Raw genomic sequence first — 56,548 nt, forward strand, 5'->3', positions numbered from 1 at the left:
ACCACCACCGACGACACCGGCGCCTTCGAAGCCCCCGGCCTCACCCCCGAGACCGACTACACGATCATCGTCGACGGCGACACCGACCGACCCATCGARTTCACCACCCCCGCAGCCGGCGCCCCCAACCCGCCCCTCGAACTCGAACAGCCCGCCGCACCCGTCGACCCCGACCCGGTCACCGTCGACGTCGTCGGCACCATCACCGACGAACAGGGCGAACCCGTCACCGACACCCCGATCGTCATCGTCGAGACCACCCGTCGACCCCGACCCGGTCACCGTCGACGTCGTCGGCACCATCACCGACGAACAGGGCGAACCCGTCACCGACACCCCGATCGTCATCGTCGAGACCGACACCACCGACCCCGTCGTCGAGACCACCACCGACGACACCGGCGCCTTCGAAGCCCCCGGCCTCACCCCCGAGACCGACTACACGATCATCGTCGACGGCGACACCGACCGACCCATCGANGACCACCACCGACGACACCGGCGCCTTCGAAGCCCCCGGCCTCACCCCCGAGACCGACTACACGATCATCGTCGACGGCGACACCGACCGACCCATCGAGTTCACCACCCCCGCAGCCGGCGCCCCCARCCCGCCCCTCGAACTCGAACAGCCCGCCGCACCCGTCGACCCCGACCCGGAGCCCGAGCCCAGCCCGGAGCCCACGCCGGACCCGACGCCCGTGCCGCCGGCGCCGACCCCCGAGCCCGCCCCCGACACCGTCTCGATCAGCGGAACGGTGATCGACCTCGACGGGGCCCCGGTCGTCGGCGCACCCGTGGCCGTCGTCCTGGCCGAGTCCGCGGTGGATCCGGTGGACCCGGCCGACCCGACATCGCCCGCCCCGGGTGACGTCGTCGCGGCCACCACGACCGACGACGCGGGCCGCTTCGCCGCTGCAGGGCTCGTCACCGAGACGACCTACCGCGTCGTCGTCGCCGGCCAGACCATCGCGACCGTCACGACCGGCTCGACCGACCTCGCGCTGGGCACCGTCGTCCTCGCCCGCGACGCCGCGCCCGACGCGCCGCCCTTCGCCGGGGCGCTCCCGGGCGTCGGCCCCTCGCTCGCCTACACGGGCGCCGACGCCGCCGCGCCCCTCGGTTTCGGCGCCGGCCTGCTCGTCCTGGGTCTCGTGCTGGCGACGGGAGCGGCCGTCCGCGGCCACCGCCGACACGCGGCCGCCGAGCGGACCGAGTGACCCGAGGAGGCGCGGTGCGGGACCCCCTGCACCGCGCCTCCTGCCGTCCCCGGCCCGACTCGGACACCACCGCGTGCGCGGAGCACCGCCTGATCCGCCGACGCTCCCTCCACATCGCGGTCGGTGACGACGCGCCCCGGCGAGACCGCCCCGTCGGGAATGCGCGGCGGGCCGGCGGGTGTTGACTGACGCCATGAAGAACACGACACTCGGCCAGGTCGACGGCGGCCTCGACGTCGGACGCCTGGGCCTCGGCCTGATGGGCATGTCCGCTTTCTACACCGGCAACAGCACGGACGACGCCGAGTCGGTGCGCGTGATCCACCGCGCCCTCGACGTCGGCGTGACCCTGCTCGACACCGCCGACATGTACGGCCCGCACACCAACGAGCAGCTGCTCGGTCGCGCTCTGAAGGGCCGCCGCGACCAGGCGGTCGTCGCGACCAAGTTCGGCAACGTCACCGAGCCCGAGGCGCGGGCCGAGCGGACCGTCGACGGTCGCCCCGAGTACGTGCGCAAGTCGGTCGACGGGTCGCTCCAGCGTCTCGGCATCGACCACATCGACCTCTACTACCAGCACCGCGTCGACCCGCAGGTGCCGATCGAGGAGACGGTCGGCGCCATGGGCGAGCTCGTCACGGCGGGCAAGGTGCGGTTCCTCGGGCTGTCGGAGGCGGCGCCCGAGACGATCCGTCGCGCCCACGCCACCCACCCGATCACGGCGCTGCAGACCGAGTGGTCGCTCTGGAGCCGCGAGCCCGAGGCGGAGATCCTGCCGACGGTGCGCGAGCTCGGCATCGGCTTCGTGCCGTACTCGCCGCTCGGCCGCGGGTTCCTGACCGGCACGATCCGGTCGGTCGACGAGCTGGCACCCGACGACTTCCGGCGCTTCGCCCCCCGCTTCTCGGGTGACAACCTCGAGGCGAACGTCCGCATCGTGCAGCAGGTCGACGAGGTCGCCCGCGCCGTCGGCGCCAAGCCCGGGCAGGTCGCGCTCGCGTGGCTGCTCGCCCAGGGCGACGGTATCGTGCCGATCCCCGGTACCAAGCGCCGCGCCTACCTCGACGAGAACGTCGCGGCCGACGACGTCGTGCTCGACGAGGACCAGCTGCACCAGCTCGACGACGTCGCGAAGCCGAAGGGCGACCGCTACGCCGACATGTCGACGGTCGACCGGTAGCGGCGGGCCGGGCGCGGCGCGGCCGAGGAGGCGCGGGTACGGTCGACCGATGGACGACGTGATCAGACGAAGGGCTCTCGTGCACGGCAGCGTGCAGGGGGTCGGATTCCGTTTCTCGACCGAGGGTGAGGCCGACCGCATCGAGGTCGGCGGATTCGTGCGCAATCTGCCCGGCGGCGACGTCGAGGTGGAGGTCGAGGGCCGCCCCGACCGTGTGGCCCTGCTGCTCGAATGGCTGCAGGAGGGCCCCTCGGGCGCGACCGTCGAGTCGGTCGAGGTGACCGAGATCGACCCGGTCGGCGAGACGGCGTTCACCACCCGTCGCTGAGGCTCGCGCCTCGGCATCCCGCGATCCGGATCCGCACCTCACATCCGGGCCCCGGCCGGCGTCTACAGGGTGAGTAGCATCGCCGAGTGTGAGGAGCCGTCCGTGACGACCGAGATGACCGAGAGCGTCGAGCCGCCGATCGTGCACACGACGGTGGCGACCCCGCTGGGCGAGCTCACCCTCGTCGGATCGACGGAGGGCCTGTCCGGGCTCTTCTTCCCGGATCACCGCAACCTGCCCGACCCGGCGGGGTTCGGCCGGGTCTCGACGACGGGCGTCGGGGCGACGGACTTCGCCGAGGTCGAGCGGCAGCTCGGCGAGTACCTCGAAGGCGGGCGCCGCGTCTTCGATATGCCCCTGGCGCCGCGGGGCAACGAGTTCCGCCGCCGGGTCTGGGCCCTGCTGCGCGACATCCCCTTCGGCGAGACCCGCAGCTACGGCCAGCTGGCCCGGGAGCTCGGCGACGTGGGTCTGGCCCGTGCGGTCGGCGCGGCCAACGGCCTCAACCCCCTCAGCATCATCGTGCCCTGCCACCGCGTCGTCGGGGCCGGCGGCGCCCTGGTGGGCTACGCCGGCGGGCTCGAGCGCAAGCGCTGGCTGCTCGATCTGGAAGAGCCCGAGAGCGCCTCCTCGGGTCGACTGTTCTGACGTGCTCCCGTTCGACCGCGTCGTCGAGAGGCACGGCACGACCGTCTGGCGTGTCTGTCGAGCCGTCCTCGACGAGCACGACACCGACGACGCGTGGTCCGAGACCTTCGTCGCCGCCCTGATCGCGTATCCGTCGCTGCCCGAGACCGCCGACGTCGGGGCCTGGCTGGTGACCATCGCCCATCGCAAGGCGATCGACGTCGCACGGGCCAGGACGCGGCGGCCCCGCCCGGTCGAGGTCCTGCCCGAGAGCAGACCCGCGCCTCCGGCGGACGAGGCCCTGACCCGCCGAGACGAGCTGGTCCGGGCGCTCGAGCAGCTTCCGCCCGGCCAGCGCCGTGCCGTCGTGCACCACCACCTCCTCGGGCTGTCGCATGCCGAGGCCGCCGAGCTGACCGGGGTCAGCCCCGCCGCCGCTCGGCGCGCCTCGTCGGACGGCATCGCCCGTCTCCGCAGCATCCTCACCGCAGCCGACCCCTCGCCCCCACGGAGGACTCCATGACCGGACCGACCGATCCCGTGCCGGCCGACGACGACGACGCCCGTCTGCGCCGCCTGCTGGACGACTTCGCTCCGGGCGACGATCGTCTCGCGGCTCTGCGCGCCCGCTTCGTGCGATCGGCGTCGGACGCCGAGGCGATCGACGTGTCGTACCGGACGCTCGACTCCCCCGTCGGCCGCCTGCTCGTCTGCGCGACGACCGTCGGCGTCGTCCGCGTCGCATTCGACGTCGAGGGCCTCGACGGCGTGCTCGAGCGGCTCGCCGCCGCGATCAGCCCCCGCATCGTCGAGGCCCCCGCCGCCCTCGACGACGCCGCGGCCCAGCTCGACGAGTACTTCCGCGGCGAGCGCCGTTCGTTCGATCTGCCGCTCGATCGTCGCCTGTCGAAGGGCTTCCAACGCATCGTCCTCGAGCATCTGCCCGACATCGCCTACGGCGGCACCGAGTCGTACGCCGCGGTCGCCCGCGCCGCCGGCAGTCCCCGGGCCGTCCGTGCCGTGGGCACCGCCTGCGCGACCAATCCCCTGCCGGTCGTCGTGCCCTGCCACCGGGTCGTGCGGAGCGACGGCACCCCCGGTCGCTACCGTGGGGGGATGGCCGCGAAGCAGATCCTCCTCGACCTCGAGGCCGCCTCGTGACCGGCGGCGACGGCGACGGCGACGGTCCATCGGTCGACGCGGGGGCCGACCCGTCCGTGATCGTCGGCGACGACGGGCTCGCGCGTCCGCTCTGGGCCTCTCGTGATCCGCTGATGCGCGAGTACTACGACACCGAGTGGGGCATGCCCGTCCGCGACGAACGCGGCCTCTTCGAGCGGCTGAGTCTCGAGGCCTTCCAATCGGGGCTGTCGTGGGCGACCATCCTCCGCAAGCGACCGGCGTTCCGCGAGGCCTTCGCCGACTTCGACCCCGACCGAGTCGCGCTCTTCGACGACGACGACCGCGCCCGCCTCCTGGCCGACGCCGGCATCGTCCGCAACCGGTCGAAGATCGACGCGACGATCCAGAACGCCCGGGCCGTCGTGGGGCTCCGCGACGACGGCGGGCTCGCCGATCTCATCTGGTCGTTCCGCCCCGGCGAGACTCCTCGCCCCGAGACGATGGCCGACGTCCCCACGACCTCGCCCGAGTCGCTCGCCCTCTCGAAGTCGCTCAAGAGTCACGGCTTCACCTTCGTCGGCCCGACGACCATGCACGCCCTGATGGAGGCCGTCGGCATCGTCGACACGCATCTGGTCGGCAGTCATCGCCGAGGCTCGTCAGGCGTCTGGGCCGAGCCCGTGCCCGGGCCGGCTGCGGCGACCGCGTCCCCGCTGCGGACCGCCTCGACCGGGTCCGGCTCATGACCCGCCTCGTCGTCCGGCCGGTCGGCGCGTACGACCGGGCCCACGCGCTCGGTCTGCTCGCCGCTCACAGCATCCCCGGTGCCGAGGCGACCGATCTGGGCGCGGGGTCGCACTCGCGGCTGGTCGAGGCGGGCGACGGACCCGCGCGCGCCTCCTACCGGGTCGATCTGTCGTTCGCGGGCGACGAGGGCGTCGTCGTCGACGTGGCTGCGACCGATCGCGGGACGCTCGGCGAGATCGAGACGATCGTCCGCCGCTGGCTCGACCTGGACGCCGACACCGACGCGGTGCGCGACACCTTCGCCGCCGACCCGGTGCTGGGCCCCCTCGTCGCGGCCCGCCCCGGCATCCGCGTCACCGGCAACCCGGAAGGCTTCGAGACAGCCGTCGTGACCGTGCTCGGGCAGCAGGTGTCGCTGGCTGCCGCACGCACCTTCAGCGGGCGGCTCGTCGCAGGGTACGGCGAGCCTCTCGACGGCACGGGTCTCACGAGGTTCCCGCGGGCCGAGGTGCTGGCCGCCGCCGACGTCGACGGCCTCCGCGCAGCCGTCGGCATCACGAACAGTCGTGCCCGGACCGTCCAGGCCCTCGCCCGCACCGTGGCCGACGGACTCGTGATCGCACCCGGCGGCGATCTCGTCGACGTCCGTCGGCGGCTGCTGGCCGTTCCCGGCATCGGCCCCTGGACGACCGACTACCTCGCCGTCCGCGCCCTCGGCGACCGGGACGCCTGGCCCGCCGGCGACCTGGTGCTCCGCCGGGTGCTCGGCGGTCTGACCACGAGACAGGCGGAGGCCGCCGGTGCCGCGTGGTCGCCGTGGCGGGCCTACGCCCTGTTCCATCTGTGGGCCGCGGTGCTGCCGACGGCACCCTGACCGGGCCGCATCCCTCGCTCAGAGGGCCGGACCTGGGCGAACCTGCGAGCGCCCGCTCGGAGACCGCGTAGCGTCTCACTGGTCGAAGGCGTTTCTTTCGTCTTCTCTGGCCGGTGTTGCTCGCATCCCTGCCCGTGAAGCTCAACTGCGACAACATCGGCACGAGGGGCATCGTCGGCGGCCTGGCCACGACGGTGCCCCTCATCTCCGCCCTCCCGGCCGCTACCGTGGCCCCATGGATGCCCAGCAGATCACCATCCCGACCCCCGACGGCGGATCACTCGCGACGACGCGACGGCCGGGCGGCGGCCCCGCCGTCGTGCTCCTCCACGCCGGCGTCGCCGATCGGCGAGCCTGGGAGGGCGTCGCCCTCGACCTGCGCGCCGACCACGATCTCGACCTCGTCGCCTACGACCGTCGCGGCTTCGGCGACAGCCCCGCCGCGGCCCCCGACTCGACGTTCACCCACGTCGACGACCTGATCACGGTGCTCGACGCCCTCGACATCCGGGAGGCCGTGCTCGTCGGCAACTCCCGCGGCGGCGCCCTGGCGTTCGACACCGCGCTGCTCCACCCCGAGAGGGTCAGCCGGGTCGTCGTCATCGGATCGGCGGTGTCGGGCATGACCGACGACGACACCCCCTTCGACTGGCAGCCGGACGCGGCGTCCGAGCCGTTGATCGCGGCCTCCGACGACCCCGAGGCGAGTGTCGACGACCGCATCGATGCCCTGGCCCACCTCTGGCTCGACGGGCCCACCGCACCCGCCGAGCGGGTCGCCGGCTCCGCGCGCGACCTGTTCGGCGCCATGAACCGCCGCATCATCGAGCTCGGGGCGCCCGGCGGGGCCGGGGGCGGCGACGTCGACGCCTGGTCGCGTCTCGGCGAGGTGACGGTTCCGGTCCTGTGCGCCTGGGGCGACCTCGACCTGCCGTGCGATCTACCGTTCCTCGTCGAGACCGCCCGGCGGGTCGGTCAGGGGCCGGGCCGCGTCCTGCCCGGTGTGGCGCACCTCCCGGGTCTCGAGCGTCCGGAGCTCGTGGCGGGGCTGATCCGCGAGGTGCTCGAGCGTCAGGCGCGCTGAGAGGACCGGGAGCGACCGCACGGCGTCACGCGCCCCGACTCGTTAATCGGCCAGAGCCCGATCGGCCGCCCGTCGAGGCCGGAGGGGAAAAGCGCAGGTCGGGCCGAGTAGCTAGAGCGACTAGGCAGAAATGCTCGTTCATCAGGCATTTTCACGTTGAGGATCGGCCTCCGCGAGCGTACGGTCGCCGGGTGCCGACCAGCTGATGGATCGGCGGGTCGCACCTCTGATCGTCGAGCTTCTCACGGGCAGGGAGCGGAGGCGCGACCCACCCGGCCCGCTGCTGCACCTCACGCCCGCCAGCGCCACCGAGCCGCCCCGACCACGCCGAGCAGCGTCGCGGACACGACCAGAGGCACGGGCGTCGCCGCCGCGAGCGCCGCGGAGCCGCCGACCAGACCGGCGAGCACGAGTCCGTCGACCGCCCAGATCACGCGCACCAGGGCCATCGGGTCACCGGCCGGCGACGACACCGGCAGCAGCAGCGCGGGCGGCATCGGCCCCTTGAGCGCGCCGGTCGCCCGGACGCCCAGCGACAGCACCGCGGCGGCCGCCGCGGCGAGGGGCACCGCACCTCCTGCCGTCGGCCCCACGAGGCCCGCCGTCACGACGCCCGCGGTCACGAGCACGACGACGGTCAGGACCAGGGGGAACAGAGCGTGCAACCCGAGGAGGTGCGGGTCGCCCACCCCGTAGAGGGTGACGTCGCCCACGACGGCGGCCGCATGACGGAGGCCGTCGGTGATCGGGCCGAGACCGGCGAACACGACGAGTCCGGCGGCGGTGCCGAGCAGCACGGTCGAGTCGACGGCGGACGACGCCGCACCGGTCGACGTCGCCGCGCCGAGCAGGACCCCGCCCCCGGCCAGCGCCATGACGCCGAGTGCGAGCCGGACCGGCGTGCGGGCCGCACCGATCGCGTCGCGCCGCACGAAGGTCCACGCCCTCCACCGCGACGGTCGCACCGCCGCGAATCGACGACCGACCCGGGGTCGCGACCGGTAGATCGCGGTCGCCCCGGCGAGGTCGACGCCCGACACGAGACTCGACGCCGCCTCCCACCGCGACGCCTGCGCCAGCAGATCGTGCGGCCGGAGGCGCGCCAGAAGCCACGGCGTCACGGCGAGCGCAGCGGCGACCGAGGCGACGAGCGAGAGCACGGCTGCGATCTCCGGAGGCGCGATGCCGCCGACCGGATACGCCCGCTCGACCCAGCCACCCGGCGTCGCGACCGAGGCGGCGGGCACGAGCCGGCCCACGACCGCGGTCGCGACCGCACCCGCCGCCAGCCAGCCGGCGGCGCAGGGGGCGGCCTGCCCCACCAGCCACGACACGAGGATCACGACGCCGACGAGCGCCCCGGCGACGACGAAGAGCAGCGCGGCCCCGGGTGACGCAGCGCCGGCCTGCACCAGCGTCGCTCCGATGACGGCGGCCGCACCGGCGCCCGAGACCACGAGGGCCGCGCCGGCCCGGACGAGAGGGCGCCGGAAGGCCTCGAGCCGCGGCAGGTCGGCGGTCGCCAAGGCGAACACGAGGAGCGGTGTCGACGAGACCGGGCCCCGCTCGCGGCCGAGCACGAGGGCCGCGCCGATCAGCGACGCGACGACGATGCCGGCGGCTCCCGGCGCCTGGGCCGAGGTCAGCGCGGCGACGCCCTCGGCGCTGACGGCGGTCGTCCAGACGAGCCGCGCGACCGGAGCGACGACGACGAGGCCGAGCGCGACGATCACGTAGGCGCGATACCAGCGGTCGTGGCGGGTCCGGGCCGAGCGCGCCTCCCACACGCCCCGGACCGCGGCGACGCGAGCTCGGGCTCGGGCTCGCGCGCGGACTCGGTCTCGCGCTCGCGTGCCGGGGCGGGGGCGGGGGCGGGGGCGGGGGCGGGGGCGGGGGCGGGCGCTCGCGCCCTCGTGCCGACCGTCGCCGTCGCGGTCGCCGTCGCGGACTGGCGTGCTCATGCGGCGGCGGCCAGCTCGAGCGTGCTCCCGCCGAGCGCGTCGGCGAGCACGTCGCTGTGGGTGGCCACCACGATCGTCGCCCCGTCGTCTCGGCGAGCCCGTAGCACCCGGACGACGGCGGCGAGGTGCTCGGGGTCGAGTCGCTGCTCGGGCTCGTCGACGATCAGCAGCTCGAACGGCCGGGCCAGCACGAGGGCGAGGCCGAACAGCTGGGTCTGCCCCGACGACAGCTCATGCGGGTACCTCGCTCCCAGCCCGCCGGAGCCGCCGAGCCCCAGGTCACCCAGGACCGAGCGGGCGAGCGCGGACGCCTCGTCGCCGTCGACCCAGGTCGAGGCGACGAGCAGCACGTGGTCGGCGATCGTCAGGTCGGGTGCGAAGGGCGGCAGACCGATCAGGGCCGCGACCCTCCGCCGGAACTCGCGGTCCCGGGCGTCGACGTCCGCCCCTCCCACCCTCAGGCGGCCGCTGGTCGGGTGGCGGGAGCCGGCGAGGAGGCGCAGCAGAGTGGACTTGCCGGCCCCGTTGCCGCCCCGCACCACGAGCACCTCCCCCGCGGCGACCGACACGGACACGGGTGCGAGCAGGGTCACGCCGTCCACCCGGACACCGGCCTGGTCGACATCGATCATGGGTCGAGTCTGCCAAGCCCGCACCCCACCCGTCGAGCATCCCCGCACCGCGCCCGCTCCCCGCACCGCACCCCGAGCAGCGCGACACCCCGTTTCCCGCGTGACACCCCCATCCATCGGGGTGTCGCGCCGATAACGGGGTGTCGCGCGGAGTGAGGGCGCGGCGCGGACGCGCGGTGCGGCGGGGGCGTCACGCCCGCGGCGCGCTCCCGCCTACGCTCCCGCCGCCGCGCGGTGGTGCCGTCCGAGCGGCAGCATCATCGGCGACCCCGTCGTCGGGTCGGTGATGACGCGGCTGTCGAGGCCGAAGACGGCCCGCACGCAGTCCTCGGTCAGCACCTCGTGCGGCGTGCCGACGGCGTGCACGCGCCCCCCGGCGACCGCGACGAGGTGGTCGGCGTACCGCGCGGCGAGGTTGAGGTCGTGCAGCACCATGACGACGGTCGTCCCGCGCGACCGGTTGAGATCGGTCAGCAGATCGAGCACCTCGATCTGGTGACTGACGTCCAGGAAGGTCGTGGGCTCGTCGAGCAGCAGCAGGTCCGTCTGCTGGGCCAGGGCCATGGCGATCCAGACGCGCTGGCGCTGCCCGCCCGAGAGCTCGTCGACGGCGCGGTCGGCGAGCACCGTCGTGTCCGTCGCATCGAGCGCCGCGGCGACGGCCACGTCGTCGGCAGTGGTCCAGCGCGAGAGGATCCCCTGATGCGGGTGGCGGCCCCGGCCGACGAGGTCGGCGACGGTGATGCCCTCGGGTGCGACGGGCGACTGGGGCAGCAGACCGAGGGTGCGGGCCACCTGCCGGGCCGGCAGCCGATGCACCTCCGACCCGTCGAGCACGACCCGCCCCGAGACGGGCTTGAGCAGCCGCGACATCGATCGCAGCAGGGTCGACTTGCCGCACGCGTTCGCCCCGACGATGGCGGTCATGCGCCCGGGGGGCACCACGAGATCGAGGTCGTCGACGACGACCCGGTCGCCGTACGCCAGGGTGAGATGCTCGATCTCGAGGGTGTGGTCGATGGTCACAACGAGCCTCCGGCGCGATTGGTGCGGACGATGAGGTAGATCAGGTACGGCGCCCCGAGCACGCCCGTGACGACCCCGACGGGGAACCTCGTGCCGAGGGCGTACTGGCCCACGACGTCGGCGACGAGCACGAGCAGCGCGCCCACGAGCGCCGACGGCACGAGCAGCGCGCCGTTCGGTCCGACGATGCGGGCGGCGATCGGCCCCGACAGGAACGCCACGAACGCGATGGGTCCGCAGGCCGCGGTGGCGAACGAGATGAGCCCGACGGCGGCGACGATGACGATCAGGCGGGTGCGGTCGACCCGCACGCCGAGCGCCGACGCGGTGTCGTCGCCGAGCTGCGTGACCGACAGGTCGCGCGACTGCGACAGGAGCACCGGCGTCAGCACCGCGAGAGCGATCAGCACGGGCACGACCTGCGGCCAGCTCGTCCCGTTGAGGCTGCCGGTCAGCCAGCGGGTCGCCTCCTGGAGGTCCCACTGCGCGGCGCCCGAGAGGACGTACGCGGTCAGGCTGTCGAGCATCGCGGCGATGCCGATGCCGATCAGCACGAGTCGGGTGCCGGCCACGCCGCCCTTCTTCGACAGCAGGTAGACGAGCACGGCGACGGCGAGTCCGGCGACGATCGCGAACGCCGACACCTGGGCGTCGTCGAGCGACAGGGTGATGATGGCGAAGGCGGCGGCCGCGCTGGCGCCCGAGCTGATGCCGATGATGTCCGGGCTCGCGAGCGGGTTCCGCAGCATGGTCTGGAACGTCACGCCGCCGAGCCCGAAGCACAGGCCGGCGGCGACCGCGAGCACCGCTCGGGGCAGCCGGAGGCGCCCGACGGTGAACCCCGCACCGGGGACGTCGTGCCCGAGCAGCACGCCGAGCACCTCGGCGGGTCCGTAGAAGGTCCGCCCCACCATGAGGCTCACCACGAACACGACGACGACCGCGGCGACGAGCACCCCGATGACGGTGCGACGCCGACGACCCCGGGCGCGACGCGCGCGTGCGACCTCGTGGGCGGCGGAGGCGATCGCCGAGGAGGCGCGGGTCGCGTCCCTGACGTCGGCGGCGCTCACAGCGCGCGCACCTTCGACCGGCGCACGATCCAGATGAAGAAGGGCGCGCCGATCAGCGCGGTGACGATGCCGACGTCGATCTCGGCGGGTCGGGCGACCACGCGGCCGACGACGTCCGACGCGGTCAGCAGCACCGCGCCTCCCAGGGCCGAGTACGGCAGCAGCCAGCGGTGGTCGACCCCGGTCAGCAGGCGGCAGGCGTGGGGCACGACCAGGCCGACGAAGCCGATCGGGCCCGTGACGGCCGTGGCGGCGCCGCAGAGCACCACCGCGCCGAGGGCCGCGGCGCCGCGGGCGACGGCGACCCGCTCGCCGAGCCCGGCCGCGAGATCGTCACCGAGCGCCAGCGAGTTCAGCGCCTTCGCCGAGAGCAGGCACACCACGAGTCCGACCACGAGGAACGGCATCACCTGACCGAGGCTCGAGAACGTGCCGCCGCCGACGCCGCCGATCTGCCACGAGCGGATGTTGGCGGCGATGTCGCCTCGGGGCAGCGCCACGGCGGTGATGAACGACGCGAGGGCGGCCGAGGTGGCGGCCCCGGCGAGGGCGAGCTTGAGGGGCGTCGCGCCGCCGCGCCCGAGCGAGCCGATCGTGTAGACGAACAGGGCGGTCACCGCGGCACCGGAGATGGCGACCCAGACGATGCTCGTCGCGGCGCTCAGGCCGAAGAACGCGAGACCCGCGACGACCGCGAGGGAGGCGCCGGTGTTGATCCCGAGGATCCCCGGGTCGGCCAGGGGGTTGCGGGTCACCCCCTGCATCACCGCGCCCGAGACGGCCAGGGCGGCTCCGGCGACCGCGGCGAGGAGGGTCCGCGGCACCCGCTTCGCCACCGACGCGCGGTCGAACCCGTCGGTGGCGCCGCCCAGGGCGGCCCAGACGTCGTCGAGGGCGACGGCGCGCGTGCCGATGACCAGCGACAGGGTCATGACGACGGCGAGCGCTCCGATCAGCGCGAACAGCCAGAGGGCGCGCGAACGCCTCGGGCGTCGCACGACGGCGACGCCCGAGGCGGTCTCGGCGGGGAGGGCGGTGAGCACTACGACTTCGCGGCGGCCTCGTCGAGCAGGTCGGCGTACTCGTCGAGGATCCACGAGATCGACAGGGGCGTCGGGTTCGCGGCGGTGCCGAGCGATCCGGTGCCGGGGAGCGCGACGATGGCCTCGTTCGCGACGGCGGGCATCTGCGAGAGCACGGGGTCGCTCTCGAGCGTCTTCACGAGCTCCTCGTCGCCGTAGGTGACGATGACGTCGACGTCGTCGAAGGTGTCGGCCGTCTCGGCGCTCTGCGTGAGCGAGAACAGGTCGGTCGCGGCCGAGGCGTCCGCGATGCTCTGCGGCTGCTGCAGACCGAGGTCGTCGAAGAACTGCACGCGGGTGTCGTGGGTCGTGTAGAAGCTGACCTCGCTGAGGTCGGTGGTGTCGACGTGGGTGAGGAACATCGCCGTCTTGTCGGCGAGCGCGGGGTGATCGGCGGCGACTCCGGCGATCTCCTCCTCGAGGTCGGCCACGAGCTGCTCGCCCTCGGCGGCCATGCCCATGCCCGTGCTGTTGAGCTCGATCATGTCGCGCCACGAGGTGCCCCAGGCGGTCTCCGGGTAGGCGACGACGGGCGCGATCTCGCTGAGGGTGTCGTAGTCCTCCTGCGTCAGGCCGGAGTACGCGGCCAGGATCACGTCGGGCTCGGTGTCGGCCACGGCCTCGAAGTCGACGCCGTCGGTCTCGTCGAAGAGCACCGGGGTCTCGCCGCCGAGCTCGTCGAGCTTCTCGCTCACCCACGGCAGGACGCCGTCGCCGTCGTCGTCGCCGAAGTCCGCACGCGCCATGCCGACGGGGACGACGCCCAGCGCGAGCGGCACCTCCTGGTTGGCCCAGTTGACCGTGGCGACGCGTTCCGGCTTCGTCTCGATCGTCGTCGTCCCGAGAGCGTGCTCGATCGTGATCGGGCTGAAGTCGGCGGACGCTGCGGGCGCGTCGTCGGTCGCACCGGCGTCGGCGGAGCAGCCGACGAGGCCGACGGCGAGGGCGGACGCGGCGCTCAGGGCGAGCAGGGTGGAGGTGCGGGACATGGGTTCCTCTCGAGGCGGGACGGGATGCCGGACAGGGGACGACCGGTGTCGGGAGGGCGCGCGGAGAGTGCGCCGCGTCGACTGACGCCCCGACCGCTCTGCTGTGGGGAGCGTCGGGGAGGCACGGTGGTCACCGTGTTAGGCATGCCTAACCTAACTGGGATTCGACGTCGGGGGCAAGTCCGCGACGCGGCTCCTGAGGGGCGGATCGGGCATCATGGGGCGAGCCCTGATCGGGCGCGACCCGCCCGGGAAGGAACCCGCATGAGCGTCAAGCCCACCGTCCTGTTCGTCTGCGTGCACAACGCCGGCCGCTCGCAGATGGCCGCCGGCTATCTGCAGGCCCTGGCCGGCGACCGCGTCGAGGTCCTCTCGGCCGGCAGCGAGCCGCGCGACGAGATCAACCCGGTGGCGATCGAGGCCATGGCCGAGGAGGGCGTCGACATCGCCGGCAACCAGCCGAAGGTGCTCACCACCGACGCCGTCCGGGCGAGCGACGTCGTCATCACGATGGGCTGCGGCGACGCGTGCCCGATCTTCCCGGGCAAGCGCTACGAGGACTGGGCGCTCGACGACCCGGCCGGTCAGGGCATCGAGGCCGTGCGCCCGATCCGCGACGACATCAAGGAGCGGGTCGAGGCCCTGCTGAGCGAGATCGCGCCCGCTCCGTGATCTCGGCGACGACGTCGTCCTTCGCGTCGGAGTAGGCGTTCGAGTCGGTCCACGACCGCTGCATCAGCGCCTCCTTGACCCCCTGGTAGAGCGCACGGTCGGCGGCGTCCGCGCGGAGGTGATCGCGCAGGAGGAGGTAGTCGGCGATCGCGCGATGACCGCGCTCGTAGACGTGGACGTGCACGTCCCTGCTCGGCGTGCGGACGAGACGATGCTCGGGTTCGCGGACCCTCAGCTCGTAACCCGCGACGATGAGGGCGTCGAGGTAGTCCTCCTCCGCCGTGATGTCGGGCACCGCGACCACGAGGTCGATGATCGGCTTCGCAGCGAGACCGGCGACGGACGTCGAGCCGATGTGCTCGATCTCGACGTCGAGCCCTGCCAGGGCCAGCGCGATGCGCTCGCGGTGGACGGCGTACACGTCGGCCCAGCGCGGGTCGTGGGGTTCGAGCCCGACGTGCAGGGGCTGGGGTCCGCCGACGAGCTCCAGCGAGGTCACGTCGGGGCGTCGGGGCGTGCGGCGGGTCGTCATCGTGAGGCTCCTTCGAGGGTCGGTCCCAGCGCGGTGGTCGACGGCCAGCCCGCCAACGTAACCGGGCGCGCCCCGCGGTGCAAGCCGCCGGGTCGGGTGCACCGCGCCGGCCGGGGGTCCGGGCGGTGTCGAGCCGCGCCTCCTCGGTCTGGTCGGATGTCGGACCGCCTGCTACTTTGACGCCATGTCCGCGTCGCGTGTGATGGCCCCCGAACCTCCCGCCGACGGCGCGAAGCCGAAGGGGCCGGCCTCGTACTTCGCCAGCATCGAGAAGACGTACGGCCGGCCCGTCCAGGAGTGGCTCGACCTCGCCGGCGAGCGGCTCGACGAGCACCCTCACATGCAGGTCGTGTCGTGGCTGAAGTCCGAGCACGGCATGGGCCACGGGCACGCCAACGCGATCGTCGCGTACGTGCGCCAGGCGCGCGCCTGATCCGCCGGCCTCCGCCACGGCGCCAGGTTCTTCACACGACGCCAGCATCATTCACCGCGTCGTGTCCACATCCCGGCGTTTTGCGCCCGCCGCGCTCGGAACGCCTAGCGTCGACCCCACGTCGCACGAGAGGACCACCATGACCGACCACTCCCCGACCGACACCGGCCCGACCGGCACCGGCCAGGACGTCACCAGCCCCGAGGCCGGCCGCGCCGCGGTGGATGCGGCGACCCTCGAGGCCGCCGCAGTCGAGACGTACCGGGACAGCCGGGCCGACGGCGACAGCCCGAGCACCGGTGGCGCCGACGAGACCGGCGACACGAGCACCGACACCCAGGGCGCACCCGCCGGCCCGGGCGACGCCACTCCCGACGGCGACGTCGTCCAGCCCCTCGGCGGCACCCTCTCGGGTGAGAAGGACTACGTCGTGGCCGACCCGGCCGGGCTCTCGGGCGAGCGGACCGCCGCTCTCACCGCCGACGACGAGACCGGCCGCGCGCCGGGGAACGAGGCGGACGGCGAGGTCGACACCGACGGTGCGAACGACGCGGGCGACGTCGGGGCCATGCGCCACGGCAGCGGCGGCCGCTGACCTCGGCGGCCCACCCGACCGCGCGCGCCGCACCGCGCCTCCTCCCCATCCCCACCGCACCCCGGTCGTCCCCGGCCGGCGCAACCGCCCGCCCGGGCGCATGGTCCTGTGGTGCATGCTGGAGGAGATGACTTCCTCACGCCCCCACCTCGACGACCTCGCCCGCTTCATCACCGCCTCCCCCTCGTCGTTCCACGCCGCGGCCGAGGCCGCCCGGCGCCTCGACGAGGCGGGGTTCGACCGTCTCGACGAGACCGCGGTCTGGCCCAGCGGCCCGGGTGCGCGGTACATCGTGCGCGACGGCGCCGTCGTCGCGTGGATCGAGCCCGCCGGGGCGCACGCCACGACCCCGTTCCGCGTGGTCGGGGCCCACACCGACTCCCCCGGCTTCAAGCTCAAGCCGAAGTCGACCACCGGCACCCGCGGCTGGGTGCAGGCCGGCGTCGAGGTCTACGGCGGGCCGCTGTTCAACTCGTGGCTCGACCGCGACCTCGAGTTCGCCGGGCGGCTCGTGACGCGCCAGGGCGAGACCCGTCTCGTGCGCACGGGGCCGCTGCTGCGGATCCCGCAGCTGGCCGTCCACCTCGACCGGGGCGTCAACTCCGAGGGGCTCACCCTCGACCCGCAGCGTCACCTGAATCCGGTCGTCGGGGCCGGGCCGCTCGATCAGGCCGACGTGCTCGGGCACCTCGCCGCGCTGGCGGGTCTCGACCCGGCCGACGTGACCGGGTACGACGTCGTCGTGGCCGACACCGCGCCTCCGGCCCGACTCGGTCTCAGCGGCGAGCTCTTCGCCGCGGGTCGCATGGACAACCTGACCTCGACCCACGCCGGTCTCGTCGCCCTGATCGAGACCGCGACGAGCTCAGGAGGCGCGGGTGCCGAGCTCGATCACGTCGCCGTCTTCGCCGCCTTCGATCACGAGGAGGTCGGTTCGGCCACCCCGTCCGGCGCCGCGGGCCCTCTGCTCGAAGACGTGCTCGCCCGCGTGTCCGACGGCCTCGGGGCGACGGCCACCGATCACCGTCGCGCCCTCGCCGCCTCGTGGTGCCTCAGCGCCGACGCCGGGCACGCCGTCCACCCGAACTACCCCGAGCGCCACGACCCCGCGAACCAGCCCATCGTCAACGGCGGTCCGCTGCTGAAGATCAACGCGAACCAGCGCTACGCCACCGACGGGCTCGGCGCCGCCGAGTGGTCGCGGGCCTGCGAGCAGGCCGGCGTGCCGTTCCAGGAGTTCGTCTCGAACAACTCCGTCCCCTGCGGATCGACCATCGGCCCGATCACGGCGACCCGACTCGGCATCCGCACCATCGACGTCGGCGTCCCTCTGCTCGGCATGCACTCGGCCCGCGAGCTGTGCGGCGCCGACGACCCCGGCCACCTCTCGCGCGCCGCCGCGGCGTTCCTCGCCCCCGCCGCCTGACGCCGCGGCGCGGCAGGGCGCCGGTGCGGGCGTCGCGGTCTCGCGGCCGCGTCACCACCCCCGGTCCCCGTCATTCCGCGCCTGCGCCGAACCCGGCCGCGCCGTCCGCTCCCAGCGCCCACGACAGCATCTCGGGCCAGGGCCCGAACCCCGTGTCGGGGGTGAGGTGACCGCCTCGGGGGACGAGGTGGAGCGGGGCGTCGACCCGCGCCTCCCAGGTGTCCCGCAGTCCGAGCGGCAGCCATTCGTCGTCGTCGCCCGCCACGACGACGGACTCGGCGGCGCCGGGGGGCAGCAGCCGGCCGCCGAACGCGTCGCCCGCGACGAACGCGCTGATGCTCTGACCCGCCACGAGCTCCGGCGACGGCGGCGACACGAGGGCGACGCGATCCACCCGAGGAGGCGCGTCGCCGGACTGCAGACGCAGCCAGAGCACGGACCCGAGGCTGTGGCAGACGACGGTGACCGGGCCGTCGGGCAGCGCCGCGAGCTCGCTCCGCACGACGGCCTCCCAGGCCACGGGATCGGGCGCATCGGCGTCGGGCAGCTGCGGGTAGCGGACGACGAGACCGCGTGCGATCAGCGCGTCGGCCAGCCGATGCTGCCAGTGATCCGCCGGCCGATGGTTCTGCCAGCCGTGGAGCACGAGGTACGAGTGGTCGGTCACCCCATGATCCTGCCCCGTGACGGCCGCTCGACGTGCCAGGCTCGACCCATGACGTCACACGGGTCGAGCGAGTCACCTGACGGGCGCGAGGGGCGCGAGGCGCGCGGCGCCGGCGGGCCCCTCAGCCTCGATGCGCCGGTCGGCTTCGACGCCCCCGCGCCGCCCGGGTTCCGCGTGACGCGGTGTTCGCGGGTGATCGGGCACGGCGGCGCCGTCTTCCGAGCGGCGGGCGACGCCGTGCTGCGCTTCGGGGTGCACCGGGGCTCCGGGTTCGTCCCCCTCGAGGTGCCCGACCGGGTCGAGCCGGGGGTCGAGAGCCGGTGGGCCGTGACGTTCGGCCCGCTGCGCCCCGCCGTGGCCTGCCGCGTGATCGACGTCGTCCGGACCGAGACGTCGATCGGCTTCGTCCACGCGGCGCTCCGAGGCCACCCGCAGCGCGGCTTCGAGAGTTACGTGGTCGTGCGGCATCCCGACGACTCGGTCACGCTCGACATCCGGGTGGTCTGGCGGCCGGCCGCCTGGTGGATGCGGGCCGCGGGCCCGTTCGGCGCCATCGCCCTGTCGCTCATCCTGCGGCGGAACCTCCGCGCGCTCGACCCCGTGATCGCCTGACCGGGCCGCGCAGGAGGTGCGGACCGGCTCCACACCCCCGCCGCACGAGTCCCCCGGGACGGTCGCGCGCCTCCTCCCCGAGCCGCACGACGCGGACACTCGACGAGGCCCCGGAGGGGGCGTGCCACACTGTGTCGATGACCGCCCGCCGCCGCCACGCCGGCTCCTCCCATCGCGCGGCCGCCCGCGACGCGGCCCGCGCCGATGCGCTGGACACGAGCGTCCGCGTCGAGCGCATCGCGCAGGGCGAGCTGTACGTCCGCGTCAACACCATCGGCCGGACGGGCGACCGGCCGTTCGTGCTGGTGCCCGGCATCGGGGTCTCGTCGGACTACTTCGAGCGTCTCGCTCCGAACCTCAACCGGTTCGGCCCCGTGCACGCCCTCGACCTGCCGGGCTTCGCCGGTGTGCCGCACCCCGGTCGCGCACTGACGATCCGCGAGTACGCCGACCTCGTGGGCGCCGCGATCGACGGGCTCCACCTCAGCGACCCGGTGCTCGTCGGGCACTCGATGGGCACGCAGATCGTCACCGATCTCGCGGCCCGTCGCCCCGAGCTCTCGACCCTCGTCCTGATCGGGCCCGTCATCGACCCGGCCGAGCGGAGGGTCGTCACCCAGGCGCTGCGCTTCGCCCGCGCCGCCTGGCACGAGCCGGGTCGTGTGAAGTTCCTGGCCGTCAGCGCCTACGTGCTCTGCGGGGTCCGCTGGTTCTCGCGCATCCTGCCGAAGATGATGACCTACCCCATCGAGGATCATCTGCCGAACGTGCAGGCCGACACGCTCGTCATCCGAGGCGAGCACGACGCCGTCGCCCCCCGCGACTGGGTGCGCCGCGTCGGCGACCTGCTGCCCTCGTCACGCCTCTGGGAGATGCCCGGAGCGGCGCACTCGGTCATGCACGCCCACGCCGAGGAGGTCGCCAAGCTCTGCGTCGAGCACGCGCAGCAGCCGATCACCGCCGACGAGGGCGGGCAGCTGCACCACTACGACGACGCGAGCGACGGCGACGAGAGCGACGACTTCAGCCCCAGCCCGGCCGACTTCGCCAAGGCCGTGAGCGCGCGGCTGCGCTCGACGGTCGCGACCCTCCGAGGCGACGACGCCGCTCTCGCCGCCGCCAAGACCGACCACGCCGAGTCGATGCAGGCGGCGTTCACCCGTCGGCAGGCCGAGAAGGCGGCGGCGGGCATCGAGCCCGACGACGGCCCGCACATCGACACCGCCTGACTCGGGCCCGACCACGCCTCGCGTGGCCCGACCGGGCCTCAGGCGCCGGTCACGGTCAGCCAGATGAGCGCCAGGTTCAACGCGACGACGACCGCGACGGCCGCCCACGCGGCGATCCGGATGCCGAGCACGTTGCGGCTCTCGCCCATCAGCGTCGCGTCGCTCGTCGCCCTCACCAGCGGCACGAGGGCGAAGGCGATCCCGAAGCTCAGCACGACCTGGCTGAGCACGAGCAGCCACGTCGGGCTGATGCCGGTGGCGAGGAGGATGAGCGCCGGCACGAGCGTGACGACCCGGCGGACGAACAGCGGGATGCGGACCTTCAGCAGACCCCGCATGATCTCGGCTCCCGCCATCGAGCCGACCGACGTCGAGGCGAGGCCCGATGCGAGCAGGCCGACCCCGAACAGCACGCCGACCAGCGGTCCGAGCGCGTCGGCGATCGCGGCGTGCGCCCCCGGGATCGTGTCCGTGCCCGTCCGGCCCTGCAGGGTCGACGCGGCGAGCACGAGCATGGCGATGTTGACGCCTCCGGCGACGAGCAGGGCCAGCACGACATCCCACCGGGTGGCCTTCAGCACGCGCCGACGATCCGCCCCCTTGGCGACGTCGCCGTGGTGGTCGCGGACCAGGGCCGAGTGCAGATAGACCGCGTGGGGCATGACCGTGGCCCCGAGCATGGAGGCGGCGAGCAGCACCGACTGGGCGCCCTCGAAGCGGGGAACGATCCCGCCGAGCATGCCGCCGACCGACGGGGGCGCGAAGAAGAGACCGGCGCAGAAGCCGAGGGTCAGGACGGCGAGCAGGCCGATGATGATCGTCTGGAAGACGTGACCGCCGCGGTAGCGGGTGAGCGCGAGGATCCCGAGCGACACGACGCCGGTGATGACGCCGCCGAGCACGAGGGGCACGCCGAACAGCAGCTGCAGCGCGAGCGCCCCGCCGATCACCTCGGCGACGTCGGTCGCGGCGGCGACGAGCTCGGCCTGCCCCCAGTAGGCCAGGCGACGCCGGCGCGGGAGGCGTCGCCCCATCACCTCGGGCAGCGACTGCCCGGTGACGATGCCGAGCTTGGCCGACAGGTACTGCACGAGCACGGCCATGGCGTTGGCTGCCACGAGCACCCAGAGCAGCAGGTAGCCGTACTGGGCCCCGGCGGTCAGGTTCGCCGCGACGTTGCCCGGGTCGACGTACGCGATCGCGGCGATGAACGCGGGGCCGAGCAGGACCCCGCGGGGTCTCGGGTGGGCGGGCGAGGGGCGCGGGCCGCCCCGCGCCTCCTCGGGGGTCGTCGCAGTGCTCTCGATGGCCATACGACGACCCTACCCAAATTTCGGCGAGCCAAACATTCACTCTCGGCAAGGAGAAACTTGCCGCGGGCGGGGATCTAGCGGGTGGCCACCGTGATGGTCGCGACCCCGACGAGGAGCTCGTCGGGCACGAGGTCGGTCTCGAACGTGGTGTTCAGCAGATCGGCCGCCTCGGGGCTCACGTGCACCGTCGTGCCCTCGAGGATCGCGTCGGAGCCCTCGATGCGCAGCGGCTCGAGCGTGCCGCCCCACAGGTTGAAGAGGTACGCGTGACCCGCGACGGGCTCGCCGTTCACCGACACGTCGCCGTAGAGCTTCGAGGCCCCCGGGTCGATGTCGAAGTTCGTCAGCTCCACCACCGTGTCGCCGGCCGTCAGGCTGAGACCCGAGTCGTCGTGCTGGATGTCGCCCTGCACGTACGGACGGACCTCGCCCTCGGGGTCGTAGTACTCCACGTTGCCGCCCGTGATCGGGAACGAGAAGGTGCCGCCCTCGAACGTCGCGTCACCCACCACCCCCGGCGTCAGGCCGAGCAGCTCGAGCGCGCTGACGAAGCCCTCGTCGACGGCCACCTGGGTGTCGACGCCCTGGCCGAGGTCGGCCACGACGGCCAGCGGCGTGGCCTCCGACTCGGGCAGCTCGGGGTTCTCGCGGTGGATCGGTGCGGTGTTGTTGCTCTCGGAGTCCGACGTCGAGTAGCAGGCCGTCAGCGAGAACGAGAGGGCGCTGGCGGCGACGACGCCGACGACGGTGCGGGCGAGAGACGGGCGGGCGGTGAGGCGCATGGAGGTTCCTTTGTTCGGTCGGTTCGAGCTAATCACACCTGGTCGGACGGGATGAACCGGTCGACCTTGCGGTGCCAGCGCTGCCCGAGCAGACCGCCCAGCACGGCGCCGACGAAGCTCAGCACGACGACGAGTCCGGCGAAGATCAGAGACTCGATCGAGCTGGGCGAACCGTTCGCCGAGGCGGCGGACGCGTCGGCCGCGCCGAGGTCGGGCAGCTCGAGGCCGAGGGCCACGAAACCGACGACGAGGAGGATGAGACTGACGACGACACCCCAGATCCACGTCGCCAGACCCTGCTTGAAGCCCGAGAACCGGGCGACGCGCGACGCCGTGAAGCCGCCGATGAGATAGCCAGTGAAGACGACGATCAGCACGACGATGCCCGTCATGATCGAGAGCAGTCCGCCGTTGTCGTCGGCGAAGCGCTGCACGCCGACGAGTCCGTTCGAGGCTCCGTCGGACGATGCCGCGATCCAGGCCCCGACGATCGCGCCGTAGATCGCCATGATGACGAAGCCGAAGCCGGTGGCGGTGAACCAGCCGAGCAGACCGGCGCCGAAGCGGATGCCGCTGAACTCCTCCTTCTGCTGCGTCAGGAGGTCCCGACGGACGGCGACGTGGTTCACGCCCCCGTCGGCGACGAGCGGGTACGAGCCCGTGCCGGGCTGTGCCGGGTACGACGGCGAACCGGCGGTCGGTGCGGCCACCGTGGGGGCGTCGTCCGCGCGCGAGCCGTGCTCCGCAGCCGAGGAGGCGCGGGTCGGGTCGGACGAGACCGGCGCGACGACCGTGGGCGCGTCACCGGCCGAGCGGCGGTCGTCGTCGGAGCGGCGATCGTCGTCGCGAGACGACTCGCCGGCCCGCGAGGCCTCGGCGGCACGGAGCGCGTCGTCGTCGTGGAGGGTGCGGCGCTGACCGTCGTCGCCGGTGGTCGCGGACCAGGCGCGGGCGGGCGGTGCCGTCGGGGCGACCATGGGGGGAACGGCGGGGGCCGCGGAGGCGGCGTCCGCGTCACGGCGGTCGGCGTCCGCGTCGCGCTGCTCGGCGTCGGCGTCGCGGCGGTCCGCGTCGCGCTGCTCGGCGTGCGTGTCCGTGTCCGTGTCCGCATTCGCGGCCGACACGGGCTCGATGACCTCGGTCTCGCCGTCGCGTGCGTCGCGGGAGTCGGCGTCGCCGGCCGCGTCGCGGGAGTCAGCGTGATCGCGGGCGTCACGGGAGTCCGCGCCGACGCCGTCGCCGCGCTCGTCGGCCGGGCGGGCCGCCGGCACGACGAACGGGTCGTGTGCGGGAACGGGCGCGGCGGCCTCCGAGGCGTCCGAGGGCGCAGCGGCCGGGAAGGCCGGCGCGCCGAAGTCGACGGCCGGAGCGTCGGCCGACGGCGACGGCGACGTCGACTCGGCGCGCTCGTCGGCGAACGAGGCGTCGGACCCGTCCTGGCGGTCCTCCGGGGCGATGGCGGACTCGCGGGGAGTCGTGTCGTCGGGGTGTCGGTCGTGGTCGGGGCGGTCGCTCCCGGGCGTGCGTGCGTCCGTCATGTGTGGCTCCTCGTGCGTCGAAGCCCGGTCGTCCGGGCCCTGTGATCCTCCTGAACGGTACGCCTCGGGGGCCCCCGAGGGCGGGAGGCCCGCCCGAAGGCCGGAGGACCCGATCCGGGGCGACCGGTAGCGTGGGACCGACCGCCGAGCGACAACGAGGACGAGGACGTCATGACCGACACCGCCGACAGCACTCCGACGGGGGCCATCCCCGCTCAGACCACCGGGTCGACCGACCGCGCGGAACGCCGCCGGCCCAACCCCGACATCGCCCGCTCCTGGCTCCTGGTGCCGGGCACGGCGCCCGACCGCTTCAGCGGGGCCGCCGCGTCGCGGGCCGACCAGATCGTGCTCGACATCGAGGACGCCGTCGACCCGGCCCGCAAGCCCGCGGCCCGTGCGGACGTCGTCGCCTGGCTCCGCGACGGCGGCCGGGCCTGGGTGCGCATCAACGACCACTCGACCGCATTCTGGTCCGACGACGTCGACGCGCTGCTCGGCCTCCCCGGCCTGCAGGGCGTCATGCTCGCGAAGACCGAGGCCCCGGAGGACGTCACCGAGACGTACGACCGCCTCGGCGGATCGCTCCCCGTGCTCGCCCTCGTCGAGTCGGCACTCGGCATCGAGGAGAGCCCCGCGATCGCGAAGGCCCGCGGCGCCTACCGTCTCGCGTTCGGCAGCGGCGACTACCGCCGCGACACCGGCACCAGCGCCGACGACCTGGCCATGGCCTACCCCCGCTCGCGGCTCGTCGTCGCGAGCCGCATCGGCGGACTGCCCGGGCCGATCGACGGCCCGACCGTCGGCAGCAGCCACCCCGTGCTCCGCGAGCAGTCGTCCGTGGCCGTCGCCCTCGGGATGACGGGCAAGCTCTGCCTCGACGTCGAGCAGCTCCCCGTCATCAACGAGGTCATCAGCCCGACCCCGTCGGACGTCGCCTGGGCGCAGGACTTCCTGGCCGACTTCGAGGGTCGCGGTCGTGTCATCCGCGACGGCAGCGATCTCCCCCGCCTGGGTCGTGCCCAGAAGATCGAGAAGCTGGCCTCGGCGTTCGGCGTGCTGCCCTCGAACTGACCGCCGATCCGAGAGCCGAGGAGGCGCACCCGACCCGGGTGCGCCTCCTTCGCGTTTTCCTCCGCCCCCCGCTCGGTCCCCGCCCGATCATTGACAAGCGATAGTCAGCGACATATCTTTGACGCATCGCGACACGACGTCGCGACATCAGACTCTTGTGAAGGGGATACCTCATGGGTACCGACACCGCTTTCGACGACCAGGGCGACCCTCGTCGCCACCACCACCCCAGCGCCCGCGACGGCGAATCCGACGGGCGCGGCCGCTTCGGTCGGCCCTTCGGCCGCGGCTTCCGCCCCGGCCAAGGCTTCGGCGGCTTCGGGGGCTTCGGACCCGGCGGCCCGGGCTTCGGACCCGGCGGCCCCGGCTTCGGCCCGGGTCGCGGCGGACGAGGGCGCGCCCGTCGCGGCGACGTGCGCCTGGCGATCCTGTCGCTGCTGGCCGACGCACCCTCGAACGGCTACGGCCTGATCAAGTCGATCGCCGAGCGCACCGACGGCGCCTGGAAGCCGAGCCCCGGCTCCGTCTACCCCACGCTGCAGCAGCTCGTCGACGAGGAGCTCATCGTCTCGGACGAGACCGCGTCGAAGAGCGTCTTCAGCCTCACCGACGCCGGCCGGCTCTACGTCGCCGACAACGAGGCCGAGATCGAGAAGGCCTGGGCGGCGACCGCTGACGACGCCAGCGACACCGACCGCGAGTTCCAGACGAGCCTGCTCAAGCTCATGGGCGTGGTGAAGCAGTTCCACCACGACGGCAGCGAGGCCCAGCGCGCCGCCGCCACCGCCAAGCTCGACGAGACCCGCCGCGCCCTCTACGCGATCCTGGCCGACTGACCGGCGCCGCGCCTCCCGGGTCGCGCGGCGTCGGTGTCGCTCGGCAGCGGGCCCCTCTCGGCCGATGCGCAAGGAGCCATGCCAGAATCTCGCGCCGTGACCGACTCCGCGCCGACCCCGCCCCTGCCCGACGACATGTCGGGAGCGATCACGGTGCGACGCGACGAGGACGTCGCGCCGAGCCTCGCGAGCCCGTGGCGCGAGGTGCGAATCGGCTTCGTCGTCCCGGAGTCGTCGACCTCGGCCGCCCACGACGTGCGCCATCTGCTGCCCGAGCCCGAGCTGCACTGGGCGCCCGGTCTGCGGCGGGGCACCCTCGCGGTGCTCCCCCAGCCGGCCGCCCTCACCCGGGTGCTGCTCGACTGGGAGTGGTCGGTCGCCGCCGCCGACTTCACGGTGCACTCGTTCGACGACGAGCCGTTCTCGGGTGACGAGCGCGCCGCCCTCGAGGCCTGGCTGCGGGGAGCCGCGACCCGGCTGCAGCTGCTCGACGGGGCCGTCGACGCGGCGGTCGACCGGGCCGTGACCGACGTGGCCTCCGGGGTCGACGAGAGCGCGCCTCCTGCCGGGGTCGCCGACGGCCCGCTCGCCTGGGCCGTGCTCGGCACGCGGGTCTCGGTGCCCGATGCGGGGTCCGCGCACTCCCGCGTCGACGTCGCGCTGCCCGACGGTGCCGACCCGGGCTGGGAGGTCTTCGTCGACGCCGCGACCGGCGAACGCCTCGGCTTCCGCCGGACCCTCGACGAGGCCGGCGAGGCCTACGCCTTCAGCTACCTCGTCGCCGACCACGTCGACGACGTCTCCCCCGACGACCTGCGACACTGGCACGACCAGCACATCCACCGGCAGCTGCTGGCCGACGACGTGCGGCAGGCCTACGTGCACCTGCTCGCAGGGCTCGATGCACCGGTGTCGGTGACGTACTCGGGCTGAGTCCGCCCGCCCCGGGCCCGGCCGGACGGCGGGGTGAGCGTCGGCTAGGGCCGCTCGTCGACGATCGCGACGAACCGGCTGCCGACGCCCGCCACCTCGCGTCGGGCGAGACCCGGCTGCGGCTCGGGCAGCTCGTCGACGCCGTGGTCGTCGCAGCTGAGCCACGTGTAGTCGGGCCACCACTTCTTGGGCCGGGCGGCCTCGTGGAAACCGCAGACGACGCACGCCAGATCGACCCAGACCGGCTTACCGGTGCGGTTGGCCCGCGACTGCACGAGCCAGGCCGGCGGCGACTTCTCGAGCTCCACGAGCTCGTCGACCGTCAGGCGGACGGGGATGCCGTGCCGCTTGGCCATCTCGAGCGGGATGTCGAGTTGCAGGGCGGCGTCTCGTCGCGTGATCACGGCACCCACCTTAAGCGAAGCCGAGGCCGATCCCGCACCGCTCGCCCGGCATCGCCGTCGGCGGCACCGTCGGCATCGCCGTCGGCGGCACCGTCGTCAGTCGAGCACGCGCTCGAAGCAGATCGACTGCGGGATGGTCGTGACATAGGGCTCGTAGACGGGGATCGGCGTCCAGCCGACCTTCTCGTACAGGGCGACGGCGTCGGGCTGACGGTCGCCGGTCTGCAGGATGAGACGACGGGCCCCGCCGGCGCGCCCGATCGCCTCGAGCTCGACCATGATGAGCCGCCCGATGCCGCGGCCGCGGCGCGTGCCGTCGACCATCACGCGCTTGACCTCCCACTCGCCGGCGCGGTCGTAGAGCACCGCGTGCCCGACCGCCGCACCCTCGGAGTCGACGACGAGCACGGTCGCGCGCACGTTCTCGGGGTGGACCGTCAGCGCGGCGTCGCGTGCGGCGGCCTTCTCGGCCGGCTCGTCGGGGTCGCGGCCGACGGAGTACACGGCCGTCATCTCGGCGTCCATCCGGGCGCGCATCTCACGGGCGCGGGGGTCGTCGTACTCGACGTGCTCGACGTGGAGAGGAGGGAGGGGGGTGGTCTCGGTGCGGGGCGAATCGGTCACCAGACGATTCTGCCTCGTCTCGCGCCTCCCTCGGTGCCCACGGGCCCGGCGGGCGGTCAGCGCAGGCTGACGCCGCGGGCCGACATGAACGGCACCGGGTCGGTCGACCCGCCGTTGATGCGCGTCTCGAAGTGCAGGTGGCAGCCGGTCGAGTTGCCGGTCGACCCGACGAGGGCGATCAGCTGGCCTGCGACGACCGACTGGCCGTTGGCGACGCGGATGCCGCCGTTGACGATGTGGCCGTAGGCGGTGCTCACCCCGCCGCCGTGGCTGATGCGCACGTAGTTGCCGTAGCCGCCGTAGTAGCCCGCGTAGCTGACGGTGCCCGACGACGCCGCGTAGATCGGGGTCGAGCAGCCGGGGGCGAGGTCGACCCCGTCGTGCAGACGGTAGATGCCCGTCACCGGGTTGATGCGGTAGCCGTAGGGGCTCGACATGTAGCCGCCGCTCGGACGGACCCAGGCGCCGCCGCCGCCGGCCGAGGGTGCCGGGGTGGAGGGTCGCGCCGGGGTGGGGGCGGGAGCTGCGGGGCGCGGCGCGCTGGGCGTGCTCGGACGCGCGGCGGCGGCAGCGGCCGCGACCCGCGCGGCCTCGGCGGCTGCGGCGGCCGCCTGCTCCTGCTGGCGCTGAAGCTCGGCCGCCTGTCGTGCGGCCTCCTCTTCGCGGGCCTTCTTCTCGGCCGCGAGACGCTGACGCTCGGCCTCGACGCCGGCCTCGTAGTCCTGCTGGGTCTTGGCCGTGGTGTCCTGCAGCACGGCGAGCTGAGCCTGCAGGGTGGCTTCGTTCTCCTGCTGCGCGGTGACCGCGGCGAGGGCGGCGTCCGACGCGGCCTGCGCCTCCTGCATGGAGTCCTCGGCGTCGTCACGGAGGCCGGCCAGCGCCTCCTCGGCGACGGCCGCCTGGTCTCCGAGAGACGAGGCGACGTTGCGATCGGTGACGGCCTGCTGACGGATGCCGTCGGCCTGCTCGGTGATCTTGCTCATGGCGCCGAGGCGGTAGAGGAGGTCGCCGGCCCCGGCGGAGTCGCCCGCGAGCTGCGTCGAGACGTCGCCGCCGCCCGTGCGGGCGAGCTGGGCCGCGACCTGACCCGCACGCTGCTCGCTCTCGTCGGCCACCTTGTTCTGCTCGTCGACCTGCTTCTGCAGCTCGGCGAGCTTCGAGGCGGCCTCGTCGGCTGCGCTCTGCGCCTCTTCGAACGCGGCGCCCTTGGCCTCGGCCTCGGACTGCGCGTTCGCAGCGTCGCTCTGCAGCTGCGCGAGCAGCGATTGGAGCTCGTCGATCTGCGCGGCCTTCGTGTTCTCGTTCGCCACGGCGGCGCGGACGTCGTCCCAGCTGGGGTAGGTCACCGCTCGAGCCGGCGACGCCCCGATGATCGTGCCCGAGATGACGAATGCCAGGGCGAGGAGGACCGTGAGGACCGTCGCGGGCAGGCTCCGGAAGCGGGCGGCGGTCGCGGGGGAAGTCACGGAGGCGGAACCAATCTCGAAGTCGACGCCGGGTCGCGCGGTCGAGAATCGACCAGGCGAGAACCGGGGAACCCGCTCAGCCTAGGTGCGGAACCCCCGAAGGGTAAACCCTGAGTTCAAGGTTCCCCCTCAGCCGGATGTCCCCACTTGGGGTGTCTCGTGTGTCGACTCCAGTCACATGAGTCACACGCGTTCGCCGTTCTGTCCCCCGACGCGGCCGCCCGCGGCCTCGCCGGTCGTGCCGCGGCGCACCTCGGCGGGGTCGTCGCGGTACGCCGAGTTCAGCCGCGCGAGGGAGCTCGCCAGCGTCGCGACCTCCGAGTCGTCCCACCCGGCGAGCCGGTCGGCGAGCGCCGCGCGATTGGCGTCGACGGAGCGGGCGAGCATGGCCCGCCCGACCGGCGTGACCGACAGGGCCAGCCCGCGTCGGGAGTCCGGCCCGTCATCGGTCTCGATGGCTCCGAGCTCGACGAGGTGCGCGAGCTGCCGCGAGACGGTGGACCGGTTCAACGAGAACTCGGCCGCCAGATCGATCGCCCGGCGACCGGGTTCGGCGGCGATGACGTCGAGCAGGGAGTGCTCGACGAAGGTCAGCGGCGAGCTCCGTCGACGGGCCCGCGCGACGGCCCGCCGCGAGACCAGCTCGAGCTCGGCGTAGACGTCGTCGATGCCGGTCGGTACGGGGTCAGCCACCCTCCGAGCCTAAGCGCACGAGCGCGTCGCCGATCGACCGAGCAGACTGCCGACATGACGATGACGCGGAACTGGTCGGGCACCCTGATGTACTCGACCACGGACGTCGTCGTCCCGCGATCCGTCGCAGACCTGCAGGAGGCGGTGGCCGGCACCGCGCGCATCCGCGCCCTCGGCACCCGCCACTCGTTCAGCGACGTGGCGGACGGTCTCGGCGTCCACCTCTCGACCGAGGCGCTCCCCCTGGACCTCGTCGTCGCGGCCGACCGCCGGACGGCGACCGTCGGCTCGGGCTCGACCTACGGAGCCGTCGCCCGAGCCCTCGAGGCCGAGCGCCTGGCCCTGGCGAACATGGGCTCGCTGCCCCACATCTCGGTGGGCGGGGCCGTCGCGACCGGCACGCACGGCTCGGGGGTCCGATTGCAGAGCCTGTCCGCGTCGGTCGCCGCCCTCGAGGTGGTCGGGTCGGACGGGACGATCCGGACGATCCGCCGCGGCGAGGCCGGATTCGGAGGGAGCGTCGTCAGCCTCGGGGCCCTCGGCGTCGTGGTGCGCGTGACGCTCGACGTCGAGCCGACCTACCGCATGCGGCAGGACACCTACGTCGCGCTGCCGTGGTCGAGCGTCGACGCTCACCTGGTCGACGTGCTGTCGGCCGGGACGAGCGTCTCGCTGTTCCACGAGTTCGACGACTCGGTGCGCGAGGTGCTGGTCAAGTCCCGCGTCGCCGAGGGCGCGGACGACGTGGACGTCCCCGATGAGCTGCTGGGCGCCTCCCGGGCTCCCGTCGACGAGCACACCGAGGTGACGGGCGACTCGCACACGCCGATGGACGGCAGCGTCGGGCCGTGGCTCGACCGGCTGCCGCACTTCCGGCTCGACGCGACGCCCTCGCACGGGTCCGAGCTGCAGAGCGAGCACTTCGTCGCGCTCGACGACGGCGCCGCGGCACTGCACGCGCTGCGGGCTCTGGGCGCGGACCTCAGGCCGCACCTGCACACCTGCGAGACCCGGGCGGTCGCGGGCGACGACGCCTGGCTGAGCCCGACTCCCGTCGACAGCCTGGCGATCGCGTTCACCTGGAGGAAGCACCCCGCCGAGGTGGCCGGCCTGGTGGAGAGGGTCGAGGAGGTGCTCCGTCCGTTCGGATCGCGGCCCCACTGGGGCAAGCTCAGCTCGCTCGCACCCGAGGTCGTCGTCGCCCGGTATCCGCGGTTCGGCTCGTTCGCGGACCTGGTCGGCGAGGTCGACCCGGGTGGGAAGTTCGTCGGACCGTTCCTCGAGCGCCTCCTGGCCGCGGCTCGCTGACGGGCGGGCTCCGGTCTCGGTCGCGCACCGGCCCGGTCGTGTCACCGACCGGTCGTGTCACCGAGCCGGTCGTGTCACCGACCGGTCGTGTCACCGAGCCGGTCGCACCCTCTGCCGGTCGTGCCAGCTCGCTCGAGTGCTAGAAGGCCTCACCCGTGGGGTCGAGGTCGTCGTCGTCGAGCTCGGGTCCGCCGACGGGGCGCCCCTCCCACGAGAGCAGCCGCCAGCCCGACTCGGGGTCGCCCTCGAGCGTGACGACGCCGGTGTTCTCGAGCGGGTGCTCTTTGACGAAGAGCGCCGAGCCGACCGCCCGGGCCCCGCACCACCCGCGGATGGCGGCACCGTGGCTGACGACGGCGACGGTCTCGTGCCCGCTCGCCACCACCTGCGCCACGGCCTCGTCGAAGCGCGTGAAGAACTCGTGACCGTCTTCGCCGCCGGGCAGTCGACGGTCCAGCTCGCCCGTCACCCACGACACGACCGTGCCCATGTAGGTCGACACGGCCTCGGGGTCGCTGCGCGCCTCGAGATCGCCGGCGATCACCTCGCGGAACCCCGCGACCTCGACCGGGTCGAGCGACAGGGCCGACGCGAGCGGCGCGACGGTCTCGTGGGTGCGACGGAGCGAGCTGACGAAGAGCGCCCCGATGTCTTCGCCGACGAGCGCACCGGGCACGGCCGAGGCCTGCGCCCGACCGAGCTCGGTCAGGCCGGGGCCGGGCGCCTCGGTGCCGAGTCGACCGGCGACGTTGTCGGGGGTCTGGCCGTGTCGGATGAGCAGGAGACGCATGGGTCAACCCTAGAGGGGACCTCCGACACGAGACCTGCGGGCGGGGGCGCTCGGGTTCAGGGGCGCTCGGGTTCAGCGGCGCTCGGGTTCAGGGGCGCTCGGCGGCGGCACGCGCGCGGCGGCCGCGGAGGATGCTGCGCAGCCCGGTGATGAGCACCGGCGTCACCGAGAGCAGCACGAGCACGATCGCCCACACGTCGACGTGGTCGCGGATGAGAGGGATCCCGCCGAGCAGCGAGCCGAGCACCACCATGCCGACGGCCCAGAGGAACGCACCCACGACGTTGAAGAGCAGGAACCTCGGGTACCGGTACCCGGCCGTGCCGGCGGCCAGGGGCACGTAGGTGCGGACGATCGGCACGAAGCGACCGAGGATCAGCGAGACCCCGCCGTACCGGGCGAAGAACGCCTCGGCCTTCTCGAGGTGCGCGGTCTTGAGGACGCGCGCGTCGGGTCGGAACCACCGTCGACCGAACCGGTTGCCCAGCAGGTACCCGACCTGGTCGCCGAGGAACGCCGCCACGAAGGCGCAGAGGGCGATCGTCCAGACCTGGAGCCCCAGGGCCTCGTGCAGCAGCCCCGCGGTGAACAGCAGCGAGTCGCCGGGAAGGAACGGGAACAGCACGCCCGACTCGATGAAGATCATGATCGAGATCCCGGCCAGGGCCCACGGCCCGAGGGCGGGCAGCAGCGACTCCGGGTCGAAGAGCAGGAATCCGCCCGACGCGGCGGGCAGGGCGGTGGCGAGGAGGGAGGCGGTGGTCACCGGAGGACTGTAGCGTCCGCGGCTCGCAGACACCGCGCCTCCTCCTCCCGCGGGACGAGGTCGGCGCCCTCGATCTCGTCCGACGGAGGGATACCGCCCGTGAGGGACAGGCTCCTAGGCTGACGTCGGGACGAGGCCGCCGCTGGCGGCCCCCACAGCCACGAGGAGACACCCCACCGATGATCGAAGCCCAGGGCTTGACCAAGAGGTACGGCGCCAAGGTCGCCCTCGACCACGTCTCGTTCACCGTCCGCCCCGGTCTCGTGACCGGGTTCCTCGGGCCGAACGGCGCCGGCAAATCGACCACGATGCGCATGATCGTCGGTCTCGACCGGCCCACCGCGGGCACCGTCACGGTCAACGGCCGTCGCTACGCCGATCACGCCGCGCCCCTGCGCGAGGTGGGCGTGCTGCTCGACGCGAAGGCCGTGCACCGCGGCCGGTCGGCCGCCGACCACCTGCTCGCCATGGCCGCCACGCACGGCATCGGCAGGTCGCGCGTCAAGGAGGTCATCGCCCTCACCGGTCTCGAATCGGTGGCCAAGAAGCGCGTCGGCGGATTCTCGCTCGGCATGGGGCAGCGTCTCGGCATCGCCGCGGCCCTGCTCGGAGACCCCGCGACCGTCATCCTCGACGAGCCCGTCAACGGCCTCGACCCCGAGGGCGTCGTCTGGGTGCGCACGCTGGCCCGCCACCTGGCGAGCGAGGGTCGCACCGTGTTCCTCTCGTCGCACCTCATGAGCGAGATGGCGCAGACCGCCGACCACCTGATCGTGCTCGGTCGGGGTCGTGTGCTCGCCGACTCGCCCGTCAGCGACGTCATCGCCCAGGCCTCGGGCGACGCCGTGCGCGTCCGCAGCCCGCGCGCCGACGACCTCGTCGCGCTGGTCGGCCCCGGGTCCGCGACCGCCACGGCGCTCGAGCCCGGACTCGTCGAGCTCCGCGGCGTCAGCGCCGCGCGGGTCGGGGAGCTCGCCGCGGCATCGGGCATCGTGCTGCACGAGCTGACCCCGCTCGTCCGCTCGCTCGAAGACGCCTACATGACCCTGACGCAGGACTCCGTCGACTACCACGCAGGAGGCGCGCCCACCACCGACGCGCCCGTCACCACCGAAGGGGCCCAGCGATGAGCACCACCGCTCCCACCCGTTCCACCCGCTCGCGCACCACCGGCAGCGGCGTCACCTTCGGCGGCGTGCTGCGCTCCGAGTGGATCAAGCTGCGCAGCCTCCGCTCGACCGTGTGGTGCTTCGCGATCATCGCGGTGCTCATCATCGGCTTCGGCGCCCTCTTCAGCAGCGTCGCCTCCGGCTTCGAGGGCATGCAGTCGACGCCCGAGCAGGACCAGTCGCTCGCGGCCTCGGTCACCACCATCGGCGTCGCCTTCGCCCAGCTCGTCGCCGCCGTCCTCGGCGCCCTGATCATCACCGGCGAGTTCGGCACGGGCATGATCCGCTCGACCTTCACGGCCGTGCCCCGCCGTACGCCGGCCCTCGTCGCCAAGCTGATCCTCGTCGCCCTCGGCACCTTCGTGGTCTCGGCCGTGAGCCTCGGCATCACGTCGCTGCTGGCGGTCCCGCTGCTGCGCGGCGTCGACATAGAACTCGATCTCGGCGACGGCCGCTACTGGCTCTCGATGCTCGGCGCCGCGGCGTCGGTGGCCTTCATGGCCATGATCTCGTTCGGTCTGGGCATGATCATCCGCAACAGCACCGGCGCCATCGCCGCCGCGATCGGCCTCGTGTTCGTCGTGCCGATCCTCTTCTCGATCGCCATGGGCCTCGTCGCCGGCACCTGGGTGTACTCGGTGTACGAGTTCATCCCGCCGACCGCGGCCTCGCGTCTCTACGAGTACGTCGTCGACGGCGCCTCAATGCTCACCGGGCCCGCGATCGACGGGGCCATCCGCCTCGAGGCCTGGCAGGCTCTGCTCGTTCTCGTCGGCTGGGTCGTCGTGCTCTTCGGGGCGGGGCTCGCCCTCGTCAAGCGTCGCGACGTGTGATCCACCCGCACCGCGCCTCCTCGGCGTGACGACCGACGGTCCGGCTCGACCGATCCCCACGGATCGGGAAGAACCGGACCGTCTCGTGCGTTCGGTCACCAGGCACACCCAGCCGTCACCCTCGAGGAGCCCCATTTGACCAGCGCGACATCCCCGACGACGACCACCGAGCACGTCTCCGACGACGACGGGACGGCGGCGCGCAACAAGCTCGTCATCGGCCTGCTGCTCGTCTCGGCGTTCGTCGTCATCCTCAACGAGACGATCATGGGCGTGGCCCTCCCGAGCCTGACCCGCGACCTCGGCATCACCGTCACCGCCGGCCAGTGGCTGACCACCGGCTTCATGCTGACGATGGCCGTCGTGATCCCGATCACCGGGTTCCTGCTGCAGCGGTTCAACACCCGACCCGTGTTCATCACGGCCATGAGCCTGTTCAGCCTCGGCACGGCCATCTCGGCCATCGCGCCGGGCTTCGGCGTGCTGCTGCTCGGCCGGGTCGTCCAGGCGTCGGGCACGGCCATCATGATGCCGCTGCTCATGACGACGGTCCTCACCCTCGTGCCGCCGGCCACCCGCGGACGCACGATGGGCAACATCTCGATCGTCATCTCGGTCGCCCCCGCGATCGGGCCGACCATCTCGGGCGTCATCCTCAGCGTGCTCGAGTGGCGCTTCATGTTCATCCTCGTCCTGCCCATCGCCCTGGCGGCGCTGGCGCTCGGAGCGGCCCGCGTCAAGAACGTGACCACACCGAAGAAGGTGCCGCTCGACGTGCTGTCGGTGATCCTGTCGGCCTTCGCGTTCGGCGGCATCGTGTTCGGACTGAGCTCGATCGGCGAGGGCGCCGAGGCGGCCGTGCCGGCGTGGGTGCCGCTCGCCGTGGGCGCCGTCGCGCTCGTCGTCTTCGTGCTGCGTCAGCGTTCGCTGCAGCGTCGGGACCGCGCACTGCTCGACCTCCGCACCTTCTCGTCGCGCACGTTCACGATCTCGGCGACCGTCCTCGGCATCGGCATGATCGCCCTCTTCGGCACGCTCATCGTCCTGCCGATCTACCTGCAGAACGTCCACGGTCTCGACCCGCTGGCGACCGGCCTGCTGCTGCTGCCCGGCGGTCTCGTGCAGGGCCTGCTCTCGCCCGTCGTCGGACGCCTCTTCGACAAGCACGGCCCGACCGTGCTGCTCGTGCCCGGGACGATCCTCGTCAGCGCCGTGCTCTGGTTCATGTCGACCGTGTCGGAGGCGACGCCCATCCCGATGATCCTCGGAGCCCACGTGGCGCTGAGCATCGGCCTCGCCCTCATGTTCACCCCGCTGTTCACCTCGGGCCTCGGCTCGCTGCCGTCGAACCTCTACTCGCACGGCAGCGCCATCGTCGGAACGGTGCAGCAGCTGGCGGGCGCGGCGGGCACAGCCGTCTTCATCACGGTCATGACGCTCGCCACGACCGCCGCAGCTCGGGGCGACGTGGTGGACGTGGCCGCGACCGGCGCCGGCGTGCGCGCGGCGTTCCTGGTGGGTGCGATCATCTCGGTGTTCGCGGTCGTCGGAGCGTTCTTCGTCCGCCGACCGCCGGTGACCGAGGGCGCCGCGCCCGTGTCCGCCCACTAGCGCCAGCCCGCGCCGGCGCGCCGGCGCCGCACCCGCGCCGGCACCTGGCCCGCGCCGGCGCCTGGTCCGCGCCGGTGCGCCAGCGCCGGCGCCTGGCCCGCGCCGGGCCCGGCCCGGCCCCGGACCACCCCCCTGGCCACCCGGCACCCGCACCCTGCCCCGCGCTCTCAGCCGGCCGCCTCTCCCCTGGTTCGCCCGGTCGGCAACTCCTGCGTCCTGCTGACCCTCGGAACGGCGAGGCGCCAGTGTCTGCGGCCCCGCGGCCCGAGGACTCGCGGCAGGCAGGAGTTACCGGCGGACACGCGCCTCGGCCCGCCCGCCAGGCCGATCAGCGCGTCGATCGCGGCAGCCGTCGGCCCCCATGTGTCGCGCACCATCCTCGTGCCCGCCCGGAACGGCACGTGACCTGAGCGTGCGATCGCCGCGTCCTTGAGGCGGTCTTCGTCGAACCGCATCTGGTGATGCTCACGCCCGTCGGTCTCGAACCCCACGATGCCGTCGACGACCATGTCGATGATCTTTCGCGTGCGTCCGACAGGCACCTGACGCTGAACGACGTGACCCGCGCGCCGCAGGCGGGTTCCCGCCGCGCTCTCGAGGATGCTCTCCGCGCCTCCGTCGCTCCAGGCCACGAGGCCCGCCGCGTCGGCGCGTCGGCGCGAGAGCACCTCGACCGCGTCGTCATCGTCGTGGAGGAGACCAGACTGCCGGGCCCAGTCGACGAGTATCACGGCGTCCTCCAGCGTTCGCGCCTCGACGACGGCCAGAGCGAGCGCATCCCGAGGATCCACCGACCAGGTCGTCCCCCGCTCGCTGAGCTCCACCCGGTCCCAGACCACTCTCACACCGCGGCGTCGTCGCAGCCGAGAGGCGGTCTCGGGCACGGAGACCGTGACCGTCGGCCGCGTCCACGACCAGGCCCCCAGCTGACCGAGGGCCGCGGCCCCGGTGAGACGCCCTCCGATACTGACGGCCACGTACCGGGGGTCGTCCCTGTCCCAAGTCGAGTACCACCCTCGACGCGGCCTCGTGACGCTTCTCGAGCGGACTGCCGCCGTGAGGTGCCGGTCGGTCGCTCCGTGCGCCACGAGATCGTGCTTATGCAGCAGGCCGCCGGCGGACGAGACGAGTTCAGCGATCGTGGTCATGCCGACAGATCGTGCCGATGACACGACGCACCCGCGCGCGCCGATCTCGGCACTGTGGAGGCACCGGTCGCAAGACCCGCTGTGGAGGATCTCCTCGGAGGTCAGCACGTCACGGAGGACGATCGGCCTCTCCGTCGGCAACTCCTGCGGCGTGCAGTCGGAGTGCTCCTCACCCGACTGCCGCAGGTGCCGGGGCCCCCGCCGCCAGGAGTTGCCGACCGTCACGGAGGGGCGTGTGGGGACGTGCGGACGGCGGGAGTGTGCGGACATGGGGGGGACGTTGGGGGCGGACGTGGGGGGACGTTGGGGGCGGACGTGGGGGGACGTTGGGGGGCGTTGGGGGCGGACGTTGGGGGTGCCGGTTGGTGGGGGTGTGTGGGGACGGTGGGGCGTTGTCAGTGGAGGTCGGGGGTAGCGGAGACGGAGGCTGGTGAGGGTACTGACCGTCGGGCTGAGCGGCGGCCGCCTCCGGGGCGGCGAGGGCGCGCGGCGCACGGCGCACGGCGCACGGCGCACGGCGCACGGCGCACGGCGCACGGCGGGCGGCGGGCGGCGGGCGGCGGGCGGCGGGCGGCGGGCGCGGGCGCGGCTAACTCCTGCCAGGTGCTGCAAACCGGCGACGCCACGCCCGCAGACGCCCATCTGCGCAGCCGCAGGCAGGAGTTGCCGACCGGTCGAGACGAGGAGCTGGGGTGGGGAGGTCGTCGAGGGCTCGGGGCTGACGGTCGTCGAGGACCCGGGCGTGGAGGAGGGGGTCGCCGAGGGGTTAGGGAGTCGAAGAGCGAGCTTCGACGCGCGAGGGTCGCCGGGGGGTTAGGGCGCGGAGGAGCGGGGGTCGCCGGAGGCGTCGAGGGTGGAGAGGTGAGGGTCGCCGAGGGCCAGGCCGATGTCGATCAGCACCACGCGCCCGGCGAGGTCGGGGCCGCTCCCCCGCAGCAGCCCGGTCTTGCGGCCGCCGAATGTGACGGTCACGTCCGCCGGGAGCACCAGCTCGGCCGTCCCGACGTCGGGGTGCAGGCCGCTGGGGATGTCGACGGCGACCACCAGGGCGTCGACGCGTCCGAGCGCCTCGACGATGCGCCCCGCGTCGCCTCGCAGTCCGCCGCTCGCGCCGATGCCGACCATCCCGTCGAGCACCACGTCGTACCCGCCGACCAGGCCCGGCGCGGTGGCGGGGTCGGTCCAGGGCCCCGGTCCGTCGAGGGTCGCTCCTGCGGCGAGCGCTGCGGCGAGTGCCACCTCGTGCAGGCGCGAGCCGGTGGGCACGATGGTCACGGCGCCACCCGACGGCACCAGGTCCCGGGCGAGCGCCGCGCCCGCGTAGAGGGTGTCACCGCCGTTGTCGCCGCTGCCGACGAGCAGCAGCACCCGGCCAGCACTCCCCCGGGAGGCCGAGGAGGCGCGGAGCAGGTCCCGCACGACCTCCGCGAGCCCTGCGGCGGCCCGCTGCATGAGCGGCTCACCGGCGTCGAGGAGCGGCTTCTCGGCGGCGCGGATCTGAGCGGCGGTCCAGGCGTCTGTCATGACTCCACTCTGCGCCGGGGCGGCACCGCGCCGCTCATCTCACGGCGCGGAGGACGGCCCCCACCCTCGGAGTCCACCACCCTCCGCCCACCGAAGGCCATCCGCCGCTCTGCGCTGTGGCCCGCTGGCTGGTACCCACCACGCACCACCGGCCACCCGCCACCCGCCACCTACCCCGGGCTGCACCGCACCCGCCCCCGCCCCCTGCACCCACTGCGGGCCGGGCGGCACCCGCCACCACCACCCACCGGGCCAGGCGGCGCCCGCCCCCGCCGGCCGCTGCCAGACTGAGGGGATGCGTGCTCAGGCGAACAACCCCGTCGACGGAACCGAGATCGCCTACGAGGTGGGCGGTGACGGCCCGCCGCTCGTGCTCGTGCACGGCTCGGGTCTCTCGCGCGGCACCTGGCGCGGGCTCGGGTACCTCCGGGACCTGCAGCGCGACTTCACGGTCGTGGCGCTCGACATGCGCGGCCACGGCAAGAGCGGCAAGCCGCACGACGCCGATTCGTACAGCATGGACCTGCACCGCGGCGACATCGAGGCCGTTCTCGAGGCGACGGGGCTGGCCCCGGCTCACTACGTCGGCTACTCGTTCGGGGCGCGCATCGGACTCTCGATCGCCGCGCACACCCCGGGTCTGCTCCGTACCTTGACGACCGTCGGGGGCAGCTGGGCTCCGATGAACGGCAACATCGGCGCGACCTTCGCGCCCGACTGGCACGAGGCGCTGACGACGGGTGGCATGGCCCGCTTCGTCGAGCGGTGGGGCGAGACGATCGGCCGCCCGATCGACCCGGAGACCCGTCTCGCCTTCATGCACGACGATCCGGAGGCGCTCGCCGCCTTCTTCACCGCGGCCGAGACCGGGGGCGGCCTCACCGTCGACCAGCTCGACTCGGTGACCGTCCCGACCCTGCTGCTCGCCGGCACGCGCGACGTCGACCGGCACCGCGAATCTCAGGAGGCCGCGCGCCGCATGCCCGCCGCCGTCTTCTACTCGCTCGTCGGCCAGGACCACGCGTCGTCGCTGCTGCCCGTCGATCAGGTGACGGACCTGCTCCGCACGTTCCTCGAGACCGTCGACGCCTGAGGGCGCCGCGCCGGCCCGTGCGGACCGAGGAGACGCAGGGCGGCCGGCCGGGAGGGCCCGCGCGCTCGAGCTCCGGCTCGAACGAGCCGAGGAGGCGCGGGTCGACGGACCAGGGATGCCAGCGCGCTCGAGCCCCGGCCCGAGCAGACCGAGGAGACGCAGGGCGTCCGACCGGGAAGGCCCGCACGCGAGCCCCGGCCCGAGCGGACCGAGGAGACGCAGGGCGTCCGACCGGGAAGGCCCGCGCGCTCGAGCTCCGGCTCGAACGAGCCGAGGAGGCGCGGGTCGACCGACGAGGAAGGCGTGCGCGCTCGGGGCCGCGGGCTGCGAGAATCGGGAGCATGGGCATCAGTCGTCGCGCGTTCCTGACGGGCACGCTCTCGGGCGCCGCCGTGCTCGTGCTCGCCGCGTGCACGACCGACGCGCCCTCTCCGGCGCCGTCGACGGGCGGGCCGACCCCGACGCCGACCGAGGCCCCGACCGCGCCGGCCGGTGTCGCCGCGGCGGGGTTCCTCCGCAGCAGCTGGGCCGACGACGCCCTGGCCGGAGGGTCGTCGAGCTACCTGGCGACCGGCTCGACGGTGACCGACCGGCTGACGCTCGCCGGCTCGCTCGACGATCGGCTCTTCTTCGCCGGCGAGGCCGTCGCCGACCGGAACGCGGGCACGGTCTACGGTGCGAGGGCCTCGGGCTTCGACGTCGCCGACCAGGTCGCGGCCGTCGCCGCCGAGGGTGAGCGCATCGCCGTCATCGGGGCGGGGATCGCCGGTGCGACCGCCGCTCGGGCCCTGGCCGACCGTGGCTTCGACGTCGTCGTGGTCGAGGCGCGCGACCGCATCGGCGGTCGCATCCACACGGTCGCCGACGACTCGTGGCCGTTCCCGGTCGAGCTGGGCGTGTCGACGCTGTTCGGCGACGCCTCGCCCGCCCTCGTCGGCGCGCTGACCCTGGCCGGGGTGGACACCGTCCGAGTCGACGGCGCAGGCGTCGCCGGCGGCTCGACCGACACCTCCGACACCTCCGACACCCCCGGCTCCACCGCCTTCCCCGGCTCCGGCACCGCGCAGGTCGCGGCCCGCACCGCCGACGGCACGACCACCGATCTGACCGGCGCACTCGCGGCCGCCGTGACCACCGCCTCCGCGTGGGCTGCCGGCACCGACGGCGTCGACAGCGGCGACGGCACGGGCGGCGGCCTCGGCACGTCGGCGCGGCAGGTCTTCGCCGAGTCGGGCGCCGACCGGGTCTCGAGCACGCCCGACGCGACGGGCGTGTCCGACGCCGAGCGCGTGGCGTTCCTGCTCGACACCGTCCTGCCCGCCCGGTTCGGCGCCGAGGCGGGCGACCTGGCGATGAGCCAGATCGGCGACGATCTCCTCCCCGTCGATGCGACCCTCGTCACGGGCGGCTTCGAGTCGTTCGTCACGGGGCTCCTGGACGGACTCGACGTGCTGCGCGGCAGCACCGTGGTCAGCGTCCAGTACGGCGATCAGGGGGTCGGCCTGCGACTCGCGACGGGCGAGTCGCTCTCGGCGGACCGCGTCGTGTCGACGATGCCCCTCGGGGTGCTCAAGCGAGGGGCGGTCGAGTTCGATCCCGCTCTGCCCGCCGCGTACTCGTCGGCGATCGAGTCGCTCGGGATGGGCGACCAGGAGGTCCTCTGGCTGCGCTTCGATCGGGCGTTCTGGTCGACGGAGGCCACCGTCTGGGCCGTGCTCGACGACACCGCGAGCGATCGCCTGTTCGTCAACCTCATGCCGTCGACGGGCGAGCCGATCCTGGTGTCGCTGACGGGCGGCGACGCCGGTCGCGCGGCTGCGGCCCTCGACGACGACGAGGCCGTCACCGCGGCCCTCGCGTCGCTCGAGCCCTACCTCGACCTCGTGTCGGCCTCGCCGACCCCGTCCGGCGAGCCGACCGTCGACCCCTCGGCGACCCCCGGCTCCTGACGCGTGGCGACCGCCAGGTCTCGAGGACCGCGGCGACGCCTGGACGACCCTCGCCGCGCCTCCGGGGAGAGCCCCGCCCCCGCCCTGATCGCGGGAGTCCGAGGAGGCGCGCCCGTCACCGCCGGACGATGCCGCGGACGCAGATGGCTCAGCCCGACGAGGGCCACCGTCACCCCGATGATCGTGCCGATCGCGATGCCGTTGTAGAGCACGAACTCGTCGGGCCAGCGCACCTGGGCCGGGTCGAGGAAGAAGTACGGGTACCAGCCGACCCGCGCGCCCCGCCAGATCGTGAACAGCCCCCAGACGACGGGGAACGGCAGGGCCGCGAGCACGAGGCTCCATCGGACCCTCGTGCGCCCGGGTGCGAAGATCCAGTCGACGAGCACGAACGTGGACAGATAGAAGTGCAGCACCTGGCTCGACCAGGGGACGCCGATCGTGTAGTTGTGACTCGCCGACTCGATCACGATGACCCCGTAGACGAGGCCCGACACGATCACGTACGTCGTCACGAGCGCGTGCAGCGAGGCGAACCAGCGCGGCTCGGGCACTCCCCGCAGCATGAGGATGCCCGACGCGGTCAGCACGACGACGTTCGCGATGTTGCTCTGCTGGGTGAAGTAGCTGAAGTAGTTCACGGTGCTGAACGTGCTGAAGCCGAGAACGTAGACGAAGTACGAGACGAGGGCCGATGACCCGGCGGCGGCGGCGAGCAGCCGGAGAACGCCCACGAGTCGTCGCACGTCGTCACACTCTCCCGGGTCAGGCCGTCGTATCGGAAGAACCGAGCGTACTAGCGGAGCCTGACGGCGACCGGGTCGCGGGGGCCCGCCCCGGGTACGGCCGACCCGCGCCGCAGACGACGACCGGGCCGCCGCGCACGAGGCGCGACGACCCGGTGGGTGTCTCGAAGCGGGGGCCGCTTACGGGATGTAGTTGAACTCGTCGGGGTTCGGGCCCGTGCGCTCGTCCTTGTTCAGGGCCGTGATGGCGGCGACGTCCGCGTCGGTCAGCTCGAAGTCGAACAGCGCGAAGTTCTCTTCGACGCGCGAGCGCGTGACCGACTTCGGGAACACGATGTCGCCGCGCTGGATGTGCCAGCGGAGCGTGACCTGGGCGGTCGACTTGCCGACTCGCTCGGCGATCTCGGTGATCGTCTCGTCTTTCAGGACGCCGCCCTGGGCGATGGGCGACCAGGCCTCGGTGTGGATGCCCTTCGACACGCCGAACTCGCGGAGCGGGTCCTGCGTCAGGTACGGGTGCACCTCGATCTGGTTCACGACCGGCACGACCGAGCCCTCGGCGAGCACGCGCTCGAGGTGCGGCTGCTGGAAGTTCGAGACGCCGATGGACTTGGCGCGGCCGCTGGCGTGGATCTCCTCCATGGCCTTCCACGTCTCGATGTAGTCGACGTCGATGCCGGGCAGGGGCCAGTGGATGAGGAACAGGTCGACGTAGTCCTGCTTGAGGGCCTCGAGGGTCCCATCGAACGCCTTCAGCGCGTCGTCGCGCTTGTGGAAGCCGTTGTTGAGCTTCGAGGTGACGAAGATGTCGCTGCGGTCGAGGCCGCTCTCGGCGATGGCCTCGCCGACGCCCGCCTCGTTGCCGTACATCTCGGCGGTGTCGATGTGGCGGTAGCCGACCTCGAACGCGGTGAGGGTGGCGTCCTTCGTCTCGGCCGGGTCGACCTGGTAGACGCCGAACCCGAGCTGGGGGATCTGGATGCCGTTGTTCAGAGTGATGGTGGGGATCGTGGTCATGTGAGAAGCCAACACCCGGAAGCTGTCCAGGCTTCCAGATTGGCTCTGGTGTCTGCAGCCCGGGCGTGTTACTGTCGTGAGTCGCTTGGAGCAGATCTACTCTGATCGTTCCCGGAACAGCAGCAGCCGAGTCCACACCGGCCATCTGATCCGAACAGCCCGACATCATCGGAGCCACCTCACCAGGTGCTCACTCCTCCGGTGATCGTGACACGGGCCCGACCGGACACCGTCCGAACCGCCGTCGCATCCCGACGGCCCACGCGAGCCGAGAACGCCGCGTGCCGCAGAGCACATCGAGAGAACGCATCATGAAGAACACCATCACCACCATCACCGGGACGGTCACGACCGTCCCCACCCTGACCACCGCCCGCCTCGTCGAGTTCGTCGTCGTCGACGACCGTGGCGCCGAGTTCGCCGTCCGCGCATGGAGCGACGTCGTCACCGACGCCGTGCGCGTCGGCTCGACCGTCACGGTCTCGGGCACCGAGGGCTGGGTCATCCCCGGCCGCAGCTGGCGCCGCGAGCCGAGCCGCACCATCGTGCAGGCCTACTCGGTCGACGCCGAAGAGCTGCTCCTCGCCGCCTGATCGATCCGACGCGACCCCCACGGTCGCGGGAGTGACTACGAACCGCCCGCACGGCCTCGCCGTGCGGGCGGTTCGCCGTGCGAGCGATCCGCCGTGCCGGCGGTGAGCCCCGCGAGCGATCCGCCACGCGGGCGGCGCACCGGCCGTCAGGCGGTCAGCAGCCCCTGCGCGCGGACGAGGATCGGCCGGTGGTCGGAGATCCCCGCCGGCAGCGTGACGATGTCGTCGATCGTGAGGTCGATGCTCGTCGCGAAGTCGAAGTGCCCCTTGACGTAGCGGTAGCCGAGATAGGTCGGCGTGTCGCTGCGGGTGAGGATGAACCCGTCGCGTTCGATCTGCTTGCGGAGCCCCTGGTGGAACCAGGGGTAGTTGAAGTCGCCCACCATGAGCATCGGCACGCCGGGGGCCAGCGCGCGCATCAGCTCGTGCGCCGACGAGACCTGCTTCCGCCGCAGCCCGTTCGACGCCGTCAGGGGCGCCGCGTGGAACGACCCGACGAGCACGTCGGTCTTCGAGACGCGGTCGGCGAGATGCATGGCCAGAAGCCGTTCGTGCGCGGGCGACATGACCCGGTCGTGCATCGACTTCTTCAGGGCGTAGACCTGGGAGCCCAGCAGCTCGAAGCGGTCGGGCCGGTAGTAGGCGGCGAGGCCCAGACGGTTGTTGCGGGTGGACGCCGCCAGCACCAGGTCGCCGAGTCGCTCGGGGATGTCGTTCGTGTCGGCCTCCTGCAGGCAGAGCACGTCGGCCCGGTGATCCCGCGCCAGGGCCTCGATCTCGCCCTTGGCCGTGTGCTCGCGCAGGTTGTAGCTGATCACGCGCATCGAGTTGCCGTCTTCTTCGTTCACGGGGACCGAACCTAGCCCACTCACGTTTCGCGGACGTGCAGATCGGGTGGGTTCTTCGCTCTGCGAACAGGCAGGAGGCGGTCCGCACCGTCTCTCGACAGGTGCGGACCGCCTCCTGGTCACCATCCGACGCGGGGCTCAGGGCCCCGCGCCGTCAGCGGCGGCTCAGCGCCAGCGCGGCCACCAGTGGTGGATCAGGCCGCCGATGGCGTTCCAGATCCAGTCGAAGATCGCTCCGAGGTCCCATCCGTGCCCCGGTGTGCCGGGCTCGGTGGGCGGCTCCTCCGGTTCGGGCTCGGCGCCCGAGGCGACCGTCACGTAGGTGACGGTGCCGGTGTCGCCGTACGAGACCCGGCCCAGATAGCTGGAGTCGTAGTCGAGCCCCGACCACGAGGTCGTGACCGTCGTCGTCTCGCCGAGCGCCGCGTCGAGGGTCGCGGGGTCGACCGCGAAGCCGCCGACGGCCTGCGCCGGGTCGAGGAGGTACGACGTCAGCGTGTAGCCGAGGTCGCCGGCCCCCGAGTAGAAGTCGACCATCAGCACGTAGCTGCCGGCCTCGGGCGCCTCGACGTCGAGCTGCTCGTCGGCGGATCCCGTCGCCGCGTAGTCGACCAGGGTGTCGGGCTCGCCGGCCTCGTCCGCCGAGTAGAGCAGCAGATCGAGATCGGCCGTGTCGTCGGCGGAGTCGAGCACGAAGCGGCCGTGGGTCGTCCCCTCGGCGACGGTCAGCGGCACGAGCGCGGGCTCGCCCCCGGCCGTGCCCGAGCCGGTGGCGACGGACCCCTTGACGAGCCCCTCGGTCTCGAGCGGCAGCGTCAGCGCGTCGCCGGCCGTCACGTCGAGAGCGGCCTCGCCCGAGGCGCCCTCTCCGCTGATCTCCGAGGCGGCGTCGAGCTGGACGGGACGCACGGCCAGCGGGCTCCGCACGTCGTGGCTGCCGTCGCTCCAGGTCAGATGTCCGGTGGCGAACTCGTCGAGCGCCGCCGTGGTGCGGGTGAAGGTGACCGAGTACTCCTTCTTCTCGCCCTCCTGGGCGAAGGAGAGGGTCGAGGGCGAGACCTCGACCGAGACGCCCGGCATCTCAACCGGCGCCGCGGTGTACGTGCCCGCGCCGGTGGCCGTGACGGTGCGCGTGACCGTCGCCGTGCCCGCGAGGGATCCGACGCTGATCGACGGGAGGTTCATCGACGAGTCAGTGCCCTCGACCGTGCCGATCGAGTCGACGTAGGCCTGCCACTGATCGGGGCCGTTCTCGTAGAGCAGACCCGGGTCGAGGAACCTCGTCGGGTCGACGTGGCCGGCGCCCTGCGCGAAGACGTCGCGGTTCGGCCGGCCGTCGGCTCCGACCAGGTCGTAGGCCGTCGTCATCATGGCCGACTTGACCTCGCTGGGCGACCAGTCGGGATGCGCCGACAGGTAGAGCGCGGCGAGACCGGCGATGTGGGGCGACGACATCGACGTGCCCGAGAGGAACTCGTACGAGCCCTCTTCGCCGGCGGCGTTCGCGCCGTCGGCGAGGATCGCCACTCCGGGGGCCGAGATGTCGGGCTTCAGCAGGTTGCCGCCGTCGGCCGTGACCGGGCCGCGAGACGAGAAGCCGGCGATCTGCGGGGTCGCGGGCTCGGGCAGGGCGTCGGGGTTGCCGTCGAGGAGGGTGACGGTCGCGCCCTCGGTGGCCGCGTAGGCGTGGAGGGCCGTGTAGCCCTCGGCGTCGACGTGGACGGTCGGGATGACGTGCTCGTCGAGGTCGACGGAGCTCGGGGTCTTGTTGACCAGCAGCATCGCGATGCCGCCGACCCGGTCGACCTCGGCGCTCTTGTCGGTGCGGCCGACCACTCCGCGGTCGCAGAGGACCACGGCGTCGTCGGGCACGAGCGAGGCGTCGAGCGTGCCCGGCGTGCAGAGCAGGGCGTCGGCGGTCGTCGCCGAGGCGAGCTTGACCGCCTGCGAGTCGACCAGCGTCCCGGTCAGGCCGTCCGTTCCGACGGGGACCGTGATCGAACCGCCGAGGTACGAGGTGCCGTCGCCGGTGCGGGCGGTCGCCGAGTAGCTCGGGATCGTGCTGGCGGCGACGGTGGTGATCCAGGGCGCAACGTTGTCCGCGGTGGTGGCCGTGGGGCCGTCGTTGCCGGCCGAGGCGGCGACGAAGACGCCGGCCGAGGCCGCTCCGAGGAACGCCTGGTCGGTGGCCGAGTAGGTGCTCGTCGCGCCGCCCCCGCCGATGGAGTAGTTGATGACGTCGACGCCGTCGGTGACGGCCGCCTCGATGGCGGCGATCAGGTCGAGGGTGGCGCAGCCGTCGTCGTCGGTCGACACGCGGTCGGGGCCGTCCCAGCAGACCTTGTAGGCGGCGATCTTCGCCGCGGGCGCGACGCCCGAGATCGTGCCGAAGTCGCGCCCGGCGACCTGCGCCTCGACATCGGCGTTGCCGGCCGCGGTCGAGGCCGTGTGCGAGCCGTGCCCGTTGCCGTCACGGGGCGAGAGGTACTCGCCCTGTTCCTCCGTGCCGATGTTGCCGACCCCGAAGCCGTCGACGAAGTAGCGGGCGCCGATCAGCTTCGTGTTGCAGTCGGCGGCGGTGAACTGCACGCCGGTCTGGCAGACGCCCCGGAAGGTGCCCCCGTCGCCGCGCGGGTAGACGGTCGCGTCGCCCTCGAGGTGCGGCTCCGTCTCGCTGACGGCGCCGAGCGGGTCGCCGGCGAACGACGCGTTGCCGGCGGCGATGCCGGAGTCGATGATGCCGACGACGACGCCGTCGCCCGCGGTGTCCTGACCGCCGAGCGAGTCCCAGACGCCGCCGGCGCCCTGGGCGTCGCCGAGTCCGAGGAACTCCGTCGACGGCGTCGCCTGCAGCTTCAGCAGCTCGTTCTTCGACACGGCGGCGACCGTCGGGTCGGCGGCGAGCGACCGGGCCTGGTCGGCCGTGAGATCGGCCGCGAACGCGTTGGTCGTGACCGAGTAGTGGGCGTCCACCGAGGCGCCGACCGCTGCGGCGACGTCCGCCTGGGTCTCCTCGAGGTGATCGCTGTATTTTTGCACCGGAGCGGCGCGGGCGTCGAGTCGCGTGCCCTCGGGCGTCGCCGTCGCCGGGAGGCCGGCCGTGCCGCCCTCGTAGGTCGCGGCCGCCGGCTCGCGGAGCGTGACGATGTACTTGCCCGCCGAGAACGACGTGTCGCCGACGACGGCCGGCCCCTCGGCTGCGACGGCCGACGACGCCGGCAGGGCGACGACGCCCGCGCCGACGAGACCGGTGGCCACGAGACCCGACAGGAGGAGCGCGGAGAGAGGGACTTTCGGCCGACGAGGGCCGGATGGAGTGATCACGGGTGCCTTCCGACGCTGTCGCCCCCATGGCGAAGTCGTCGAGTAAGAGTTACCTGAGAATTCATCTGCCCCTCAAGCGGGGGTGCTGGCCGATCGATGCCACTGGCCGGGTCAGGCCGGTTTGTTTACCTGTCGTGACCTGTTCGGGGGACACCGTGTCCACCGAAGGGCCGACGTCAGATCCAGCCTCGCCGCGACGCCTCGACGCCGGCGTGGAAGCGGTTCGTCGCTCCGAGCTCGGCGAGCAGCTCGTGCAGACGCCGACGCACCGTCCGGACCGACACGCCCAGCCGCTGGGCCACGACCTCGTCGGTCGCCCCGGCCGCGACGAGCGCCACGAGGTCGCGCTCGTCGGCGCTCGGCGGACGTCGTGACCCTCCCGTGGCCGCTCCCCCGGACGCCGCCAGGCCCGCGTCGGCGACACGGGCGGCGATCAGGGCCCAGTCGCTCGAGGCCGGGCCGGGCACGCCGTCGTCGGGGGCGCGCTCGACGGGCACGGGCACGGCCGAGCGCCATCGCTGCTCGAACAGCTCGACGAGCGCCGCGACGAGGGCGGGCGACTCGGTGACGAGCGCCTCGGGCGCGGCCGGGTCGTGCCCGAGCGAGACGAGGGCGATGCGTTCGTCCGCGACGGCCAGCTTGACGGGCAGGGAGTCGGTGAGCCGCGCCTCCTCGCCGTGACCGCCGAGTCGGCGGACCCCCTGCCACCGGCCGTCGGCCCCGAAGCTGTCGATCGTGTAGACGGCCCGCCAGCGGACCCCGCGGGCCAGCGCCGTCCGCTCGGTCGCCTCGTTGCCGGCGACCACGTACGGCGGGCGGTCGAAGGCCAGGAACGAGCGGGTCGCCGTCAGCTCGAGCCGCGAGTACCAGTCGCCGACGGCCGCCCCGCCGACGAGCGTCCGCGTCGTGGCCGACGGGTCGGCGAGGCGGCGCGTCTCGTCGAACAGCTCGGCGAGGACGGCCGTGGAGGCGCGGGCCGCGGAGAGCGCGTCGGCCCGCTTCGTCACGAGGGCCGGCACCGAGACCCGGGGGTCGATGGCGGCCCAGCGCCCCTCGGGGGCGGGCCGCTGATCGGAGCGCGGCGACGGGGCCGGAGCCGCGGCCCCGCGGTGCACGAGACCGAGCTGACGCAGCTGCTCGAGGGCCACCGCGACCGCTCCCCGGTCGATCACGGGCAGGGCGGCGGCGACGTCGTCGAGCACGACGCCATCGGGCTCGGCCAGGACGACCTCGAGCACCTCGGCGGCGACCTCGTCGACCCCGAGCGCCGAGAGCTCGGGCAGACTCATGCGCTCGACCCTAGCCGCGGCGCGCGGAGACCGAGCGCGCGTCGCCCCGGCGGGTCACGCGGCGGAGCGCGCAACGCCCCGGCGGGTCACGCGGCGGGTGCGAGCTCCATGGCCTCGGCGAGCAGCGCGACCGACCGCAGCCGCGCCTCCTTCGACGACCCGGCGTGCGCGACGATCAGCTCGTCGGCCTGCGCCGTGCGGGCGAACTGCTCCATGTACTCGCGCGACTCGGACGGGGTCCCGACCGCTGTGTAGGTCGTCATCGTCTGCACGTGCTGCCCCACCGGGGTGCGCAGCAGGTGGTCGAGCTCGGCGTCGTCGAACTCGCGGGCGACGTCGATCTGACCGCTCTGCCGCAGCAGCATCAGCAGACGCTGCCGCTTGACGACCGCGAACTGGGCGTCGGCGTCGTCCGCGTCGTCGGCCACGACGGCGTTCACCGCGGCGATGACGTACGGCTCGGCGAGCTGCTCGGACGGCTGGAACTCGCGGCGGTAGGCGGTCACCGCGTCGATCAGGTCGCCGGGCGCGAAGTGCGAGGCGAACGCGTAGGGCAGACCCAGGGCCGCGGCGAGCTTCGCCCCGAACAGCGACGATCCGAGGATGTACAACGGCACGTTCGTGCCTCCGCCGGGGACCGCCTGGACGCCGGCCACCCGGGACTCGCCGGCGAGGAACGCCTGCAGCTCGAGGATGTCCTGCGGGAACCGCTCGGACGACGCGGGGTCGCGGCGCAGCGCGCGGAACGTCGCCTGGTCGCTGCCGGGCGCCCGCCCGAGGCCGAGGTCGATGCGGCCCGGGTGCAGCGTCTCGAGCGTGCCGAACTGCTCGGCGATGGTCAGCGGCGAGTGGTTGGGCAGCATGACGCCGCCCGAGCCGAGACGGATGGTGGACGTCTGGCTGGCGATGTGGGCGATCAGCACCGACGTCGCGCTCGACGCGATCGACGCCATGTTGTGGTGCTCGGCGTACCAGACCCGCCGGTACCCGCTCGCCTCGGCCTGCTGTGCGAGGGCCACGGAGGCGGCGAAGCTGTCGCGCACCGTCTCTCCGGGGGCGACGGGGGCGAGGTCGAGGATCGAGAGGGGAATGCTCATGCGGGTGCCAACACCGAGGAGGCGCGGTTCATGCCCGCGCGCGGCCTCTAGTCGGCGACGGTGCGGGGCGGCGCCGTCGAGGCGCGCGCGACGAGCTGGGTGGGCAGCGAGGCCACGGGCGTGGAGTCGCCGGCGAGAACGGCCTCGACCGTCGTCATGATGAGTCGGCCGAGCGCCTCGAAATCCTGCCGGACGGTCGTCAGCGGCGGCAGGAAGTGCGCCGCCTCGGGGATGTCGTCGAACCCGACGATGCTGACGTCGCCGGGCACCGAGACGCCGGCCTCGGCGAGGGCGTGCATGAGGCCGAGCGCCATCTGGTCGTTGCCGCAGAACACGGCGGTCACCTCGTCGCGGGCGATCCTCTCGACGATCTCGCGGCCGACCCCGTGACCCGAGGCCGGGGTCCAGTCGCCCCGCAGCAGCACCGACGGCTCGAGTCCGAGTCGCGTGCAGGCGTCACGCCAGCCCCGTTCGCGGTCGCGACCGTCCATCCAGCCCTCGGGCCCGGCCAGATGCGCGATGCGCGCGTGACCGAGCGCGACCAGGTGCTCGACGGCGGACTCCGCGCCCGCGACCTGATCGAGCGACACGGTGTGGTGCCCGGGCTCGGCCTCGCTGTCGGCCGTGACGAGCGGCACCGACAGATCGGCCCGGCGGAGCACCCGCAGCACCTCGGGGTCGGGGGCGATCAGCACGAGGGCGGCGACGTTCTGACCCAGCAGCGAGTCGAGGGCCTGCTGCATGCCCTTCCGGTCGGCGACGTCGAGGGTGGCCATCGAGACCTGATAGCCGGCCCGGCGCGCGGCGCCGTTGAAGCCGTGCATCGTGCTCGAGGGGCCGTAGTACGGGAACCCGGTGCTGATCAGGCCGAGCGAGGTCGTCCTGCGGCTGGCGAGGGCGCGGGCCGCGAGACTCGGCCGGTAGTTGAGCTCGTCGATGGCCGTGTCGACCTTCGCCTTCGTCGCCGGCCTCACCGACGGATCCCCGTTCACGACCCTCGAGACGGTCTGATGCGAGACGCCGGCCGCGGCCGCGACGTCGAAGAGGGTTGCCACGAGATGATCCTAGATCTGTTCGTTTCGCGGGTCGGACGGGCCCGGACGACGAGGAGGCGCGGCCCCCTCGATCGGGAACCGCGCCTCCTGGGGTGGTCGCTCTACTTGCCTGCCGAGGCGGCGCGACGCTTGTTGAAGACGTCGAACGCGACCGCGGCGAGCAGCACGAGGCCCTTGATGAGGGACTGGTACTCGGTGCCGACGCCGAGGATCGACATGCCGTTGTTGAGGATTCCGATGATCAGACCGCCGACGATGGCGCCGGTGACGGTGCCGATGCCGCCGGTGACCGCCGCACCGCCGATGAAGACCGCGGCGATGGCGTCGAGCTCGAAGCCGTTTCCGGCGCTCGGGCTGGCGAGGTTCAGCTGACCGGTGAAGACCAGGCCGGCGAGGGCCGAGATGACGCCCATGTTGACGAAGAGCAGGAACGTGACCCGCTTCGTCTTGATGCCCGACAGCTCGGCGGCGTGCAGGTTGCCGCCGATGGCGTAGACGTGGCGGCCGAAGACCGAGTTCTTCATGACCGTGGAGTACACGACGACGAGGACCGCGAGGACGACGAGGACGATCGGGGTGCCCGAGTAGCTGGCGAGGAGGAACCCGATGTACATGACGAGGGCGACCGTGAAGACCATCTTCGTGATGAACCACAGGAAGGGCTCGTCCTCGAGCTGGTACTTGCGCCGCGTGGCCCGACCGCGGAGACCGGTGCCGATCAGGGCGACGGAGGCGATCGCGCCGAGCACGAGGGTCAGCGGCTCGTAGCCGGTCGTGCCGAACGCCGGCAGGAAGCCCGAGCCGATGTCGCGGAACCCCTGGGGGAAGGGCGAGATCTGCTGACCCTGCAGGGCGATCTGAGCCGCACCGCGGAAGGCGAGCATGCCCGCCAGGGTGACGATGAACGCCGGGATGCCGAAGTAGGCGATCCAGAACCCCTGCCAGGCGCCGACGAGACCGCCGAGGATGAGGCAGAGCACGACGGCCAGAGGCCAGGGCAGACCCCACTGGGTGATCATGACGCCGGCCATGGCGCCGGTGAACGCGACGATCGAACCGACCGAGAGGTCGATGTGACCGGCGATGATCACCATCACCATGCCGATGGCCAGGATCAGGATGTAGCTGTTCTGGACGACCAGGTTCGACACGTTGATCGGCGCGAGCGTGATGCCGTCGGTCGTGACCTGGAAGAACAGCACGATCACGATCAGCGCGATGAAGAGGCCGATCTGGCGGAGCTGCCCGCCGAGGTACGAGACCGCACCGACGAGGGGGTTGCCGCCGGAGCCGCTCTGCGGCTGACGGGAGGTGGGCGACCCGCCCGTGGGCTTCGGGTCGGTGGCCTGGGTGGGGCTAGGCGCGCTCATTGACGGGGCTCTCTCGTTCGAGGGTCATGTACTTCAGGAGGAACTCGGGGGTCGCCTCGGCGATCGGCACGTCGGCCGTGATGCGTCCCTCCGAGAGGGTGTAGACGCGGTCGCAGATGCCGAGCAGCTCGGGCAGCTCGCTCGAGATGACGATCACTCCCTTGCCGGCGTCCGCGAGCTGGTTGATGATCGTGTAGATCTCGTACTTCGCGCCGACGTCGATGCCTCGGGTGGGCTCGTCGAGGATCAGCACGTCGGGGTCGGTGTACATCCACTTCGACAGCACGACCTTCTGCTGGTTGCCGCCCGAGAGCTTGCCCGTCAGGGCGGCCACGTTCGGCGCCTTGATGTTCATGCTCTTGCGGTAGCCCTCGGCGACGCGGCTCTCTTCGGAGCTGTTGACGAAGCCGGACTTCGCCAGCTTGCGGAGGGCCGAGCCCGAGACGTTGCGGGTGATGTCGTCGATCAGGTTGAGACCGTACTTCTTGCGGTCCTCGGTCGCGTACGCGAGACCGGCCTTGATGGCCTTGCTCACGGTGCTGGTGTCGATCTTCTCGCCCCGCTTGTAGACGGTGCCCGAGATGCCGGTGCCGTAGCTCTTGCCGAAGACGCTCATGGCGAGCTCGGTCCGACCGGCGCCCATGAGGCCCGCGATGCCGACGATCTCGCCGGCCTTCACGTTCAGGTTGGCCTGGTGGATGATCTCGCGGGTCGCGTCGAGCGGGTGGTGGACGGTCCAGTCCTCGATGCGGAGGAGCTCCTCGCCGACGTTCGACTCGTGAGCGGGGTACCGGCTCTCGAGGTCGCGGCCGACCATGCCCTTGATGATGCGGTCCTCGGTGACCTCGCCGGCGTGCATGTCGAGGGTCTCGATCGTCTTGCCGTCGCGGATGATGGTGACCTTGTCGGCGATCGCCTTGATCTCGTTCAGCTTGTGACTGATGATGATCGACGTGATGCCCTGCCCCTGCAGGCTCTTGATGAGGTCGAGCAGGTGGGCGGAGTCGTCGTCGTTCAGGGCCGCCGTCGGCTCGTCGAGGATCAGCAGCTTGACCTTCTTCGAGAGCGCCTTGGCGATCTCGACCAGCTGCTGCTTGCCCACGCCGATGTCGGTGACCTTCGTCACGGGGTTGTCGCGCAGCCCGACGCGGGCCAGCAGGCCCGCGGCGTCGAGGTTGGTCTTGTTCCAGTCGATGAAGCCGCCCTTGGACTGCTCGTTGCCGAGGAAGATGTTCTCGGCGATCGACAGGAACGGGCTCAGCGCGAGCTCCTGGTGGATGATGACGACGCCGGCGGCCTCGGAGTCGTTGATGTTCTTGAAGTCGACGGGCTGGCCGTCGAGCAGGATCTGGCCGTCGAAGGAACCCGAGGGGTAGACCCCCGACAGCACCTTCATCAGCGTCGACTTGCCGGCGCCGTTCTCGCCGCAGATCGCGTGGACCTGGCCGCGCTCGACCTCCAGCGTGACGTTCTGCAGGGCCTTGACGCCGGGGAACGTCTTCGTGATGTCGCGCATCTCGAGGATCGTGTTCGCCACGTGTTCCTTCTCTCGTGCATGGGGTGGGGGCGGAGCTGTGGGGCGCAGGAGGCGCGGCACGGGTGCCCCGCGCCTCCTGCGCCCCGGGGGGCGGGGCGACCTACTTGAGGTCGGCCTCGGTGAAGTAGCCGCTGTCGACGAGGACCTCTTCGTAGTTGTCCTTCGTGACGATCGTCGGCTGGAAGAGGTACGTCGGCACGACCTTCTCGCCGTTGTCGTACGTCTTGTCGTCGTTCGTCTCGGGCGTCTCGCCCTGGAGGATGTCGTCGGCCATCACGACGGACTGGTCGGCGAGCTGACGGGTGTCCTTGTAGATGGTCGAGTACTGCTGACCGGCGATGATCGACTTGACCGAGGCGGCCTCGGCGTCCTGGCCGGTCACGACCGGGAGCGCGTCGGAGCTGTAGCCGGCACCCTCGAGGGCCGAGATGATGCCGATCGAGATGCCGTCGTAGGGCGACAGCACGCCGTCGAGCTTCGTGCCGCCCGAGTAGGTCGACGCGATGAGGTTCTGCATGCGGGCCTTGGCCGTGGCCGGGTCCCACTGCTGGGTGGCGACCTGCGTGAACTCGGTCTGGCCGGAGCCCACCGTGATGGTGCCGTCTTCGATGTAGGGCTTCAGGGTGTCCATCGCGCCGTTGAAGAAGAAGGTCGCGTTGTTGTCGTCGGGGCTGCCGGCGAAGAGCTCGATCGTCTTCTTGTCAGCGCCGTCGATCTTCTTGCCGTCGGCGTCGGCGAGGCCGAGACCGGTGAGGAGGCTGGTCGCCTGGTCGACGCCGACCTTGTAGTTGTCGAACGACACGTAGTAGTCGACGTTCTCGTTGCCGGTCAGCAGACGGTCGTACGAGATGACGGGGATTCCGGCCGCGGCGGCCTGGTCGAGCTGGTCGCTGAGCGAGCCGCCGTCGATCGAGGCGACGATCAGGACCTTCGCACCCTTGGTGATCATGTTGCTGACCTGCTGGACCTGCTGGGGGATCTTGTTGTCGGCGTACTCGAGGTCGACCTTGTAGCCCTTGTCCTCCAGCGCGCTCTTGACGGCGTCGCCGTCCTTGATCCAGCGCTCGGAGACCTTGGTGGGCATCGCGACGCCGACGAGGGCGCCCGCGTTGTCTCCGCCGGTGTCTCCGCTGCCGGAGTCGGCGCCACGGCCGCCGCCGCCCGAGCAGGCTGCCAGCGACGTGACGAGGCCGACGGCGACGATGCCGGCGAGGATCTTCTTGTTCTTCACGGTGTGATTCCTTTGGTGTCCGTGTCATCTCGACGACGTCGTCGATGACGGTGGGAGGGGGGTGAGGGTGAGTCGAGGGGGGCGACCGGCCGAAGTGACCGGTCACACGGGAGGGCGTCGAGTGCGACGGGGAGGCGACCGGCGGGGCTGAGACCGCGTCCGGGCCGGCTGCGGAGCAGGCTCGGGGCGACGTGCGGGGCTCCGACCGGGGTGATCGGGGCGGCCGCGGGGCCCGGAGTCAGCCGAGGAGGCGCGGGGCCGGGCCGTCGGCGACGGGGTGCGGCGAAGAGAGGGCGGCCAGGGGGCGGCGGCTCGCGCGTCGGGTTGTGGTGCTGGTGTTCACAGGTGACCTCTTCGTCAGGGACTGCTTGCAATGTGAGCGCTCACATCCGAGCGCTCGCCAACTATGCGCGTTGCGCAGGCGCGTGTCAAGTCGGTTGTCCCCCTGCGGGGTTAACACGCTCGCCACACGCCGT

General features: G+C 72.8%; 54 protein-coding genes and 1 pseudogene. 25 read left to right on the top strand and 30 right to left on the bottom strand.

Annotated features, from left to right (window positions below):
• Positions 1–303, bottom strand: a pseudogene (locus tag ASF17_RS16055) (hypothetical protein); the annotation flags it as partial.
• Positions 304–346: 43 nt separating this feature from the next.
• Here ASF17_RS16055 and ASF17_RS16165 point away from each other — a divergent pair.
• The 9 genes from ASF17_RS16165 to ASF17_RS14235 all read left to right on the top strand — a co-directional run.
• A partial coding sequence (locus ASF17_RS16165; RefSeq protein WP_442855751.1) for a hypothetical protein occupies positions 347–480 on the top strand: 134 nt, incomplete at its 3' end.
• Between the two features lie 933 nt (positions 481–1,413).
• Positions 1,414–2,400: an aldo/keto reductase gene (locus ASF17_RS14200; RefSeq protein ID WP_055801604.1), complete on the top strand. Its 987-nt coding sequence runs from the start codon at positions 1,414–1,416 to the stop codon at positions 2,398–2,400.
• A gap of 49 nt (positions 2,401–2,449) precedes the next feature.
• A complete protein-coding gene (locus ASF17_RS14205; protein WP_156357456.1) occupies positions 2,450–2,728 on the top strand; it encodes an acylphosphatase in 279 nt (92 codons plus the stop codon).
• A 114-nt stretch (positions 2,729–2,842) separates the two neighbouring features.
• Positions 2,843–3,376 (top strand): methylated-DNA--[protein]-cysteine S-methyltransferase, encoded by a 534-nt coding sequence (locus ASF17_RS14210; protein ID WP_055801768.1) that lies wholly within the window; start codon positions 2,843–2,845, stop codon positions 3,374–3,376.
• Position 3,377: 1 nt separating this feature from the next.
• Entirely contained in the window at positions 3,378–3,878 is a 501-nt protein-coding gene (locus tag ASF17_RS14215) for an RNA polymerase sigma factor (protein WP_055801608.1), read from the top strand.
• The gene (locus ASF17_RS14220; protein ID WP_082475419.1) at positions 3,875–4,516 is read left to right on the top strand and encodes a methylated-DNA--[protein]-cysteine S-methyltransferase; all 642 of its coding nucleotides are present in this window, start codon (positions 3,875–3,877) and stop codon (positions 4,514–4,516) included. The genes ASF17_RS14215 and ASF17_RS14220 overlap by 4 nt, the downstream gene beginning before the upstream one ends.
• A 56-nt stretch (positions 4,517–4,572) precedes the next feature.
• Positions 4,573–5,223 carry a DNA-3-methyladenine glycosylase I gene (locus tag ASF17_RS14225; RefSeq protein ID WP_442855752.1) on the top strand — a complete coding sequence of 217 codons (651 nt, stop codon included), beginning with the start codon at positions 4,573–4,575 and terminating at the stop codon, positions 5,221–5,223.
• Positions 5,220–6,098 (top strand): DNA-3-methyladenine glycosylase family protein, encoded by an 879-nt coding sequence (locus tag ASF17_RS14230; protein ID WP_055801612.1) that lies wholly within the window; start codon positions 5,220–5,222, stop codon positions 6,096–6,098. Before ASF17_RS14225 ends, ASF17_RS14230 begins: the two co-directional genes overlap by 4 nt.
• A gap of 235 nt (positions 6,099–6,333) precedes the next feature.
• Positions 6,334–7,182: an alpha/beta fold hydrolase gene (locus tag ASF17_RS14235; RefSeq protein ID WP_055801617.1), complete on the top strand. Its 849-nt coding sequence runs from the start codon at positions 6,334–6,336 to the stop codon at positions 7,180–7,182.
• Positions 7,183–7,472: 290 nt separating this feature from the next.
• Here the strand turns inward: ASF17_RS14235 and ASF17_RS14240 are convergent, their stop codons facing one another.
• The 6 genes from ASF17_RS14240 to ASF17_RS14265 form a co-directional block, all read right to left on the bottom strand.
• Entirely contained in the window at positions 7,473–9,143 is a 1,671-nt protein-coding gene (locus tag ASF17_RS14240; protein WP_156357457.1) for a hypothetical protein, read from the bottom strand.
• Entirely contained in the window at positions 9,140–9,775 is a 636-nt protein-coding gene (locus ASF17_RS14245) for an ABC transporter ATP-binding protein (protein WP_055801624.1), read from the bottom strand. Before ASF17_RS14245 ends, ASF17_RS14240 begins: the two co-directional genes overlap by 4 nt.
• 213 nt (positions 9,776–9,988) lie before the next feature.
• Entirely contained in the window at positions 9,989–10,801 is an 813-nt protein-coding gene (locus ASF17_RS14250) for an ABC transporter ATP-binding protein (protein WP_055801626.1), read from the bottom strand.
• Entirely contained in the window at positions 10,798–11,874 is a 1,077-nt protein-coding gene (locus ASF17_RS14255; RefSeq protein WP_082475421.1) for an iron chelate uptake ABC transporter family permease subunit, read from the bottom strand. Before ASF17_RS14255 ends, ASF17_RS14250 begins: the two co-directional genes overlap by 4 nt.
• The gene (locus tag ASF17_RS14260) at positions 11,871–12,917 is read right to left on the bottom strand and encodes a FecCD family ABC transporter permease (RefSeq protein WP_055801629.1); all 1,047 of its coding nucleotides are present in this window, start codon (positions 12,915–12,917) and stop codon (positions 11,871–11,873) included. The genes ASF17_RS14255 and ASF17_RS14260 overlap by 4 nt, the downstream gene beginning before the upstream one ends.
• Positions 12,917–13,945, bottom strand: a complete 1,029-nt coding sequence (locus tag ASF17_RS14265) for an iron-siderophore ABC transporter substrate-binding protein (protein ID WP_055801632.1) — start codon at positions 13,943–13,945, stop codon at positions 12,917–12,919. The genes ASF17_RS14260 and ASF17_RS14265 overlap by 1 nt, the downstream gene beginning before the upstream one ends.
• 264 nt (positions 13,946–14,209) lie before the next feature.
• Here ASF17_RS14265 and ASF17_RS14270 point away from each other — a divergent pair, with 264 nt between their 5' ends.
• Positions 14,210–14,617, top strand: a complete 408-nt coding sequence (locus tag ASF17_RS14270; RefSeq protein ID WP_055801636.1) for an arsenate reductase ArsC — start codon at positions 14,210–14,212, stop codon at positions 14,615–14,617.
• Here ASF17_RS14270 and ASF17_RS14275 read toward each other — a convergent pair.
• Entirely contained in the window at positions 14,568–15,149 is a 582-nt protein-coding gene (locus ASF17_RS14275; RefSeq protein ID WP_055801639.1) for a GrpB family protein, read from the bottom strand. The genes ASF17_RS14270 and ASF17_RS14275 overlap by 50 nt on opposite strands.
• Positions 15,150–15,333: 184 nt before the next feature.
• On the opposite strand from ASF17_RS14275, the gene ASF17_RS14280 reads away from it, so the two are divergent.
• The 3 genes from ASF17_RS14280 to ASF17_RS14290 all read left to right on the top strand — a co-directional run bounded on the left by ASF17_RS14280 (position 15,334) and on the right by ASF17_RS14290 (position 17,603).
• On the top strand, positions 15,334–15,582 hold the full coding sequence (locus ASF17_RS14280) for a DUF4287 domain-containing protein (RefSeq protein WP_055801642.1): 249 nt from the start codon (positions 15,334–15,336) through the stop codon (positions 15,580–15,582).
• A 139-nt stretch (positions 15,583–15,721) separates the two neighbouring features.
• Complete coding sequence (locus ASF17_RS14285; RefSeq protein ID WP_055801646.1) at positions 15,722–16,177, top strand: hypothetical protein; 456 nt, start codon at positions 15,722–15,724, stop codon at positions 16,175–16,177.
• A 127-nt stretch (positions 16,178–16,304) separates the two neighbouring features.
• The gene (locus ASF17_RS14290) at positions 16,305–17,603 is read left to right on the top strand and encodes a M18 family aminopeptidase (protein WP_055801778.1); all 1,299 of its coding nucleotides are present in this window, start codon (positions 16,305–16,307) and stop codon (positions 17,601–17,603) included.
• A 70-nt stretch (positions 17,604–17,673) separates the two neighbouring features.
• Here ASF17_RS14290 and ASF17_RS14295 read toward each other — a convergent pair whose 3' ends face one another.
• The gene (locus ASF17_RS14295; RefSeq protein WP_055801649.1) at positions 17,674–18,270 is read right to left on the bottom strand and encodes an RBBP9/YdeN family alpha/beta hydrolase; all 597 of its coding nucleotides are present in this window, start codon (positions 18,268–18,270) and stop codon (positions 17,674–17,676) included.
• Positions 18,271–18,318: 48 nt separating this feature from the next.
• On the opposite strand from ASF17_RS14295, the gene ASF17_RS14300 reads away from it, so the two are divergent.
• The gene (locus ASF17_RS14300) at positions 18,319–18,882 is read left to right on the top strand and encodes a DUF1990 family protein (protein ID WP_162236438.1); all 564 of its coding nucleotides are present in this window, start codon (positions 18,319–18,321) and stop codon (positions 18,880–18,882) included.
• 137 nt (positions 18,883–19,019) lie between these two features.
• Positions 19,020–20,111 carry an alpha/beta fold hydrolase gene (locus ASF17_RS14305; RefSeq protein ID WP_082475429.1) on the top strand — a complete coding sequence of 364 codons (1,092 nt, stop codon included), beginning with the start codon at positions 19,020–19,022 and terminating at the stop codon, positions 20,109–20,111.
• Positions 20,112–20,149: 38 nt separating this feature from the next.
• Here the strand turns inward: ASF17_RS14305 and ASF17_RS14310 are convergent, their stop codons facing one another.
• The 3 genes from ASF17_RS14310 to ASF17_RS14320 all read right to left on the bottom strand — a co-directional run bounded on the left by ASF17_RS14310 (position 20,150) and on the right by ASF17_RS14320 (position 23,744).
• A complete protein-coding gene (locus ASF17_RS14310; protein WP_055801657.1) occupies positions 20,150–21,424 on the bottom strand; it encodes an Nramp family divalent metal transporter in 1,275 nt (424 codons plus the stop codon).
• Positions 21,425–21,498: 74 nt separating this feature from the next.
• Positions 21,499–22,206, bottom strand: coding sequence for a hypothetical protein (locus ASF17_RS14315; RefSeq protein WP_055801660.1), 708 nt, complete (start codon positions 22,204–22,206; stop codon positions 21,499–21,501).
• Between the two features lie 32 nt (positions 22,207–22,238).
• Positions 22,239–23,744 carry a hypothetical protein gene (locus ASF17_RS14320; RefSeq protein ID WP_055801664.1) on the bottom strand — a complete coding sequence of 502 codons (1,506 nt, stop codon included), beginning with the start codon at positions 23,742–23,744 and terminating at the stop codon, positions 22,239–22,241.
• A 171-nt stretch (positions 23,745–23,915) separates the two neighbouring features.
• Between ASF17_RS14320 and ASF17_RS14325 the strand changes: the two genes are divergently transcribed.
• The 3 genes from ASF17_RS14325 to ASF17_RS14335 all read left to right on the top strand — a co-directional run bounded on the left by ASF17_RS14325 (position 23,916) and on the right by ASF17_RS14335 (position 26,587).
• Positions 23,916–24,818: an HpcH/HpaI aldolase/citrate lyase family protein gene (locus ASF17_RS14325; protein WP_055801667.1), complete on the top strand. Its 903-nt coding sequence runs from the start codon at positions 23,916–23,918 to the stop codon at positions 24,816–24,818.
• 173 nt (positions 24,819–24,991) lie between these two features.
• On the top strand, positions 24,992–25,654 hold the full coding sequence (locus tag ASF17_RS14330) for a PadR family transcriptional regulator (protein ID WP_082475423.1): 663 nt from the start codon (positions 24,992–24,994) through the stop codon (positions 25,652–25,654).
• 78 nt (positions 25,655–25,732) lie between these two features.
• Positions 25,733–26,587 carry a hypothetical protein gene (locus ASF17_RS14335; RefSeq protein WP_156357458.1) on the top strand — a complete coding sequence of 285 codons (855 nt, stop codon included), beginning with the start codon at positions 25,733–25,735 and terminating at the stop codon, positions 26,585–26,587.
• A gap of 44 nt (positions 26,588–26,631) precedes the next feature.
• Here the strand turns inward: ASF17_RS14335 and ASF17_RS14340 are convergent, their stop codons facing one another.
• The 4 genes from ASF17_RS14340 to ASF17_RS14355 all read right to left on the bottom strand — a co-directional run bounded on the left by ASF17_RS14340 (position 26,632) and on the right by ASF17_RS14355 (position 29,774).
• The gene (locus ASF17_RS14340; protein ID WP_055801784.1) at positions 26,632–26,991 is read right to left on the bottom strand and encodes a hypothetical protein; all 360 of its coding nucleotides are present in this window, start codon (positions 26,989–26,991) and stop codon (positions 26,632–26,634) included.
• Positions 26,992–27,087: 96 nt separating this feature from the next.
• A complete protein-coding gene (locus ASF17_RS14345) occupies positions 27,088–27,615 on the bottom strand; it encodes a GNAT family N-acetyltransferase (RefSeq protein WP_055801673.1) in 528 nt (175 codons plus the stop codon).
• 56 nt (positions 27,616–27,671) lie between these two features.
• Entirely contained in the window at positions 27,672–29,081 is a 1,410-nt protein-coding gene (locus ASF17_RS14350) for a M23 family metallopeptidase (protein WP_055801676.1), read from the bottom strand.
• A gap of 183 nt (positions 29,082–29,264) precedes the next feature.
• Entirely contained in the window at positions 29,265–29,774 is a 510-nt protein-coding gene (locus ASF17_RS14355) for a MarR family winged helix-turn-helix transcriptional regulator (protein WP_055801679.1), read from the bottom strand.
• A gap of 54 nt (positions 29,775–29,828) precedes the next feature.
• Between ASF17_RS14355 and ASF17_RS14360 the strand changes: the two genes are divergently transcribed.
• Entirely contained in the window at positions 29,829–31,082 is a 1,254-nt protein-coding gene (locus ASF17_RS14360) for an FAD-binding protein (RefSeq protein WP_055801682.1), read from the top strand.
• Positions 31,083–31,221: 139 nt separating this feature from the next.
• On the opposite strand, the gene ASF17_RS14365 is transcribed toward ASF17_RS14360, so the two are convergent.
• Complete coding sequence (locus ASF17_RS14365) at positions 31,222–31,872, bottom strand: histidine phosphatase family protein (protein ID WP_055801687.1); 651 nt, start codon at positions 31,870–31,872, stop codon at positions 31,222–31,224.
• A gap of 88 nt (positions 31,873–31,960) precedes the next feature.
• Positions 31,961–32,638, bottom strand: coding sequence for a DedA family protein (locus ASF17_RS14370; RefSeq protein ID WP_055801691.1), 678 nt, complete (start codon positions 32,636–32,638; stop codon positions 31,961–31,963).
• A gap of 179 nt (positions 32,639–32,817) precedes the next feature.
• Here ASF17_RS14370 and ASF17_RS14375 point away from each other — a divergent pair, with 179 nt between their 5' ends.
• From ASF17_RS14375 to ASF17_RS14385, 3 genes are all read left to right on the top strand, one after another.
• A complete protein-coding gene (locus ASF17_RS14375; RefSeq protein ID WP_055801694.1) occupies positions 32,818–33,768 on the top strand; it encodes an ABC transporter ATP-binding protein in 951 nt (316 codons plus the stop codon).
• The gene (locus ASF17_RS14380; protein ID WP_055801698.1) at positions 33,765–34,640 is read left to right on the top strand and encodes an ABC transporter permease subunit; all 876 of its coding nucleotides are present in this window, start codon (positions 33,765–33,767) and stop codon (positions 34,638–34,640) included. The genes ASF17_RS14375 and ASF17_RS14380 overlap by 4 nt, the downstream gene beginning before the upstream one ends.
• Before the next feature lie 135 nt (positions 34,641–34,775).
• On the top strand, positions 34,776–36,251 hold the full coding sequence (locus ASF17_RS14385) for an MDR family MFS transporter (protein ID WP_055801701.1): 1,476 nt from the start codon (positions 34,776–34,778) through the stop codon (positions 36,249–36,251).
• A 167-nt stretch (positions 36,252–36,418) separates the two neighbouring features.
• On the opposite strand, the gene ASF17_RS14390 is transcribed toward ASF17_RS14385, so the two are convergent.
• Positions 36,419–37,228 (bottom strand): hypothetical protein, encoded by an 810-nt coding sequence (locus tag ASF17_RS14390; RefSeq protein WP_156357459.1) that lies wholly within the window; start codon positions 37,226–37,228, stop codon positions 36,419–36,421.
• Between the two features lie 984 nt (positions 37,229–38,212).
• A complete protein-coding gene (locus ASF17_RS14395) occupies positions 38,213–38,923 on the bottom strand; it encodes an NAD(P)H-hydrate epimerase (protein ID WP_055801707.1) in 711 nt (236 codons plus the stop codon).
• Positions 38,924–39,218: 295 nt separating this feature from the next.
• Between ASF17_RS14395 and ASF17_RS14400 the strand changes: the two genes are divergently transcribed.
• Complete coding sequence (locus tag ASF17_RS14400; RefSeq protein WP_055801711.1) at positions 39,219–40,016, top strand: alpha/beta fold hydrolase; 798 nt, start codon at positions 39,219–39,221, stop codon at positions 40,014–40,016.
• Between the two features lie 341 nt (positions 40,017–40,357).
• Entirely contained in the window at positions 40,358–41,965 is a 1,608-nt protein-coding gene (locus tag ASF17_RS14405) for a flavin monoamine oxidase family protein (protein ID WP_055801715.1), read from the top strand.
• On the opposite strand, the gene ASF17_RS14410 is transcribed toward ASF17_RS14405, so the two are convergent.
• Entirely contained in the window at positions 41,887–42,711 is an 825-nt protein-coding gene (locus ASF17_RS14410; RefSeq protein WP_156357460.1) for a Pr6Pr family membrane protein, read from the bottom strand. The genes ASF17_RS14405 and ASF17_RS14410 overlap by 79 nt on opposite strands.
• Before the next feature lie 180 nt (positions 42,712–42,891).
• On the bottom strand, positions 42,892–43,728 hold the full coding sequence (locus ASF17_RS14415; protein ID WP_055801722.1) for an aldo/keto reductase: 837 nt from the start codon (positions 43,726–43,728) through the stop codon (positions 42,892–42,894).
• 311 nt (positions 43,729–44,039) lie between these two features.
• On the opposite strand from ASF17_RS14415, the gene ASF17_RS14420 reads away from it, so the two are divergent.
• Positions 44,040–44,321, top strand: a complete 282-nt coding sequence (locus ASF17_RS14420) for a hypothetical protein (RefSeq protein ID WP_055801726.1) — start codon at positions 44,040–44,042, stop codon at positions 44,319–44,321.
• A 146-nt stretch (positions 44,322–44,467) separates the two neighbouring features.
• On the opposite strand, the gene ASF17_RS14425 is transcribed toward ASF17_RS14420, so the two are convergent.
• The 8 genes from ASF17_RS14425 to chvE all read right to left on the bottom strand — a co-directional run bounded on the left by ASF17_RS14425 (position 44,468) and on the right by chvE (position 56,072).
• Positions 44,468–45,145, bottom strand: coding sequence for an endonuclease/exonuclease/phosphatase family protein (locus ASF17_RS14425; protein ID WP_055801787.1), 678 nt, complete (start codon positions 45,143–45,145; stop codon positions 44,468–44,470).
• A 189-nt stretch (positions 45,146–45,334) separates the two neighbouring features.
• Positions 45,335–48,493, bottom strand: a complete 3,159-nt coding sequence (locus tag ASF17_RS14430; RefSeq protein ID WP_082475425.1) for a S8 family serine peptidase — start codon at positions 48,491–48,493, stop codon at positions 45,335–45,337.
• Positions 48,494–48,669: 176 nt separating this feature from the next.
• Positions 48,670–49,782, bottom strand: coding sequence for a helix-turn-helix transcriptional regulator (locus ASF17_RS15805; protein ID WP_055801732.1), 1,113 nt, complete (start codon positions 49,780–49,782; stop codon positions 48,670–48,672).
• A gap of 86 nt (positions 49,783–49,868) precedes the next feature.
• Positions 49,869–50,879, bottom strand: coding sequence for an LLM class flavin-dependent oxidoreductase (locus tag ASF17_RS14440; protein WP_055801736.1), 1,011 nt, complete (start codon positions 50,877–50,879; stop codon positions 49,869–49,871).
• A 47-nt stretch (positions 50,880–50,926) separates the two neighbouring features.
• The gene (locus ASF17_RS14445; protein ID WP_055801739.1) at positions 50,927–51,934 is read right to left on the bottom strand and encodes a LacI family DNA-binding transcriptional regulator; all 1,008 of its coding nucleotides are present in this window, start codon (positions 51,932–51,934) and stop codon (positions 50,927–50,929) included.
• A 101-nt stretch (positions 51,935–52,035) separates the two neighbouring features.
• Positions 52,036–53,304, bottom strand: a complete 1,269-nt coding sequence (gene mmsB / locus ASF17_RS14450) for a multiple monosaccharide ABC transporter permease (protein ID WP_082475426.1) — start codon at positions 53,302–53,304, stop codon at positions 52,036–52,038.
• Positions 53,291–54,841: a multiple monosaccharide ABC transporter ATP-binding protein gene (gene mmsA / locus ASF17_RS14455; protein WP_156357461.1), complete on the bottom strand. Its 1,551-nt coding sequence runs from the start codon at positions 54,839–54,841 to the stop codon at positions 53,291–53,293. Before mmsA ends, mmsB begins: the two co-directional genes overlap by 14 nt.
• 100 nt (positions 54,842–54,941) lie before the next feature.
• Positions 54,942–56,072 carry a multiple monosaccharide ABC transporter substrate-binding protein gene (chvE, locus tag ASF17_RS14460; protein ID WP_082475427.1) on the bottom strand — a complete coding sequence of 377 codons (1,131 nt, stop codon included), beginning with the start codon at positions 56,070–56,072 and terminating at the stop codon, positions 54,942–54,944.
• Positions 56,073–56,548: the final 476 nt, after the last annotated feature.

It is taken from the genome of Frigoribacterium sp. Leaf263, assembly GCF_001422285.1.
GTDB lineage: Bacteria > Actinomycetota > Actinomycetes > Actinomycetales > Microbacteriaceae > Frigoribacterium.

Coding starts and splice junctions, on each gene's coding strand:
- ASF17_RS14200 (WP_055801604.1), top strand. CDS start 1,414: ATGAAGAACACGACACTCGGCCAGGTCGACGGCGGCCTCGACGTCGGA.
- ASF17_RS14205 (WP_156357456.1), top strand. CDS start 2,450: ATGGACGACGTGATCAGACGAAGGGCTCTCGTGCACGGCAGCGTGCAG.
- ASF17_RS14210 (WP_055801768.1), top strand. CDS start 2,843: ATGACCGAGAGCGTCGAGCCGCCGATCGTGCACACGACGGTGGCGACC.
- ASF17_RS14220 (WP_082475419.1), top strand. CDS start 3,875: ATGACCGGACCGACCGATCCCGTGCCGGCCGACGACGACGACGCCCGT.
- ASF17_RS14230 (WP_055801612.1), top strand. CDS start 5,220: ATGACCCGCCTCGTCGTCCGGCCGGTCGGCGCGTACGACCGGGCCCAC.
- ASF17_RS14235 (WP_055801617.1), top strand. CDS start 6,334: ATGGATGCCCAGCAGATCACCATCCCGACCCCCGACGGCGGATCACTC.
- ASF17_RS14240 (WP_156357457.1), bottom strand. CDS start 9,143: ATGAGCACGCCAGTCCGCGACGGCGACCGCGACGGCGACGGTCGGCAC.
- ASF17_RS14245 (WP_055801624.1), bottom strand. CDS start 9,775: ATGATCGATGTCGACCAGGCCGGTGTCCGGGTGGACGGCGTGACCCTG.
- ASF17_RS14265 (WP_055801632.1), bottom strand. CDS start 13,945: ATGTCCCGCACCTCCACCCTGCTCGCCCTGAGCGCCGCGTCCGCCCTC.
- ASF17_RS14270 (WP_055801636.1), top strand. CDS start 14,210: ATGAGCGTCAAGCCCACCGTCCTGTTCGTCTGCGTGCACAACGCCGGC.
- ASF17_RS14275 (WP_055801639.1), bottom strand. CDS start 15,149: ATGACGACCCGCCGCACGCCCCGACGCCCCGACGTGACCTCGCTGGAG.
- ASF17_RS14280 (WP_055801642.1), top strand. CDS start 15,334: ATGTCCGCGTCGCGTGTGATGGCCCCCGAACCTCCCGCCGACGGCGCG.
- ASF17_RS14285 (WP_055801646.1), top strand. CDS start 15,722: ATGACCGACCACTCCCCGACCGACACCGGCCCGACCGGCACCGGCCAG.
- ASF17_RS14290 (WP_055801778.1), top strand. CDS start 16,305: ATGACTTCCTCACGCCCCCACCTCGACGACCTCGCCCGCTTCATCACC.
- ASF17_RS14300 (WP_162236438.1), top strand. CDS start 18,319: ATGACGTCACACGGGTCGAGCGAGTCACCTGACGGGCGCGAGGGGCGC.
- ASF17_RS14305 (WP_082475429.1), top strand. CDS start 19,020: ATGACCGCCCGCCGCCGCCACGCCGGCTCCTCCCATCGCGCGGCCGCC.
- ASF17_RS14310 (WP_055801657.1), bottom strand. CDS start 21,424: ATGGCCATCGAGAGCACTGCGACGACCCCCGAGGAGGCGCGGGGCGGC.
- ASF17_RS14315 (WP_055801660.1), bottom strand. CDS start 22,206: ATGCGCCTCACCGCCCGCCCGTCTCTCGCCCGCACCGTCGTCGGCGTC.
- ASF17_RS14320 (WP_055801664.1), bottom strand. CDS start 23,744: ATGACGGACGCACGCACGCCCGGGAGCGACCGCCCCGACCACGACCGA.
- ASF17_RS14325 (WP_055801667.1), top strand. CDS start 23,916: ATGACCGACACCGCCGACAGCACTCCGACGGGGGCCATCCCCGCTCAG.
- ASF17_RS14330 (WP_082475423.1), top strand. CDS start 24,992: ATGGGTACCGACACCGCTTTCGACGACCAGGGCGACCCTCGTCGCCAC.
- ASF17_RS14335 (WP_156357458.1), top strand. CDS start 25,733: ATGCCAGAATCTCGCGCCGTGACCGACTCCGCGCCGACCCCGCCCCTG.
- ASF17_RS14360 (WP_055801682.1), top strand. CDS start 29,829: ATGACGATGACGCGGAACTGGTCGGGCACCCTGATGTACTCGACCACG.
- ASF17_RS14365 (WP_055801687.1), bottom strand. CDS start 31,872: ATGCGTCTCCTGCTCATCCGACACGGCCAGACCCCCGACAACGTCGCC.
- ASF17_RS14375 (WP_055801694.1), top strand. CDS start 32,818: ATGATCGAAGCCCAGGGCTTGACCAAGAGGTACGGCGCCAAGGTCGCC.
- ASF17_RS14380 (WP_055801698.1), top strand. CDS start 33,765: ATGAGCACCACCGCTCCCACCCGTTCCACCCGCTCGCGCACCACCGGC.
- ASF17_RS14395 (WP_055801707.1), bottom strand. CDS start 38,923: ATGACAGACGCCTGGACCGCCGCTCAGATCCGCGCCGCCGAGAAGCCG.
- ASF17_RS14400 (WP_055801711.1), top strand. CDS start 39,219: ATGCGTGCTCAGGCGAACAACCCCGTCGACGGAACCGAGATCGCCTAC.
- ASF17_RS14405 (WP_055801715.1), top strand. CDS start 40,358: ATGGGCATCAGTCGTCGCGCGTTCCTGACGGGCACGCTCTCGGGCGCC.
- ASF17_RS14415 (WP_055801722.1), bottom strand. CDS start 43,728: ATGACCACGATCCCCACCATCACTCTGAACAACGGCATCCAGATCCCC.
- ASF17_RS14420 (WP_055801726.1), top strand. CDS start 44,040: ATGAAGAACACCATCACCACCATCACCGGGACGGTCACGACCGTCCCC.
- ASF17_RS14425 (WP_055801787.1), bottom strand. CDS start 45,145: ATGCGCGTGATCAGCTACAACCTGCGCGAGCACACGGCCAAGGGCGAG.
- ASF17_RS15805 (WP_055801732.1), bottom strand. CDS start 49,782: ATGAGTCTGCCCGAGCTCTCGGCGCTCGGGGTCGACGAGGTCGCCGCC.
- ASF17_RS14440 (WP_055801736.1), bottom strand. CDS start 50,879: ATGAGCATTCCCCTCTCGATCCTCGACCTCGCCCCCGTCGCCCCCGGA.
- mmsB (WP_082475426.1), bottom strand. CDS start 53,304: ATGAGCGCGCCTAGCCCCACCCAGGCCACCGACCCGAAGCCCACGGGC.